We start from the raw sequence: 57671 nt of genomic DNA on the forward strand, positions 1-57671 counted from the left end.
CAGGTGCCCAAAGGTCTTCCTGTCAGCCATCGCACTCGCAGCGCTCGTCATTTACTGGCTATGAGTCCTGACCCTAAGACCTTTGAACAACTGCTTTACGGGACAGCGTCGGCCCTCAAGCGGTCAACAATGGTTTCGCAGTGGCGTATTGACGCCAAATAATAAACAATGGGTGATCCCGCCCAATGCATGAGCAGGATCAGGATGCGTTCTTATACGTCCAGCAGAATGTCGCCGTAGGATTCGCGCAGCTTGTTCTTCAGAACCTTTCCGGTGCCGCCCAGAGGCAGGTCATTGGTGAAGACCACCTTGTCCGGAATCTGCCAGCTGGCCACCTTGCCCTCATAATGGGCCAGCAGCTCTTCCTCGCTGAGACTGTCGTCATCGCGCACCGCGATCACCACCGGGCGTTCATCCCATTTGGGATGCCGCGCCGCGATGGCCGCGGCCTGTGCGACCTTGGGGTGCGACATGGCGATGTCTTCCAGCTCCACCGTCGAGATCCATTCGCCACCGGACTTGATGATGTCCTTGGAGCGGTCGCGGATGATCATGTAGCCATCGGCATCGATGGTGGCGACATCGCCGGTATCGAACCAGCCATCCATGGTCAGCGCGCTGCTGTCATGGCCAAAGTAGGTATCGATGATCCAGTGACCGCGAATCTGCAATTCGCCCTGGGTCTCGCCATCCTCGGGCAGGCGCTTGCCTGTTTCGTCGACGATGCGCAGCTCAACACCGTAAGGAGGGCGCCCCTGTCCTTCGCGGATCTTGCCCTTCTCCTCGATGGTCAGGTCATCATGCTTCTGCAGAAGGTTGTTGAGCGTACCCAGCGGGCTGGTCTCGGTCATGCCCCAGGCATGGATCAGCTCGACGCCATACTTGTCGCGGAAGGTGGGGATCATCACCGTCGGCAGGGCCGAGCCGCCGACCACCGTGCGTTTCAGGCTTTCCGCCTTGCTGCCGGTCTTGGCCAAAGCCTGCAACAGGCCCATCCAGATGGTCGGCACGCCCAGCGCCAGGCTGACGCGCTCGCCGTCGATCAGCTTGACCAGGCTCTCGCCATCCAGGTTCGGCCCCGGCAGCACCAGCTTGGCCCCAACAGCCGCCGCGATATAGGGCACGCCCCAGGCATTGACGTGGAACATCGGCACCACTGCCATCACCGTATCACGGGCCGAGATCGCCAGCCCGTCCGGCTGGTTGCCACCCAATGAGTGCAGCACCGTGGTGCGGTGGGTGTATTGCACGCCCTTGGGGTTGCCGGTGGTACCGGAGGTGTAGCACAGGCTGGAAGGCGTGTTCTCGTCCAGCTCGGGCCAGCTGTTGTCATCGCCTTCGGCGGCCAACAATTCGTCGTAGAACAGGATACCCGGCACCGCCTCGGCGGCGGCCTCATCCCGCGGTCCCATCAGCACGATGTGCTTCAGCGTGGTCAGATGCTCTTTCAGCTTGCCCACCGCAGGCACGAAGGTGGCGTCGATGAACAGCACCTGATCGTCGGCGTGATTGATGATGTAGATCAGCTGTTCCGGCTTCAGGCGCGGGTTGATCGTGTGGCAGATCATGCCCCCCCCAGAGACGCCAAAGTAGATCTCAAGGTGGCGGCGGTTGTTCCAGGCGATGGTGCCGCAACGCTCCCCTTCCTTGATGCCAAGGCGTTTCAGGGCAGCCGACAGTTTGCGGGCGTTTGCCTCGATCTCTCCCCAGTTGGAATGCACCACCTCGCCGGAGGTTTCCACCGAGGTCACGGTGGTGTTGCCGTGGTAGCGGCCCGCATGTTCGATCAGTGAGCTGATCGTCAGCGGTTTGTGCATCATCTTGCCAAGCATTTCGCTTTGCTCCTCCAAATATCACTCAGCGGCCAGGGCCGCGCGGTTGCGGATCATGTCCGCGGCTTTCTCTGCGATCATGATGGTCGGCGCGTTGGTATTGCCGCCGATCAGCCGGGGCATGATCGAAGCATCCACAACACGCAGCCCCTCCATGCCACGCACTTTCAATTCCGGATCGACGACCGCCATTTCGTCCTGCCCCATCCTGCAGGTTCCCACCGGATGATAGATCGTATCCGACCGGGCGCGGATGTGCTGCTCCAACGCTGCGTCATCCGGCTCTTCTTTGATGAATAGCTCCTTGTGGATGTAGCCCTGCAGGGGCGGTGTTTGCATGATCTGCCGGGTCTTGCGGATGCCCTTGATCATCACCGCCAGATCCTCGGGGTCGGACAGGAACTGCGGATCGATCCGGGGCGGCGCCAGGGGATCCCCCGAGGTCAGCCCCACAGAGCCGCGCGATTTCGGACGCAGCACACAGATGTGACAGCTGAAGCCATGGCCCATGTGCAGCCTGCGCGCGTGATCGTCGACGATGGAAATGACGAAATGCAGCTGCACATCGGCGCGCTCCTGCGAAGGGTCGGTTTTTAGAAACGCCGCCCCTTCGGCAAAGGGGGTCGCCAGCATGCCCTTGCCGGTCTTGCGCCAGTCATTGATGTGTTTCAAGAGGTTGACACTGCCGGGCAGCGAGATCCCGAAATTGTCCCGGTCCTTGCTTTTGTAGGCGAGGGTGAAATCGAGGTGGTCCTGCAGGTTCTGCCCGACACCCGGCAATTCATGCACCATGCCAATGCCATGCGGGGTGATGTCCTCGGGGCGCCCCACGCCCGACAGTTGCAGCAGTTGCGGCGAGTTGAAGGCGCCACCGCACAAGATCACCTCGCGCCGGGCATTCACTGTCTCGTCCTGCCCCCCCTTGCGGTAGGCCACACCGGTAGCGCGCTTGCCCTGGAACAGAACCTTGGTGGCATGGGCGCCGGTGATCACCGTGAGGTTACTGCGCTCCATCACCGGATGCAGATATGCGGCGGCAGCCGAGCAACGTTCGCCGTTCTTCGTCGCCTCGTGGAACTGGGTCACCTGGTACAGGCCGATCCCCTCGTTGTCGCCGGAATTGAAATCCTCGACCTCGCGGATCTGCAGCGCCTTGCCTGCCTCGACAAAGGCGCGGCTGATGGGACGCGGCGATTTCTGGTCGCTGACCTGCAGGGGGCCGCTGCCCCCATGGGCATCATCCGCGCCACGTTCGTTGTTCTCGGCGCGCTGGAAATAGGGCAGCACGTTCTGCCAGGCCCAGCCGGGACAGCCAAGCGACGCCCATTCGTCGTAATCCCCTGCATGACCCCGAATATAGAGCATGGCATTGATCGCGCTGGAGCCACCCAGGGCCTTGCCGCGCGGCTGGTAGCCCTTGCGCCCGTTCAATCCCGGCTGCGGTACGGTCTCATACGCCCAGTTGTTGATCTTGGGCCGCCCCGGCAGCATGGCAACCACCGCTGCAGGCGCGCGCACCAGGATGCTGTCGCCGCGCCCGCCCGCCTCCAGCAGGCAGACACTGATATTCGGATCTTCGCTCAGCCGTGAGGCCAGCGTCGATCCCGCCGATCCCCCTCCAACAATGACGTAATCAAATTGCATCGCTTCCCCTCCCAAGGCTGCGTCTGTTCCAAGCTGAGCGCAGGAGGGGGGCCCTGTCCATCATTTCTTCGCGTAAGACAGTCCGGACAGGGCGTTGAGGGCTGGCTTCCCTATCCTTCTTCGCGCGCGCCGGTCACCGGGCGAGCCGATGTGGCATAGCGCTCTGAGGCCTCATAGTAGTCGTCAAATCCGATCCGGCGGCGCAGCTCCATGAAATCCATCAGGTTGCTGCGCGGCTGGCCCGCCTTCATCTCTGCCAGCGTCTGCACCATCGCCTGCATGGCCGAGGCCATCAGCGACAGCGGATAGGCGGCAATGCGATAGCCGATCTCCTGCAAGGCTTCGGGCGGCAGGTCAGGGGTTTCGCCGCCCTCGACAGTATTGGCCATGTTGGGCGCATCCGTGGCGGCGCAGACCTCGCGCATCTCCGCTTCCGATCGGGGGGCCTCGACAAAGATGATGTCGGCACCCAGCTCGCGGAACTTCTGTGCGCGGGTCAGCGCCTCACCCAGCCCGTGGTCATGGCGGGCATCGGTGCGCGCCAGGATCAGGATGTCCTGGCCTTCATTGCGCGCATCCACCGCGGCGCGGATGCGGTCAAAGGCTTCCTCCCGGCCCACCACGGCCTTGCCCGGCGTATGGCCGCAGCGTTTGGGCGCCAGCTGGTCCTCGATCATCACCGCAGCGCAGCCCGCATTCGCCATGCCCTGCACGGTGCGGCGCACGTTCATCGCATTGCCATAGCCGGTGTCACCATCGGCAATCAGCGGCATGGTGATGGCTCCGGCGATATTGCGGGCCTGATCCAGCACCTCACCATAGCTCATCAGACCCAGATCGGGCGCGCCGATACGCGCGGCGGAGGCTCCAAAGCCGGTCATGAAGGTCAGGTCGAACCCGGCCTGCTCGATCAGCTTGGCCGAAAGCGCATCATAGGCGCAGGGCATGGTGTGCAGGCGGGGTTGCGCCAGAAGGGCGCGCAGTTTGTCGGCAGGGGTCGTCATGTCGCTCACAGTTTGAAGGGAATATAGAGGGCAAGATCCGGCATCAGATAGAGCAGGATCACGCATAGGAACATCAGCAGAAGGAAGGGAATGGCGCCGCGCGCCACATCTCCAAGCGTGGCCCGCGCCACCGCCTGGATCACGTAGAGGTTCAGACCCACGGGCGGAGTGATCAGGGCCGCTTCGACCATGACCACCATGAAGACGCCGAACCAGATCGGATCAAAGCCCAGCGCCATGGCCGCGGGCAGTAGCACCGGCGTCATGATCAGCACCATCGACAGTGCCTCCAGCACCAGCCCCATGACCACCAGGATCGCAGCGACAAGCAGCACGAACATCACCGGGCTGGAGACCGCATCCGAGATGAAACCACTGATCTCCTGCGGGATGCGATAAAGGGTGATCGCCTTGCCGAAGACCTTGGCCCCCGCGATGATCAGCAGGATGGCAACGGTGGTGGCCATGCTGTCCATCGCCGCCTCCCAGAAGGCCTTCCAGGTCAGGGTGCGCAGGATGACGGCGGTGATCACAACGGCAAAGGCAAATCCAATGGCGGCGGCTTCGGTCGGAGTGAAGGCGCCGGAATAGATCCCCGCCACAACAACGGCCGCAAGCGCCATCGAGGGCAGCGCACGCAGGCTGGCGGCGCGGCGCTCGGCTCCGCTGGCTTTTTCACTGCGACCCATGCCCTTCATCGAGGCGTAAATCATCGAATAGCCGGAAAAGAGCACCAGGAGCGCAAGACCGGGGCCAACACCCGCAAGGAACAGCGCGATCACCGATTCCTCGGTGACAAAGCCGTAGACGATCATCGGGATCGAGGGCGGGATCAGGATGCCCAGCGTGCCCCCCGCAGCCAGCAGCCCGTAGACAAAGCGCTTCTCGTAGCCGCGGTTGATCATCTCGGGGATGGCCACGGTACCGATGGTGGCGGCCGTCGCCACAGAGGAGCCGGAAATCGCCGCGAACAGTCCGCAGGAAATTACCGTCGCCACCGCAAGCCCGCCGGGCCAATGCCCGACCCAGGCCTGCACCGCCGCGTATAGGTCACGGCCAACGCCGCCTTTCAGCAGCACGTTGGACATCAACAGGAACAGGGGCACCGCGAGCAGAATGAACCCGTCCAGCGTAGACAAAACCGCCTGCGGTGCCATCAGCGGAGAAAAACCGCCAAAGATCAGCAACGACAGGCCAAGCCCGCCCAGGGCAAAGGCCACCGGCACACCGATCAGCAGCAGACCGAACAGGGCGATAAGAATCAGGAAAACGGTCATCAGTCGTGCTCTCCCTCAGCCACGATCTGCCCCTGCAGGGCGCGAAGGGTCTCGATCACGGCCTGGATCAACAGGATGGCAAATCCGAAGGGCAGCGACAGTTCCACAAACCACATAGGCATATCCAGCATGGTGCCGGTGGTGCGGCCACGGACAAAGCTGTCATGGAAGATCTCGTAGCCGTAAAACAGCAAGATGGCCGAGAAGACAGCGACCGCGGCCATGGCAAAGACATCCGCCGCCAGCCGAGGCCCGCGCGGCAGGTTGGCGATCACGGCGGTGATGCGGATATGGCGCCGCTCCCGCAGGCACCAGGGCGCTGCGATCAGTGATCCCCAGATCAGGCAGAACTGGCTCAGCTCCGCTGCCCAGATGGTGGGCCGCACAAAGAAATAGCGGGCCAGCACCTCATAGGTGAGCATGATCCCGGAAAGAACGAAAAGCGCCGCCGCCACAAGGGCCAGCGCGGTCACGAACCTGGCAAAAACGTCCATGGAATGTCCCGAAGAATAGAAGCGGACCAGCCCCCGCATTCAAGGGCTGGTCCGGGATGGTCAGGTTCAGAAGTTTTCGGCAGCAGACAGGATCTGCGCGCCCAGCTCTCCGGCCTTGGCGCGGAAACCGTCATAGACGGGGGCTGCAGCGGCCTTCCAGGCGGCGATTTCTTCATCCGTGGGCGTGTAGATGGTCATGCCCGCCTTTTCCGCTTCGGCATAGGCGGCAGCTTCGATCGCGGACATCTCGTCCCGCACGGAAATCTCGGCCTTGCGCGCGGCATCCGCCATGATCTTCTGATGCTCTGCCGACAGGCCATTCCACCAGTCGGTATTGGCCACGACGAGGAATTCGATATCGGCGTGGTTGGTGACGGTGATGGTGTCCATGACCTCCCACAGTTTGCGCGATTTCACACCCGATACGCCGGTCATGCCGATGTCGACGGTGCCACGCTGGTAGGCGAGATACTGCTCGGACCCCGAGATCAGGGTCGGCGCACCACCGGTTGCAGTCACGAAGTCACCCAGCGTCTTACCAAAGACACGGGCCTTCTTGCCTTCCATGTCGGTCGGTGTCTTCACCGGGCCACCCTGCGACAGCATGATCGCACCGCCATAGGCCTGCCACCACAGAACCGTCGCACCTGTGTCGGCGATGGCGGCATCGATCGGCGCGCGCACCGGGCTGCCGGGCTCAACCGCCTTGCGGACCTTGTCCTCGGAGTTGAACAGGAACGGCATGTAGAAGACATCCACCGCCGGGATATCGCCCACATAACGCGTCAGCGAGGCGACGCCCATCTCGATGGCGCCCGATCCCACGGCGGCGGGCACTTCCTTGTCCTTGTACAGCTGCGCCGAGTCGTAGATCTCAACCGCGATATCCCCGCCCGAGGCTTTCTCCACCTCTTCCTTGAACATCAGAAGGTTCTGGCCAAGGTGGCTTTTGAGCGGCAGCTGCAAAGAGATACGGGCCGTCACATCAGCCGCAAAGGCGGGCAGTGCAGTGCACAGCGCCAGCGCGGCGCCTGTCAGCGTCGAAGTCAGTTTCATAAGTTTTCCTCCCTTAATAAAATCATGTTCCATCAAGGGCTTACCCCTGGTCAAGGGAAATGGCAGCAACAATATGAGTGCGCTATTCGAACCCGGTAATCTGTATGTAATTCAAATGTTTATGGATTTATGAGCCGCGAAAAAAGATCGCTGTCGGCCCTTGGGTCTTCCCGGCTTTGGCAAAGATCCAGCAGCAGAATCGACTGAATGCGCCCCTGCGCCGCGCCTGAGGCGCGGCGCAGGGCCCAACGGGAGAGGATCATCCAACGGATGGTCTGATCCGGGCGGGAGAGCCCCGGCCCGGGCTCTATCCCAACACGGCCTTCACGGCCCGGGCGGTGGCAGCGACCACTGTGTCGGCCTCCGCGCGGCTCAGGCAGAAGGGTGGCGCGAAGCCCAGGATATCACCCTGCGGCATGGCGCGGGCAATGACCTTGTCCTGCTCCAACAGCTTGGCCGCGATCTGCGGACCGATCTTGTCGGCGGCGTCAAAGAAGCTGCGGCTGCCGCGATCCTTCACGAACTCCACCGCGCACAGCATGCCCTCACCGCGAATGTCGCCCACCTGGGCATGATCGCCCAGCGCATCCTTCATCGACTGATTGAGATAAGCGCCCACGCTGCCTGCATTCTCCACCAGGTTCAGCTCATCGATCAGCTTGAGGTTGGCCACCCCCGCCGCAGCGCCGATGGGGTGGGCGGAATAGGTCCAGCCATGGCCGATGGGGCCGTTTTCATCGGTGCCCTGCTCCAGCACCTTCCAGACCTTGTCAGACACGATCGAGCCTGACAGCGGCGCATAGGCCGAGGTCAGCCCCTTGGCGATGGTGATGATATCCGCCTCGATCCCGTAGTGATCACTGCCGAACATGGTGCCGAGACGGCCAAATCCGGTGACCACCTCGTCGGCGACCAAGAGGATGTCGTGCTTCTTCAGCACGCCCTGGATCGCCTGCCAGTATCCGGCCGGGGGCGGCACGATGCCCCCCGTTCCCAGCACCGGCTCGCCGATGAAGGCCGCGATGGTGTCGGCGCCTTCGCGCTCGATCAGCGCCTCCAGCTCGGCGACGCAATGGGCGACGAACTGTTCCTCGGACTGGCTCTGATCCGCGCGGCGGAAATAGTAGGGCGCCTCGGTGTGCACCACCTGCGCCAGCGGCAGATCGAATTTCTTGTGAAACAGCTCCAGCCCCGTCAGCGATCCCGTCACCAGCCCCGAACCATGATAGCCCCGCCAGCGCGAGATGATCTTCTTCTTCTCGGGCCGACCCAGGATGTTGTTGTAATACCAGATCAGCTTGACGTTGGTTTCATTGGCGTCCGAACCACCAAGGCCGAAATAGACCTTGGACATATTGGCGGGCGCACGGTCCAGGATCATCTTCGACAGGGTGATCGACGCCTCGGTGCCATGGCCGACGTAGGAATGGTAATAGGCCAGCTCCCGCGCCTGTTCACCGATGGCCTCGGCGATCTCCTGGCGGCCATAGCCGACGTTCACACAGTAGAGCCCGGCAAAGGCATCCAGCAGCTTGGTGCCATCGCGATCCTCGATATGGACGCCGCTGGCGGTCTTGATCACGCGGGTCGGGCTTTCGCCACGCGCGTGCTGCGCCAGATGGGTGGAGGGGTGAAAGAAATTGTCGCGGTCCCACTGGTCCAGTTGGTCGTTCTTCAGCATGTCATGTCCTTGATCGGCAGCCCAATACGTCAGGCTGCACTTTCTAGGCTCTTGCCAGAAACGGGAACTGATCTTCAGCAGGATGGCAGAAAAATCTCTGCCGGATCACCCCCCCAGCAGAAGATCCAGCGGTGGCGCGGTGGGGCCCTTGACGGGCTTGGTCACCACATAGGTGAAATAGCGCGACAGGCCGATACGCGCCTCCAGCATGGCATCGATCAGCGCCTGATAGGCCTCGATATCGCGGGTCACCACCTGCAACAGATAGTCAAAGCCCCCGCCCAGCGCCCAGCAGCCGGTGATCTCGTCATATCGCTGTATCGCCGTTTCGAATGTCTGAAAACTGGCCGCCGTGTGATCGGCGATTTCCGCCGCCACGAAAACGGTGACATGCGGAGCCAGTTTGCGCAGGTTGATGCGGGCGCCATAGCCTTCAATCAGACCCGCCTGTTCCAGCTTGCGCAGCCGGTCCCAGCAGGGGGTTGCGGACAGGCCGATGCGTTCGGCCAGGGCCGCTTTGGTAATGCGCCCTTCCTGCGACAGCACCCGCAGGATGGCGATATCCCGGTCATCAAGACGTATCATGCAACAGGGCGTATCACGGGCAGAGGGACTGGAAAAGCACTAGAGCCGCACCCGCTCCGCGGCCTTCCCGCCGCTGCCGACAAGGTGCAGGTTTTCAGCCACAACCCAAGATGTGCACAACATTACGGCACCCACCCGCCAAATACCCCTGAACTGCCAAAAATTGGGGGTCGTTTTGGGAAAACCCCGTGTCGCGAATAGATCCGAAGCGGAAGATGTATTCATCTACGCTTCACTTACCGCTTTTCGCCATTGATTGATCAGAGATCGCCATGCCACTGGAACACGCTCCCTTCTCGCAGGCCGAATACGCCCGCCGCATCGACAAGACCCGCAAGGCCATGGAGGCGGCCGGGATCGAGGTTCTCTTTGTCACCGACCCCTCGAACCAGGCCTGGCTGACCGGCTATGACGGCTGGTCCTTCTATGTACACCAGGGGGTGATCCTGGGCCTGGATGGCGATCCGATCTGGTGGGGGCGCACCATGGATGCCTTTGGCGCCCTGCGCACCGTCTGGATGGAAGAGAAAAGCGTCATCGGCTATGATGATCGCTATATCCAGTCCACCACCTGCCACCCGATGGAGGATCTGGCCGCCCATCTGACCCGCCTCGGCCATGGCATGGCCCGCATCGGGGTCGAGATGGAGAACTACTACTACTCGGCCAAGGCCCATGCGGTGCTAGAGCAGAGCCTGCCCGATGCGCAACTGCAGGACGCCACTGCTCTGGTGAACTGGCAGCGCGGGGTGAAATCGGATGAGGAGCTCACCTTCATCCGCCGCGCCGCCCGCATTACCGAAAGCATCGTCAACCTCGCTATCACCCGCGCCCGCCCGGGCCTGCGCAAGAACGAGCTGGTGGGCGATATCCTGCAGGCCGGCACCTACGGTGTGGGTGACGACTGGGGCGATTATCCCGCCATCGTGCCGCTGACGCCCTCCGGCCTGGATGCCACTGCGGCGCATCTCACCTGGGATGGGCGCCCGATGCAAAGCGGCGAAGCGACCTTCTTTGAGCTCTCAGGCTGCTACCGCCGCTATCACGCGCCGCTCTGCCGCACGGTCCATCTGGGCCAGCCGCCACAGGCGATGCTGGATGCCTCTGCAGCGCTGAACGAAGGGATCGAGGCAGGTCTTGCCGCAGCCAAGGCCGGAAACCGTGCCTGCGACATTGCAAATGCCCTCAATGGCGCGCTGAAGAAAGCCGGGATCGATCGCAACGGCCGCTGTGGCTACCCCATCGGCCTCAGCTACCCGCCGGACTGGGGCGAGCGGACGATCTCGATCCGCGACACCGATGAAACCATGCTGGAACCCGGCATGACCTTCCACTTCATGCCCGGCCTGTGGATGGACGACTGGGGGCTGGAGACCACCGAAACCATCCTGATCCGCGACAGCGGCCCGGCCGAGGCGCTCTGTAATGTGGAGCGCAAGCTCTTCATCAAGGACGAGGGCTGAATGACCTTCCTGCCCCGAACGACAGACCTCCTGGGAGAGCTCATCGCACTGCCGACGGTCTCGGCTGACAGCAACCTGGCGATGATCTCCCTGCTGGCGGACCGCCTCGATAGCGCAGGCGCAACGGTACACATCTGGACGGATGAGAGCGGCACCAAGGCCAACCTCTTTGCCACCATCGGGCCGGAGCGGGACGGCGGCATCGTGCTGTCGGGCCATTCGGATGTGGTGCCGGTGACCGATCAGGACTGGACCAGCGATCCCTTCCAGATGGTGGAACGGGACGGTCGGCTATACGGACGCGGCACCTGCGACATGAAGGGGTTCATTGCCGCCGCCACGGCGATGGCGCCGCACTATGCCGACCTGAACCCTTCCCGCCCGATCCATTTCGCCTTCACCTATGACGAGGAGGTCGGCTGTTTCGGGGCGCAGGCCCTGGCCCAGTCGCTGAAGGAACGCGGCCTGCGCCCCGGCGTCTGTATCGTCGGGGAGCCGACGATGATGCGCATCATCGAAGGGCACAAAGGCTGCTATGAATACTCCACCCATTTCACCGGGCTGGAGGGGCACGGGTCCGGCCCGGACCTTGGCGTCAACGCGGTGGAATACGCAGCCCGCTATGTTGCGCGCCTGTTGGAGCTGAAGGACGCCCTGCGCGCCCGCGCGCCCGAAGGCAGCCGATTCGAGCCGCCCTGGACCACCATCAACACCGGTGCGCTGGTGGGCGGGCACGCCCATAACGTGATCCCCGGCAAGGCGCGGGTGGATTGGGAAATGCGCCCGGTACAGAAATCCGATGCCGATTTCGTCAAGGAGGATCTGGAGCGCCTGTGCACCCACGCCCTGCTGCCGCAGATGCGCGCCATCTGTCCCGGGGCCGATATCGTGACCGAGGTGATCGGCGAAGTGGACGGGCTGGAACCGGCATCTGAGAACGAGGCCCGCGAGATCCTTCAGGAGCTGACCGGCGCCAACGGGGCCGATCTGGTGGCCTTTGGCACCGAGGCGGGGATCTTCCAAGGGTTGGGCATGAATGTCGCTGTCTGCGGACCGGGATCGATCGAACAGGCGCACAAACCGGATGAATATGTCTCGCTCGACCAGCTGTCCCAATGTCTTGGGCTGCTGGAAGGCCTGTCCACCAAACTGATCTGATCCGCACCTCCAAGGGCGCGATGCCCCCATAGGCCCACAGCCGCCAGCCAAAGGAGGGCTGACGCATGACAACAGCCCAGGGAAGCGCCCGCGACCGGTTCGAACTGATGCACCGGGAGATCCGGGATCGCATCTGCCTCTTGGACTATGCGCCCGGCACCCGCCTTTCAGAGATCGAACTGGCCGAGGAATTCGGCGTCAGCCGCACGCCCCTGCGCCGGGTTCTGGCCCGGCTTGAGGACGAAGGGTTGGTGCAATCCGTTCATGGCGTCGGCACCTTCGTGACGGATGTGAACCTGGATGCCCTGGCGCAGACCTACCAGCTGAGAATGGAGCTGGCCGGCATGATGGGCCATGTGATGCCCCTGCCCCCTGATGATACGCTATTGACTGAATTTCGCGCGCTTTCTGCCCGCTCGAAATCCCTGCTCCAGACGCCCGCAGCCCGCGATTTTGCCCAGCTGATCACCGATTTCTTTCGCGCCACGCTGAAACTCACTAGCAACATGCAACTGCGGCTCATCTCGGAACGGCTTTACTATCAGACCGCCCGGATCTGGCTGACCTCGGTGTCGGAATCGGTGATCGATCTGGAGGAGGAGATGCGCATCTTCGATGGGGAACTTGATACATTGATCGGCGCCCTGGAGACCCGAGACCTGCGGGCCGCCGCCCTGTTGCAACAGGCCCATATCTCGATGAGCTATGCGCGCATGTCCGCAGCGGGCTGACAGGCATAAACCGCATATTAGGCTCCATGCGCTCCAGTGCCGGACAACAGGAGCAATCGCCCCTTGGCTTGTCACAGTTGAGTTCGCCGCCTTTAGCGCTTATCTCGGCAGCAGGCGGGCCGCGCGGGCCGACCAGACAAAGGATATCTCCATTGGCCAATCATCTTTACAAGAACGATCTGCCGGACGGGCTGGATCTGGGGCCCGTCGTGGCCATCGATTGTGAAACCATGGGGCTGAACCCTCATCGGGACCGGCTTTGCGTCATTCAGATGTCGGGCGGTGACGGCAATGCCCATATCGTGCAGATCGAAAAGGGCCAGAGCGAGGCCCCGAACCTCTGCCGGATGCTGGAAGATCACGACGTGCTGAAGCTGTTCCATTTCGGACGCTTCGACATCGCTGCCATGTACCATGCCTTTGGCGCCCTGGCCGCACCGGTCTATTGCACCAAGATCGCCAGCCGCCTGGTACGCACCTACACGGATCGCCACGGGTTGCGGAATATCTGCCAGGAGCTGATCGGTGTCGATATCTCCAAGCAGCAGCAGATGAGCGACTGGGGCGCCGAAACCCTGACCGAGGCGCAGCTGGACTACGCCGCATCGGATGTGCTGCACCTGCACCGCCTGCGGGACGAGCTGAACAAGCGCCTGGCCCGCGAAGGGCGCACCAAGATGGCCCAGGCCTGTTTCGATTTCCTGCCGATGCGCGCGCGCCTCGATCTGGAAGGCTGGCCCGAAACCGATATCTTTGCGCACTCATGACCGAGACAGAACAGCTCCTCGCCACCGCACGGCAGGTGGTCACCGACGAGGCCCGCGCACTGGATGCCCTGGCCGAAGGGTTTGATGATCGCTTTGCCGATGCGGTGCGCCTGATCCTTGAGGCCAAGGGGCGGGTGATCGTCAGCGGCATCGGCAAGTCCGGCCATATCGGCCGCAAGATCGCCGCAACGCTTGCCAGTACAGGCACCCCCGCCCATTTCGTGCACCCGGCCGAAGCCAGCCATGGTGATCTGGGCATGCTCTCCAAGGGGGATGTGGTGCTGGCGATCTCCAACTCTGGCGAGGCGCCGGAACTGGCCGATCTTCTGCTGTTCACCCGCCGGTTCGAGATCCCGCTGATCGGCCTGTCCAGCAGGCCCGGCAGCACCTTGATGACACAGGCCGATGTGCACCTGCAGATCCCCGCCCTGGGCGAGGCCTGCGGATACGGTATCGTACCGTCGATCTCCACCACGCTGACCCTGGCCATGGGCGATGCGCTGGCGATCGCCATCATGAAATATCGCGATTTCCGGCCCGAGAATTTCCGCGACTTCCACCCCGGCGGCAAACTGGGCGCGCGCCTCTCGAAGGTGCGTGACCTGATGCATGAAGGCAGTGCCCTGCCGCTGGTTCAGGACGCAACGCCCATGTCCGATGCGCTGATCGAAATCAGCCAGAAGGGCTTTGGTGTCGTGGGCGTCACCAGCGCGGATGGCGCCCTTGCGGGTATCATCACCGATGGCGACCTGCGCCGCCACATGGAGGGGCTGCTGGATCACAAGGCCGCCGACGTCATGACCAAGGCGCCCACCACCATCGGCCCGGACGCCCTGGCCGAAGAGGCGGTTGCGATCATGAACGCGCGCAAGATCACCTGTCTCTTCGTGGTGGATACTAGACAGGGACCACAGGCGCAGGGTCTTTTGCACATTCACGACTGCCTGCGTGCAGGCCTCGGCTAAGGCGGAGGGGGACGACGGAATGGACCGCTATTCGCGCATGGTCGCTTACCTGAAGGTGCTTTTGCCCCTGACGGCGCTGGCGCTGCTGTCCACCCTGTTCCTGATCTCGCGCGGGATCGATACCGATGCGGTCATCCCCTTTGCCCAGAAGGAAATCGAAGAGCGCATGCGCGGCCAGCAGATTACCGGCCCGTTCTTTTCCGGCACCACCGCGGACGGCGATGAGATCATGGTGACGGCAAGCGTCGCGCGGCCCGGCAGCTCTTCTGGGAATGGGGCGATGGCCAGCGATCTGGAGGCGGTGATCCGGATGGCGCAGGGCGGGCGAATGACATTGGTCGCGGAGACCGGCACCATTCACCCCGGTCAGGACATGGCCCGGTTCACCGGCAATGTGCGACTGACCTCGGTAGACGAGCTGGTGGTGGAAACCGAAGAGCTGGAAACCTCGCTCAGCAGCCTGCGGGTGCAAAGCCCCGGTGCGGTGCGGGCGACAGGCCCCATGGGGACCCTGACCGCCGGGCAGATGCTGATCACTGCTCAATCCGAAGGCGCACCTGTTCAAATGCTATTCAAAAATAGAGTCAAGCTGGTATACGATCCTAGTAGCGAAGAAAGATAGCCCGTGTTCAAATTACCCGCCTTGATGATTTTGGTGGTCTGCGCCCTTGCTGCGCAGGCTCCTGTCGCCAGTGCCCAAAGCGGCACCATCGCATTTGGCGCGGTCAAGACCGACCCCAAGGAGCAGGTCGAGGTCACGGCGGACGCTCTGGCGGTCAACCAGGCAGATGGATCGGCTGAATTCAGTGGCAATGTCCTGATCATCCAGGGTGTCATGCGCCTGTCGGCGGACCGGGTTCTGGTCATCTACAAGACCGACGCGGCCGGCAAGCGCGGCATCGACCAGCTGGAAGCAACCGGTAACGTGCTTCTGGTCAGCGGCCCCGACGCCGCCGAGGCAGAACGGGCGAAATACACCATCGACAGCGGCACGATCGTAATGAGCGGCAATGTCCTTCTCAGCCAGGGGGACAGCACGCTGACCTCCAACCGGATGGAAGTGAACCTGACCACGGGTACCGCCAGCATGGCCGGACGCGTCAAGACCATCCTCAACCCGGATGGCAACGACTGATGGCGGCCAAACCCGATCTGAAAGTGACGGAAGGCTCCTCGGGCCTCAGAATCGAACATCTGCGCAAGAGCTATCGCAAGAAGGTGGTGATCCGCGATGTCTCCATGCGGCTGGACCGCGGAGAGGTCGTCGCCCTTCTGGGGCCGAACGGATCCGGCAAGACCACCAGTTTCTACGCCATCGCGGGCCTTGTGTTTCCCGAGGCGGGCACCGTCACCATCGACGGACAGAACGTCACCACCCTGCCCATGTACCGCCGGGCGCGCCTTGGCATCGGCTACCTGCCGCAGGAAATGTCCATCTTCCGGGGCCTCTCGGTCGAAGACAATATTTCAGCGGTTCTGGATATCTCCGAACAGCATGACCACAAGCGGCGCGAGCGGCTGGAGGAACTGCTGTCGGACTTCTCCATCGAACATCTGCGCCGCGCCCCGGCCCTGGCGCTGTCGGGCGGCGAACGGCGCCGGGTGGAAATCGCCCGCTGCCTGGCCGCCAATCCGAAATATCTGCTTCTGGATGAACCCTTTGCCGGGGTCGATCCCATTTCCGTCGGCGATATCCGGCACCTGGTTGCGGATCTGAAGAAACGTGGCATCGGGGTTCTGATCACCGACCACAACGTGCGCGAAACCCTGGAGATCGTGGACCGTGCCTATATCCTGCATGACGGGCAGGTGCTGATGTCGGGCACCCCGGCCGAGGTGGTGGAAAACGAAAACGTGCGCCGCGTCTACCTGGGCGAAAACTTCCGCATTTCCTGATCACGGCATCGGGGCGGGCATCGGCCTTTTCCCGCCTGTTTGCTTTTCCTTCACCTTGTATTTCGCTTCTTCATTGACTCTCCCGGCCAGTTGGCATGGAATCGAGATATGGCAAATGTGCAGTTCGATGCAGTCCGTAAGTTGGCCTTGGCGACAAGGTCCGGTCGGCTGCTTCTGACTGATTTGCCTAATCCCCTCATTCGCAGCTGACGACCCTCCATCGGGCCTGCGCCCGGTGGCGTTGCGAATGGGCATTATTGTGAAGGAGATCACATGCGTTACAAAATCAGCGGACAACAGATCGATATCGGCGAAGCCCTGCAGTCTCATGTCAAGGATGAGCTGGGAGCAGCCGTCGCGAAATACGCAGAGCGCCCCACGGACGCCAATGTGGTCTTTTCCCGCTCTGCGCATGAATATGTCTGCGAAGCCACAGTCCACCTGTCCACCGGTCTCACGGCACAGGCCAAGGCCCATGCTACTGAAATCTATGCGGCTTTTGATGGCTGCTGCGCCAAGATGGAAAAACAGCTGCGGCGCTACAAGCGGCGGCTGAAGGACCACCACCGCGAACGCAGCGAACCGGTTGAACTCCTGGGCGCCAGCTCTTATATCCTCGCCTCTGACGAAGCGGAGACCGGGACCGAACCCGACTCACTGCAGCCAATCATCGTGGCCGAGATGGAAACCAAGATCCCATCGCTGTCGGTCGGGGAGGCGGTGATGCAGATGGAACTGGCCGGGGCGCCTGTTCTGGTGTTCCGCAATGAAGGCAAAGACGGGTTGAACGTGGTCTACCGCAGGGACGATGGCAACATCGGTTGGATCGATCCCTAAATCGTAGGCCCAGCGGCACGCCAAATCCGGCGGCCGAGCGGAGCAGATGACAGAGATGCAGATTTCCAACATCCTCAAACCGGAGGCGGTCCGCGTGATCGGCGCCGCCTCCAGCAAGAAGCGTCTGTTCCAGGAAATCGCAGAAGTCGGGCAGCTTGCCTATCGTCTGAATGCGCAGCCGACGGTTGACGCGCTGCTGGATCGCGAAAGCCTTGGCCCAACGGGGGTAGGACACGGCGTTGCCCTGCCCCACGCACGGCTGGATGGCCTGACCGAGGTCTGCGGCGTCTTCGTCACCTTGGAGAAGCCGCTCGATTTCGGCTCTGTTGACCGGCAACCGGTCGATATTGCATTCGCCCTTTTCGCGCCCGAGGATGCGGGCGTTGAACATCTGAAGGCGCTGGCGCTGGTCTCGCGCACCCTGCGTGAACAGTCCTTCTGCACAAAGCTGCGCGCCAATAGCGATCCCGCGACGCTTTACACCATTCTAACCGAGAACCAGCCGGTACAGGCGGCCTGATCAGAGCGGCTATTTGCCCTTCTGTATCCAGGGACCAAAGCCGAAGGTCAGGTAATCCCGCTGATAGAGCCTGGAAATACGGTCTTCCAGGTCGACATCATAGATGGCCTCCACCCCGTAGGGCTCTGGCCCTGGTCCAGAGGGCACCGCCGGTACCGTCTCACAGCCCAATCGCCGCGCCAAAGCAGGAAGCTCTGACGTCAGTTCCTCTTCCCGCAGGATCAGATCCGGTGCGCCCAGCTCGGCAAATCCTGAAATCGCCTGCGACTGGCTGGCCCATTCGGCATCGACCCGGATCGAGGTCTGCCCGGCCAGATTGGTTTTCACAAAGCTGACGAAAGCCTCAAACGCGGCCCGATGATCGTCGCGCGTATAGCTCTCATCGGGGCCATCCTGCGGCAGCGGCACCTTGAAGCGGCGGCGCAGGGTCTCGCGGATCGCGCCGTAGCTCTCGGCATGCCTGTTCAGGATCCGATGGCAGAAGACCCGATGCAGACGCTCCACCGGATGACGCAGCACGGTGAAGCTGCGGAAGCCCTTGTTGCGGTTCTTCCACTGGCGCAGCTGTTTCTGGTTCATGCCCGAAATCAGCTCGTCCTGCGCGACACTGTCCAGCGCCGCCATCCACTCCGTCACCTCTGCCTCTGGCCCGCCCCGCACCGGCAGGTACAGTAGCGGCGACTTGGCAGCCGCGATGTAGCCCGGCACCACTGGCCCCCGGCGTGGTTCGAAATTCGGGGTGCGGGACAGGTTGAACAGGTCCATCTCTGCCGTGGCAAGTGTCACATCCTCGGGGTTTGAAACCTTGGACAGGGTCGGCGCCGGGTTCTGGCGTTTGAGACTGTCATCCAGGGCCTCTAGGCGCGCCGGAACCCCCAGCCATTTGGCCAGGCCGTTCATCACCTCCAGGCTTTGCAGATCCTCGTAGTCCACATAAAAGGCGGTCTGGCCGCTGTGTTGCAACCGGTTGAGCAACATTACCTGAAAGGCCTGCAACGTCCCCACATGGCGTGCAAACTCAATGGCATCGAATTCCGCCAGCGCCTCGCGGCGGCGGGTGATATTGGTGAGCTTCCATTGCCCGGTTTCACGGGCGATCTTGTGCGATACGTAGCTGTCCAGCGGGTTGCGGGTCAGGATGATCTTGGCGCAGCGCGGATCCTCCAGCGCGAGATCCAGAATGCGCGGATCGTGATTGTGGAAATAGCGAAAGCCCGCCAGCATATCGGGCTGCGCGCGAATCCGCTCGATCAGCCCGGCAGGATCCGCCTCGCGCATCTCCTGGGTCATGCCCAGCACCTCGGTCCGGTTCGGGTAGCCGATGAAATGCGGATTGAAGGCCTCTCCGTGGCAGACCACGCCCTCAAGCGCATTGAGGTTCGCCTCCAGAAAGTTGGAGCCGGTCCGCATTTCGGCAAAGACGATGAAGTAATCAAAGGGATCTTGCATGGTCAGCTATCGCACCAAATAGGGTCTGCGGGGCGGTTTTGGCATGGTCACCGGTTCCTGTTCCACCGGGAAATCTCCCATCAGGTAGGGATGCATGCCCTGGTTCTTCAGATTTTGCAGGAACTGTCCAAACCCTTCCAGGTCCACCATGCTTGGCACCTCGTTCAAGTGACCCGGCGTCTTGGCCCCCATTTCTTCGAGAATGGTCTGCAGGGGCTCCATCGGCGCCTCGACGAATTCCGCCATGGTCCAGATCCGCACGCGGGCCTTGGTGCTGCGCTCCCTCAGCATCTTGAGCTGCCCGGCCTCGATCCGCTGCAATCGCGCCGCGATGCGTCGCAGTTCGGAAAAACTGCGCTTTGAGCGCGACAGCGGTACCGCCCAGGCGCCGCTGATCACCGAGACCTGCGCATTGGGATCGGTAGCGATGAGCCGCGCGATCTTCTGATGATCTGCGGGACCGAACTGAAACCCCTGGCGCTCCCCACGGGTGTTCCAGATCAGGTTGGTCAGAAAACTCTGCGGATTGTAGTTTCGCAGCCGCGCGGAATCGCTGAGCGCGCCATTGAGCATGGTCTCACCGCCCGCAAATTCGGCCCGCTCGGGCGCAAACAGGTGCCCATGCACCCGCGCCCCCGTCATACGGGCCAGCCAGCCGTCAAAATCCTCAAACAGTTCGGCAAAGCCCTGGAACACCGAATAGGGGCTGGCGGTTACCGCATTTATCGCGGTTTGGCCCGGATAGCGGCTTTGCATATAGAGCCCTTCGCGCCCCCGCGTGCGCCGTTCCACCGCCTTTGCAAAAACCCGGTCGATCTTGACCGGGTTCGGCTCTACTCCGGTCATCGCATCGCCTCTTTCGCTCAGAAAGGTCTGATAGAGCCGCTCTGCGCTTGGCCAGATCTTGCGGGCAACAAAGCAATCCGAACGGCGCAGAAGTTGCAGATGGTCATCGTAGAAGATGTGCGGCTTGCCCTCGAAATCGAACTTGGACAGCGTCAGGGAGCGGCTTTCGATCTTCGCCGAATGCTGTCGCGCCAGGGTTTGGTAGTAGCTTTCGTCAGGAATCCAGACCTTCTGGAAATAGCGATCATGGGTGATCCGCTCCGGGTCTTCGAGGATGGCCGACAGCGTCTTGCGGGTCAGACACCACCACTGGCTGCCCATATGGGGCACCAGGCCCGGCGGGATACGCCGCTTGATCCCAAGCTTGCGCTGCAGGGTCACATAGCGATCAAACAAATACCGGTGACGCTTCCAGGAAAAGGGAAACCGAAGGGTGAACCGCTCCACGTCCAACCCGCCCACGATCCAGGGCACATCGGCGGTGGTGGCGCTTTCGATGAAATCGGTCTCGGGCCGGGCCGCCAGATAGTCGACCAGATCCTGCACCGGGCGCAGCGGCAGGCACGATCCGGACGCAAGGTAGACATGGCGTACACCGGGGTGCTGGTGCAACATCTGTTCAGAGGCCGATTGCGAAGCCGCAACGATGCCCCAGGTCCCCCATTCGCACCGGTGACGCGTGGAAAAGCTGATCAGTTGGTCCTGTGCCAGCCCATCGCGAAATCCCCTGTAGGCCGCCTGTGGCACCTTGCGGTCCACATGGATCACCACCGGGCATCCCCCCGCAGCCCAATGCCGGGCAACCTGCGCGGCCCGATCCAGCGCGGTATGCACCAGCATGACAATGCCGACGGTGCCGCTGTTCAGATCCTGCTGACCCGGAGCCGGTGACGCGCTCATGCCCAATTCCCCTTGGACATGAGGCCCAGAATCTCAAGCTGGCGCCAGTTGATGTATCGCTCGCTCCACTTGCACCACAATTCCGGGTGGTTGTCCAAAGCCTCGGCATAGGCCTTGTATTCGGCCGATTGCGCATAGTGCTGGTTGCGGGACATCTCCTCTCGGGCCTTGGTGCCGAAGGTATCGAGAAACTTGGTATGCAAGAGGGCACCGCAGGCCTTCTCTCCGCCGCCCGTTTCATAGACCCGGTTCAGCCCGCGCGGCAGCAGGGCATGGGTGGAGCTGACATAGGCATAGCGGCGATCCCATTTGACCAGCGGGATCTTGTTGAGAGCCGGTGCCTTCTTCGGCGTGTCGGCAAAGAACAGCCGCGCCCGAGGCCCGCCCTGGATCCACAGGTTTCCGTAGGTCGGGTTCTTGCTGATGGTATAGTTGCCGCTGTCGAACCAGTTCGCGATCTCCAGGGGGTCCTGACCCACCTGATAGACCGCATCGGACACCCGCCCCTTGGGATAGACATCCACCAGCATCGCCGAAAAGCTGCGGATGGCGGAATTGTCCAGCCAGTCGGTCAGCGCCCGAATGGGGCGCGTGTCGCAGAACGGGTAGATGAACAGCTCATCCGGATCGACCACCAATACCCAGTGACCATGGGCATAGCGGCGCTTGAGATAGTTCATCCAGTCGATCCCGAAACCGGCGTGCCTGTAGCTTGCCTCGGTCCGCCAGAGCGACACATCCGACATGCCGCGCAGATACTCTGCCGTGCCATCCTGCGAACCGTTGTCCACGAACAGGAAGTGATCGACACCCAGGTTGCGATAGTACTCCAGGAAGTAAGGCAGGCGGATCTGTTCGTTGCGCATGGTCGAGACCAGGAGGATATCCTGCGGGCGGATCGCCTTGGTATTGTCCTGAACCGCAGTCAGCTCACGGGATTTCCTGAGCGCCCGGATCAATCTGCGTTTTCGCCGCAGACGCATTCGGTAAGACTGCCAAAGACCCACGTTTACTCCTTGCACGCCTTCAAACCTGATCCGGCTGCCGCCGATCTCATTAGCTGCACGCAATATGTCACGCGGCCAAGCTATTAACAACGCATTTAGAAACAGTTACGCGCCAATGCCAATAGCAGCACAGCGGCCGGCAGCGCCGCTCACCAATCTGGCGCCTGCATCAGCCCAAGGTCGCTCAGCTGCTCTGGGCCTTTGTATTTCAAGGACTTCTCAACCCAAAGATCTGGCGCAGCGGTCAGGTGATCATAGTAATGATCAAAATCGGCGGGGGTATGGAAATGCTGCTGCCTCTGCTTTTCCGTTGCCGATTTGGGAACAATCTCCGGCAGGAATTTCGTATGCAAGAGAACGCCCGAAGGCTGCGCCCCGCCGGGGCCGTCATAAAGACCATTCAACGCGGGCGGCAATGCCCCATGGGTAGAGTTCACATAGGCATAGCGGCGGCTCCAGCGGATCAGCGGGATCTTGTTCAAGGTGGGCGAGCGGCGCGGATCGGACGCAAAGAACACCCGCTCCCGCGCGCCGCCCTGCAGCCAGAGATTGCCCATGGGAAGCTGGCGCACCGCGCGATAGGGGGCAGGATCGAACCACTGCAACACCTCCAAAGGATCCTGCCCGGCTGTGTAGCTTGCCTCATCCAGCGGCCCGTGCGGGTAAAGATCCAGCATCATCGCGCCAAAGCCTCTGCGCCCCTGCCGATCCAAGAGATCTGTCAGTGCCTTCAGATCATGCGAGGCAATGCCGCTATAGGTCAGCAGCTCATCCGCATCCACGGTCAGGCACCAGTGATCGTGACCATGGGTCATCAAGAGATATGTCAGCCAATCAAGTCCGAACCGCGACGCCTTGTATCCTGCCTCCGTCTGCCACAGAGAGACATCCTCCTGCCGCAGCAGCATCTCTGTGCTGCCGTCATCGCTGCCGTTGTCGATGATCAGGAAGTGGTTGATGCCAAGGCGACGGTAGTAGTCCAGAAAATAGGGCAGCCGAGTCGCTTCGTTGCGCAGCACAACAAAAGCCAGGATGTCACCGGAGGCTATCCGGCCACTCCTGTCCGCAAGAGGCTTCAACTGGTGACGCGACCGCCAGGACCGCCACAGCAACCGCCGCCTCTTCCAGCGCAGACGATAGCCCGCGCGCCAGCCGATCCTTGGCATCTCGGCAACGGCGCGGGAGGCCTCCATATCAGGCCTCGTAATGGCCGGTCTGGTGCCACTTCCAGGCATCGGCGATCATCACCTCCAGGCTGGAGCGCTCCGGCGTCCAGCCCAGATCGGTGATCGCGCGGGTGGAGCCCGAGACCAGCTTGGTGCAATCCCCTGCCCGGCGCGGCCCCTCGGTGCAGGGCACCTTGCGACCCGTCACCTCTTCGGCCTTGTCCATCACTTCGCGCACGGAAAATCCGCTGCCGGTGCCCAGGTTGAAGATCTGGCTGCCCTTGCCGTCCTTGAGCCACTTCAGACCCAGAACATGGGCATCCACCAGATCGCAGACATGCACGTAGTCGCGGATGCAGGTGCCATCGGGGGTGTCGTAATCGGTGCCGAAGATGGTCAGCGCATCGCGTTTGCCGTCGATCGCATCCAGCACCAGCGGCACCAGGTGGGTTTCGGGTCGATGGAACTCGCCCACCTCAGCCTCGGGGTCGGCACCCGCCACGTTGAAATAGCGGAAGATCACCGAGCGCAGCCCGTGGGCGGCGCCGAAGTCCTTCAGGATATCCTCCACCGCACGCTTGCTGGCGCCATAGGCATTGAGCGGCAGCTGCGGCGTGTTCTCGTCCAGCACCACATTGTCATGCTCGCCATAGGTGGCGCAGGTCGAGGAGAAGACAAAATCAAGGCATCCGGCGGCCACAGCCGCCTCGATCAGATTGAGCGATCCACCGGTGTTGTTGGCCCAGTAGCGGCCCGGCTGGCTCATCGCCTCCCCCACCTGGCTGAGGGCCGCAAAATGCATCACCGCAACCGGCTGGTATTTGGCAAAGACCTCGTCCAGACGGGCACGATCCGCCAGATCGCCCTTCTCGAAGGGGCCGAATTTGACGGCATCCTGCCAACCCGTGATCAGATTGTCGTAGGTGACAGGGGTGAACCCTGCCGCCTTCAGTGCCTTGCAGGCATGCGAGCCGATATAGCCGGCACCGCCGGTCACCAATACATTTGCCACGTTCACTGCACCCTCGTGTTGATGTTTCACGCTTTCGCCAGCACTGCCGCTGGGCGCAGAGATGTTACTCGGCAGCCCGCCCGACCTGAGCGATCTCGCTGATATACTGCATCAGCTCGTCGCGCAAATCATCGCGTGCGAGCGCGAAAGAGACCGTGGCCTGCAGGAAACCGGCCTTGGAACCGCAGTCAAAGCGCTGGCCCTGGAAGCGGTAGCCGTAGACCGGCACGTCCTGCTCGATGTCCTGGGCAATCGCATCCGTCAGCTGGATCTCGCCGCCCGCGCCCTGCTTCATCTTGTTGAGATTGCGCAGCACCGACGGCTCCAGGATATAGCGGCCGATCACCGCCAGGTTCGAGGGCGCCTCGCCCAGGGCCGGTTTCTCCACCATGCCGCGGGCCTCGACCACGGCGCCCATGTCCTCTTTCACGTCCAGAACACCATAGGCGCTTGCCTTTTCCGGCGCGACTTCCATCGCCGCCACCATATTGCCGCCGGTCTCCTCATAGGCTTCGACCATCTGCTTGAGACAGGGCCGCTCGGCCGCGATCACATCGTCCGGCAGGATCACCGCAAAGGGTTCATTGGCAATCAGGCGCCGCGCGCACCAGACCGCATGACCGAGGCCAAGCGCCTGATGCTGGCGGATATAGGCGATGGCGCCGCTGTCCATATTGGTGTGCTTCAGCGCCTCGAGCAGCTCGGTCTTGCCCTTCTTGCGCAGCTCCTGCTCCAGCACCGGAGAGTGGTCGAAATAGTCTTCCAGGGCGCCCTTGCCGCGCGAGGTGACGAAGATGAATTCCTTGATCCCCGCCGCCCGGGCCTCGTCGATGGCGTATTGCACCAGAGGCCGGTCCACCAGGGTCATGATCTCCTTGGGCACCGACTTGGTCGCCGGCAGAAACCGCGTCCCAAGCCCCGCTACAGGGAAAATCGCCTTCGTAACTTTCTTGCGCATGGTCGTCTCTCAATATCCTATTCTTTGGGCCACAAGTCCAAACTCGTCAAAATCTCGGCTCAGTTCCGCTCGACCTCGGCTCAGAAACCTATTTCACTTTCGCGACAGAAAACCATCAATAAAAGGGTTTTTCATGGCATTCCGACTCATTTCTCAGGCGACACCCATTCTGGCCATCATCTCTTCTATCCGCGGCACATCCTCAGGATTGTTCAGTTCCCAGAATTCACGCCCCCGTGCCGCCACTTCAACGCACAGCACCTTGCGACCGTTTTCCAGGAACCGCAGCTGTTCCAGCCCTTCGAGTGTTTCCAGCGGCCCCGTCTGCCAATCAGGATAGGCAGCCAGAGCATCGGGACGATAGGCATAGACCCCGACATGGTGGAAAACGGGCGTGTTTTCGCCGTCAGAATAGGCATTTGCACAAAAAGGCAGCACTTCCTTCGAGAAATACAGCGCACTCCGATCCGCCGCAAAGACCGCAGTGGTTCCGCCAACCCGCCCCGCCCGTCGGTCCGCCAGCAGGCTGTTCAGCGTCGCACCGTCGCAGCGCAGCACCGGTGTGGCCAATCCCATCTGCGGGGCGGCGCGCAAGCCCTCGACCAGATCCTCGACGAACCAATGGGGCGTCAGGGGCGCGTCGCCCTGCAGGTTGACGACGACGTCATAGCCGCCGCCAAGCGCCGCATGGGCCTCGGCGCAGCGCTCGGTGCCGTTGGCACAGCTTTCCGAGGTCATCACCACCTCGGCACCAAAGCCTTCTGCTGCGATGCGGATCCTGTCGTCATCGGTTGCCACCACCACACGGTCAACTCCGGACACCGCACAAGCGGCGCGCCAGGATCGTTCGATCAGGGTGCGGCGCTCACCGGTGGCGCCGGTCAGTTCCACAAGCGGCTTGCCCGGATATCGGGTCGATGCATATCGGGCAGGGATGACGATCAGGACGGACATCAGGCCTCTTTCAGTTCAACGCCAGGTGCATAGGCAATAAAGAACGGGTTTGCGTAGCCGTCTTTGCCATAGATCAACGGAGTATGATCGTCGAACCGCACCACCTTGCCGCCTGCACCGCTCAGAACCGCATGGCCCGCAGCCGTATCCCACTCCATGGTGCGACCCACGCGCGGGTAAAGGTCCGCTTCTCCGGTGGCCACCAGGCAGAACTTGAGCGAGGAGCCTGCGCTCTTCATGTCCTTGACGCTGTACTTGTTGATATAGTCGTCGGTTGCCTGATCGCGATGCGATTTCGAAGCCACGACCATCAGCGCGGCATTGTCGCTGTCGGCCACCCGGATCGGAGCGGTCTCACCGATGGTTTCGGGAGCGAATGCGCCGGTCTCTTCGACGCTGGAGCCATCGGCCAGGGTGAAGAACATGCGGGCCTTGGCAGGCGCATAGACGACGCCGCGTGTCGGCACGCCCTTTTCCACCAGGGCGATGTTCACCGTGAAATCACCACGCCGGTGAATGAACTCCTTGGTGCCATCCAGAGGGTCCACGATCAGGAAGGTGTCGCCCTGCTCCTTGTGAGAGGCGCTTTGCTCTTCGGTGACCAGCATCACATCGGGAAAGGCCGCGCGCAAACCAGCCGAGATCAGGGCATCCGCAGCCTCATCCGCTTCGGTTACAGGGCTGTCATCAGATTTCACCTTCACGTCGAAATCATCGGAATTGTAGATTTCCATGATCTTGTTGCCGGCCTCGATGGCCAGGCGGCGGATCACGGGAACAAGCTCTTCATAGGTCAAATGGCGTCTCCCGAGCCAAGGGTTAATTGAAAATTTGCCTGTGGCCCCTTATGATGTTTTCCGCATGGAACGGCAAGAAGTCCATACCAATATCCCAGAGCTACATCCCGATACCCCCAGGCGCAGCACACCATCAGTAACATGTTCCAGCTTCGAACGCAGAGATCGCCCTTTTCCGGCATCATCGCCTTGAGCGAAGTGGTGTTTCACAGCACCGTGCGCAGCGTGCGGTCGAAACACAACAACGCCTTTATCGCGCTGGGTCTCAACATCCTGCAGGCGGTCCTGTTCGTTGCCGCCTTCTATTTCATGTTTGCGGTGATGGGATTGCGCGGCTCCGCGATCCGCGGCGACTTTCTGCTTTATGTGATGTCGGGGATCTTCCTCTTCATGACCCATGCCAAGACGGTTGGTGCCGTTGCCGGCGCCGAAGGGCCAAGCAGCCCGATGATGCAACATGCGCCGATGAATACGATGGTGGCCATCCTATCGGCGGCGCTTGGCTCGCTCTATGTCCAGACGCTGTCGCTGCTGATCATCCTCTTCGTCTATCACGTCGCCTTTACCCCCGTGCATATCGAGGATCCGATTGGCGCCTATGGCATGGTCTTGCTCGCCTGGTTTACCGGCGCGTCCGTGGGGCTGTTGTTTCTCGTGATGAAGCCCTGGGCGCCCAGCGTGGTTGGGATCATCAGCACGGTCTATCAGCGGGCCAATATGATTGCCTCGGGCAAGATGTTCCTGGCCAACACCCTGCCCAGCTTCATGCTGGCGATGTTCGACTGGAACCCGCTGTTTCACTGCATCGATCAATCGCGCGGCTTTGTCTTCATCAACTACAACCCCCATTACAGCAATTGGGAGTATGCCGCCTGGGTGGGGCTGGTCTTGGTGATGCTGGGCCTGATGGGCGATTTCTACACCCGGCGCCGCGCATCGATCAGCTGGAACGCACGCCGCTAGGCGCATCAGTATCAGGACCTGAGCCCAGGCTCAGGTCACCACCCGCAGGGTCAGGTTGAGCCGCCCACCTTTTGGCAAAAGCCGGGAGGACTTGAAGCGGATCCGGTCCACGCCGTGATAGGCGAGGCGCGCTTCACCCCCCATCACCACCACATCGCCGGAGCTGAGCCAGACCGAATCCGTCTTGCCGCCGCGCCCGGTGCCGCCCAGGCGCAACAGCCCGTCATCGCCCAAGGAGATCGAGACCACCGGATAGGAGAAATCCGCCTCGTCCTTGTCCTGATGCAGGCCCATCCTGGCGCCTTCCCCGTAGTAGTTGACCAGGCAGCAATCGGGCAGGCGCTCCAGCCCGGTCAGATCGCCCCAGATCGACAGGATCGGATCCGGGATCGCGGGCCAGTCCTGGCCGCGCGGATGCTGCTTCTCGTAGCGATAGCCCTCGGCATCGGAGTACCAGCCATAGGCGCCGGCCGAGGTCATCCGCACGGACATCTGCCCACCAGACGGCACCTTCGGAGAGAACAGCGGCGCCGCCTTCAGAATCGGGCGCAGCGCCTCGATCAACTCGCGCTGCCGGGCGGGGTCCAGATAGGATTTGTAAATCTCGAATCCGCGCAGGCGCAACTTGCTCATCGCCGTTATCTCATCCTTAACCACACCCCTTGCAAAAAAGCGCATTGAATCGTCTTTCTCGACGCGTTCTGGCGGTTGCAGGGGCAAAATCTGCTCCCTATATACGCCCTGACGCCGAGAGATGCAGACCTCTCGGCACCGAAATCGGGGGCTGGATGCCAAAACGGGTCCGGTCTTCGGGAAATCGCCTTGAAAAGAAAAGGGATCGAAAATGAGCAAAGTTATCGGGATCGACCTCGGGACCACCAACTCCTGCGTCGCCATCATGGACGGCTCGCAGCCCCGCGTCATCGAAAACGCCGAAGGTGCGCGCACCACGCCCTCCATCGTGGCCTTCACCGATGAAGAGCGCCTGGTCGGCCAACCCGCCAAGCGTCAGGCCGTCACCAACCCGGACAACACCATCTTTGGCGTCAAGCGCCTGATCGGTCGCCGGTTCGACGATGCCGACCTGGCAAAAGACAAGAAAAACCTGCCGTTCAACGTGATCAACGGCGGCAATGGCGATGCATGGGTCGAAGCCAAGGGTGAGAAATACTCCCCGAGCCAGATTTCGGCCTTCATCCTCGGCAAGATGAAAGAGACCGCGGAGTCCTACCTCGGTGAGGAAGTGACCCAGGCCGTCATCACCGTGCCTGCCTATTTCAACGACGCCCAGCGTCAGGCCACCAAGGACGCGGGCAAGATCGCGGGCCTGGAAGTGCTGCGCATCATCAACGAGCCGACCGCCGCCGCGCTGGCCTATGGTCTCGACAAGGAAGACACCCAGACCATCGCGGTTTATGACCTTGGTGGTGGTACCTTCGACGTGACCATCCTGGAAATCGACGACGGCCTGTTTGAAGTGAAATCCACCAACGGTGACACCTTCCTCGGTGGTGAAGACTTCGACATGCGCATCGTCAACTACCTGGCGGACGAGTTCAAGAAAGAGCACGGCGTCGACCTGACCAAGGACAAGATGGCCCTGCAGCGCCTGAAAGAGGCGGCTGAAAAGGCGAAGATCGAACTGTCCTCCAGCTCGCAGACCGAAATCAACCAGCCGTTCATCTCGATGGATCCTTCCTCGGGCCAGCCGCTGCACATGGTCATGAAACTGACCCGCGCCAAGCTGGAATCGCTGGTGGGTGACCTGATCAAGGCCTCGATGAAGCCCTGCCAGGCAGCTCTGAAAGACGCCGGCCTGTCCGCGTCCGACATCGATGAGGTGGTTCTGGTCGGCGGTATGACCCGCATGCCCAAAGTCATCGAAGAGGTGACCAAGTTCTTCGGCAAGGAACCCCACAAGGGTGTGAACCCGGACGAAGTGGTTGCCATGGGCGCCGCCATCCAGGCCGGTGTTCTGCAGGGTGACGTGAAAGACGTGGTTCTGCTGGACGTGACCCCGCTGTCCTTGGGTATCGAAACCCTGGGCGGTGTCTTCACCCGTCTGATCGACCGCAACACCACCATCCCGACGAAAAAGTCCCAGGTCTTCTCGACCGCCGAGGACAACCAGAACGCCGTGACCATTCGCGTGTTCCAGGGTGAGCGTGAGATGGCGGCCGACAACAAGATGCTGGGTCAGTTCAACCTCGAGGAAATCCCGCCCGCACCGCGCGGCATGCCTCAGATCGAGGTGACCTTCGACATCGACGCCAACGGCATCGTTTCGGTCGGCGCCAAGGACAAGGCGACCGGCAAGGAGCAGACCATCACCATCCAGGCATCCGGCGGTCTGTCGGACGAGGATATCGAACAGATGGTCAAGGACGCCGAGGAGAACGCCGAGGCGGACAAGGAACGCCGCGAGCTGATCGAAGCCAAGAACCAGGCCGAAAGCCTCATCCACTCGACCGAGAAATCGCTCGAGGAGCACGGCGACAAGGTCGACCCCTCCACCGTCGAAGTGATCGAACTGGCGGTTGCGGCGCTGAAGGATGACCTGGAAAGCGACAAGGCCAACGCCGAAAAGATCAAGGTCGGCATCCAGAACGTCACCGAAGCGGCGATGAAACTGGGCGAGGCGATCTACAAGGCACAAGCCGAAGAGGCTGACGACGAACCCGCCGCCGCCGATGAGGCTGCTGCCTCTGGGGACGACGACATCGTTGATGCCGAATTCGAAGACCTGGACGACGACAAGCGTTAAGGCCTGATACTCAGGCTTGACCACGGGCCGGTCCGCATCCCGGGCTGGCCCGTTTTTCGTTGAGGCAGAAGGAATACACCGATGTCAAAACGTGACTACTACGACATTCTTGACGTTCCGAAAGGCGCCAGCGCCGACGAGATCAAGAAGGGCTATCGCAAGAAGGCGAAGGAGTTGCACCCGGACCGCAATGCCGACAACCCGGATGCAGAAGCCCAGTTCAAAGAGGCCAACGAGGCCTATGAAGTCCTGAAGGACCCCGAGAAGAAAGCCGCCTATGACCGCTTTGGCCATGCCGCCTTTGAAAACGGCATGGGTGGTGGTGGCGGCGGGCCGCGCGGCGGTCATCCCGGCGGCGGCGATTTCTCCTCTGCCTTCTCGGATGTCTTCGACGATCTCTTTGGCGACTTCATGGGTGGGCGCGGCCAGGCTGGCGGACGTCAGCGCGCATCGCGCGGCGCGGATCTGCGCTACAACCTGCGTGTCAACCTGGAAGAAGCCTTCACCGGCCTGCACAAGACCATCAAGGTGCCGACCTCGGTCGCCTGTACCTCCTGTGACGGTTCCGGCGCCGAAGGCGGGGTTGAACCCACCACCTGCCCGACCTGTTCCGGCATGGGCAAGGTGCGTGCGCAGCAGGGCTTTTTCACCGTCGAACGCACCTGTCCGACCTGTTCGGGCCTGGGCCAGATCATCAAGAACCCCTGCAAGACCTGCCACGGTCATGGCCGCGTCGAAAAGGACCGCTCGCTGTCGGTGAACATCCCGGCAGGGGTCGAGACCGGCACCCGCATCCGCCTGGCCGGTGAAGGCGAGGCGGGCCTGCGCGGTGGGCCTCCGGGCGATCTCTACATCTTTGTGGAGGTGGCACCGCACGATCTGTTCGAACGCGACGGCAACAACCTCTATTGCCGGGTTCCGGTCTCCATGGCCAAGGCCGCCTTGGGCGGTGCCATCGAGGTGCCGACCATCGACGGCGGTCGCGGCCGCGTGCAGATCCCCGAAGGCAGCCAGTCCGGCCGACAGATGCGCCTGCGCGGCAAGGGCATGCCCGCCCTGCGCGGCGGCGCGCCCGGGGACATGTTCATCGAACTGGCGGTGGAAACACCCGTGAACCTCACCGCACGCCAGAAGGAACTGCTGCGCGAGTTCGAAGACCTGTCGGAAGAGAACACCAACCCGGAATCCCGGAGTTTCTTCTCCTCGGTCAAAAGCTTCTGGGACGGGATGAAGGGCTAGGCGCCTTGCATGGCTTTTTCGGAATACTATCGCAAAAACGCCCCTCATCGGGGCGTTTTTTCTTTCTTAACCAAATCCAGCCGCCATTTGATAGGGATGAGTTAGCCTTGATATCGCCAACCTGGTGATCATGGGGGACGATCATGGGGAAAGCAGGCGCATCCCGGAACGAGACCTTGCCGCTGTTTGATTGCAGTGACGAGGCACGCGCCGCCCTGCTGCCCGCAGGCCGCCTGCCCTCCTACATCAAGGATCATCGCGCCCGGCTGCGCAAACGCTTCATTGACGGCGGCGCGGCGGCGATGCCGGATTATGAGCTGCTGGAACTGGTGCTGTTCCGCTCCATCCCCCGCAAGGATGTGAAACCGCTGGCGCGCAGGCTGATGGATACCTTCGGCGACTTCAACCGTGTCGTGACCGCACCGACCGAGCGCTTGTTGCAGGTCAAGGGGATCGGCGAAGCGGTGATCACCGATCTCAAGGTGATAGAGGCCGCGGCGCATCGCATGGCGCGGGCGCGGATCATGCAGCGTCATGTGCTCTCGGGTTGGGATGCGCTGCTGGACTATTGCCATACCACCATGTCCCATTCCGAGGTGGAACAGTTCCGCGTCTTGTTCCTTGATCGCAAGAACGTGCTGATCGCGGATGAAGAACAGGCGCGGGGTACGGTGGACCATGTGCCGGTCTATCCCCGCGAAGTGGCCAAACGCGCGCTGGAGATGAACGCCAGCGCGGTGATCCTGGTGCACAATCACCCCTCAGGCGATCCCACTCCTTCGGAAAGTGATATCTCCATGACCGCAAGCGTGGCGGCTGCGCTCACTGTCTTGGGGATCGCGCTGCATGACCATCTGATCATCGGCAAATCCAGCGAGCTCAGCTTTCGCAGCCACGGCTATCTTTGATCCAAATTTGGCAAACGTGGCTCTCCCAGCCGCCGCAGGTGGCCTGTCTACGCCATGCCCCCTTGACGGAGTTGGGCGTAGCGCCGCGCGATGCGCGGCGCTACGCCCAAGGGTTTTCGATGCATCTGTGATGCGGCGACAAACGCGCGGGAGCGCTCCACTCCATCGGCAGCAAAGCGCCCTGTACTGCCCAGTCAGCGCACCCAGACCTCGACCCGGCGGTTGGCTTCGCGCCCCCAGGCACTATCGTCGCAGGCCATTGGCAAGGCTTCGCCAAAGGCTGCCACTTCAATTTCCACCCGATCCAGGTTCGCGGTCTCTGCCGCGGCAATCACCGCATCGCGAACGGATTTGGCCCGCTTCAAGGCGATCTGGCGGTTCATAGCCGCCGGGCCGTCGCCATCCGAGAAGCCGACGAATAGCAGGCGGCTGGCATCATGGACCCCGGCCTCCAGCGCCCGGCTCAATTGCTCGATATTGCTGCGCGACTGGGCATCGGGCCGGGTCGAACCGGGCTCGAACCGAAAGGAGGTGGTCAATCGCGTGAAGCCGCGCAAGGTCTTGACCAGGCGCTGCAGCTCTTCAAGATCGACCTCCGGCCCCGCCGCCTGGATGGCATTGGCGATCCGGTCCCCCTGCACGGCCAGAGCAATGCGCTCCGGTGCCTGATCCACGAACCCCGCCCGACGGATCACGATCTGCGCCCCCGGGCCACGCACATAGTTGAGGAAATCCCGCGCCACTTTCGGCAGGCGGCGTTCCGGAAGGTACAGGAACATCGGAGAGGTCAGCGGGTAATCCTCGGTCTTGATCGATCGCCGCGTTGCCCGCAGGGAAAACCCGCAAGTCCCGGTGAGCGTCAGCGCCCGCGCCGTGCCGGTATTGGCAAAGCTGCCGATTCCAATGGCGAAGGGATCGGTGGCAACCACCCGCACAAGGGTACTGTGGCGATCATGTCGACGCAGACCCGGCGCAAGCGCGGCCTCTACCGGCGCCATCAGCTTGTCCTCAAATGCCTGCACCAGCCCCGATCCCGCGACCGGCAGATGCAGGGAGATCGGCGCATCCGCACCGCCAAGCGCCGACCAATTGCTGATCTCTCCTGAAAAGACCGACACCAGCTGCGGCAGAGAGATGCTTTGCACCGGGTTCTCTGGCGAGACCAGCGGCACCATGGCATCCAGCGCCAGAACCCGGCTGCGGGCCGGGCCGGTCATATCCCCCATGCCCGCTTCGCGCGCCCGCTCGCGCTCTGAGGCACGGATCTCACGCAGGGCCATGACGATATCCGCCTCATCGGCAAGAAGATCCGCAAAGCCTTCATCGGTATTGCTGACGAAGAAGCTGAACCGCGCCACCGGGCGCCCGGCACCGCGCATCAGAACATATTCGAAGTTGCCCTCTGGCAAGGCATCGCGCCGGGTCTGGTAACCATTGCGCAGGGCAAAGCCCTCAATCAGCGCAGGCAGCAGAACCTCTGCCATGCTGGATGAACCGGACAAGGAGATCTCGGCCACGAAATCCGACAGGCTGGGACAGCCCGGACCATCGCAGGTGACCCCGGATCCATCGACGGTCAGCTCTCCGAACTTCGTGTCCACGCGGTAGTATTCGCCGTCAAATCCCAGCAGGTTGCCAGTGATTTCCACCGCACCATCGGGAGAGGACAGGGTCACATCCTGCGCAAAAAGTGGCAGGGCGGTGCCGGACAGAAGAAGTGCGGCGCAGATCGCCGCACGCAAGAAAGCCATGAGAAATCCTGAAACAGTCGCAGATCAGTTGGCGGCGATTTTCAGGTTTTCCAGCAGATTATTCAACACCAGAAAGTCACCCTCGGCGGTGCAATCGGGCATTGCAAGGGTCAGATCCCGTGTGCGCAGCCGTTGATCGTCGCTCGCCGTGCCCAGTGTCAGTACCTGCGCCTCGATATCGCGTCCGCAATTGATCGCGGTGATCTCGGTTTCCACGCTCAGATCGACCGTGCTGCCCTGCTCCGATCCGCGGGCTAGGCTGTAGACCTCGGCCAGGCGCGGCGCGAGTTGATCCGCGTCGCCAAGGCGCAGCATCCGGCCCTGACCGGCCTCCGGATCGGAACCATGCCAGACGTGACCGGCTGCACCATATTCGGCACCGTTTTCGCGGGCGTGGATCTCAAAGCCGCTGTTGCCGCTCCACTGCAGCACGACACGGTCCACCTCGGCCAGATCGGGCACAGGCACCGCGGCGACCTCTGCCTTGCCACCTTCGGGTTCAAGGATGAAAACAGCGGTGGATGCCAGCGCCGGAACCATCTGACGCCAAGCGCCTGCCTCATCCAGGGCCGTGGTGAACATCATGCCATGGTGATGCACCGTCAACCGCGCACCGGCCTGACAGGGGGCCGAGACGGCGATATCGACCATGGCGCCGGGGCGCGCAAGGGCGGTCACCGCAAGCGCACAATCCTCTGCGGCGGCCAGCGTGGCCGGGCCCGGGGTTTCGCCCTGCAGATCCTGAGCCTCGGCACGCGGCACCGAGGTCAGCGTGATATTCTCGATCTTGAAAGCGCCGCTTTCAGGTTCCGCCGGGATCTGCAGAGCCTGTGCCCCCGATGCAGCCACATCGACAGAAGCGGATTGTCCGGGCGCATCCAACGACCGGGGCGGGGCTGACTGCTGCATGAAGAAGCCAATCCCCAAGGCGCAGACCATGGTCGCGCCACTCAATATCAATACTCGCTTGTCCATCGTCACAGGCTCCACCCCCAGAATAGGTTAAGGAACTGTAACAAGCAAAAGGCGGCCAGTTTGTGGCCGCCCGCAGGTGAGATTCAGGCAAAATAAAGAGAATTTTAACGTCTGCGTCCGACCGAAAAGACCCGGTCGGACGCCTGTGATTTCATCTCGCCAAGCTGCCGGATTTCCCGGTCAGGACAGGCGCCCGTGGCAATGTTTGAACTTCTTGCCGGAGCCGCAGGGGCATTTGTCGTTGCGCGACGGGTTGCCCCAGGTCGCGGGGTCATTCTCGACAAAACCGGGCAGGGGATCCTCAACCGGTTCTCCACCTCCACCGGCAGCAGGAGCGTCACCCGCCGCAGCGGCGGCCATCTGCTGCATCGCGGCCTGACGTGCGGCCATCTCCATCATCATCTGGCGCTGCTCTTCCTCGTTCATCGGGCGCACGCGGCTCAGCTGTTTGGTGACATCTTCGCGCAACGAATCCAGCATGGTCTCAAACAGCTGGAAGCTTTCGTTCTTGTATTCATTGAGCGGATCGCGCTGCGCATAGCCGCGGAAGCCCACGACCGAGCGCAGGTGCTCCAGCGTCAGAAGGTGTTCGCGCCACTTGGCGTCGATGGTCTGCAGCAGTACCTGCTTTTCGATCTGGCGCATGTTCTCGGGGCCGAAGGCCTCGGTCTTTTCTGCCATCATCGCATCGCTGGCATCTTCCAGCCGTTCGCGGATCTGTTCGTCGTCCACACCTTCTTCGGCGGCCCAATCGGCAACCGGCGCATCGATGGAGAGCCCTTCGGCGACAGCGGCCTGCAGGCCTTCGGTGTCCCACTGATCGGCATAGGTCTTGGGCGGCATATAGGTGTCGATCAGATCGGAGATCACCTCGTGGCGCATGTCCTGCACGATTTCCGACAGGTCTTCGGCCGCCATGATCTCGCGGCGCTGGCCAAAGATCACCTTGCGCTGATCGTTCATCACATCGTCGAACTTCAGCACGTTCTTGCGCATGTCGAAGTTGCGGCCCTCGACCTTGGCCTGGGCGCGTTCCAGCGATTTGTTCACCCAAGGGTGAATGATTGCCTCGCCTTCCTTCATGCCGAGCGAGGACAGAACCTTGTCGAGCCGCTCGGAGCCGAAGATGCGCATCAGGTCGTCTTCGAGGCTGAGGTAGAATCGGGTGCGACCCGGATCGCCCTGACGGCCGGAACGGCCACGCAGCTGGTTGTCGATCCGGCGGCTTTCGTGCCGTTCTGAGGCCATCACGAACAGCCCCCCCGCATCAAGCACCTTCTGTTTCTCTTCCGCGTGCTTGGCTTCTTCCTCGGCGCGCAGGGCGACGGGATCGGCCTCGGGATTGGCTTCCAGCGCCTCCATCACTTTCATCTCGACGTTGCCGCCCAGCTGAATGTCGGTGCCGCGACCGGCCATGTTGGTGGCGATGGTCACCGCACCCAGGCGGCCCGCATCAGCCACGATCTGCGCTTCCTGCTCGTGATGGCGGGCGTTGAGAACGTTATGTTCGATGCCTTCCTGTTTCAGAAGCTGGCTCAGGAGTTCGGATTTCTCGATCGAGGTGGTGCCCAGAAGAACCGGCTGGCCCTTGGCGTGGGCTTTCTTGGTTTCCTCGATCATGGCGCGGTATTTCTCGGCGGCGGTCCGGTAGACCTGATCGTCCTCATCCACCCGGGCGATGGGCCTGTTGGTGGGAACCTCGACCACGCCCAGACCGTAGATCTCGGCAAATTCCTCGGCCTCTGTCATGGCGGTGCCGGTCATGCCGGACAGGCGGTCATAAAGGCGGAAGTAGTTCTGGAAGGTAACCGAGGCCAGAGTGGTGTTCTCGGGCTGGATCTGCACCTCTTCCTTGGCTTCGATTGCCTGGTGCAGACCTTCGGACAGGCGGCGGCCCGCCATCATCCGGCCGGTGAATTCGTCGATCAGCACCACCTCGCCATCGCGCACGATGTAATCCTTGTCGCGCTGGAACAGCTTGTGCGCGCGCAGGGCCTGGTTGACGTGGTGCACCACGGTGGTGCTTTCGGGATCGTAGAGCGAAGCACCCTCGTCCAGCAGACCGTGTTCGATCAGCTTCTGCTCAAGATACTCGTTGCCCTCTTCGGTGAAGGTCACACCGCGGGTCTTCTCGTCCAGCTCAAAATGCTCGTCGCTCAGGAGCGGAATCACCTTGTCGATGGTCGAGTAGAGCTCCGAGCGATCCTCGGCCGGGCCGGAGATGATCAGCGGCGTGCGGGCCTCGTCGATCAGGATCGAGTCGACCTCGTCGACGATGGCAAAGTTGTGCTGCTTCTGGAACACCTGGTCCAGGCTCGGCTTCATGTTGTCGCGCAGGTAGTCAAAGCCAAGTTCGTTGTTGGTGGCATAGGTCACGTCGGACTGGTAGGCCGCCATCTTCTGATCGTCGGGCTGGCCGGACCAGATCACGCCGGTGGTCATGCCCAGCTGTTCGAAGACCTTGCCCATCCATTCGCTGTCGCGCTTGGCCAGGTATTCGTTCACGGTGACCACATGCACGCCCTTGCCGGTCAGCGCATTGAGGTAGGCGGGGAAGGTCGCAACCAATGTCTTGCCTTCACCCGTCTTCATCTCGGCGATATTGCCCTGATGCAGGAAGACACCGCCCATCAGCTGGGTGTCAAAGGCCCGCAGGCCCAGAGCACGACGCGCCCCTTCGCGCACGTTGGCAAAGGCTTCGGGCAACAGTGCATCCAGGGGTTCACCGTCCAGCGCGCGCTTGCGCAGCTCTGCGGTCTTCTCGATGAGGCCCTCATCGCTGAGCTTCTCGAACTCGGGTTCCAGCGCGTTGATCTGTGCGATCAGCGGCCGCGTCGCCTTGACTTTTCGGTCGTTCGGTGTGCCGAAAATCTTTTTGGCGAGTGTTCCGATACCCAGCATGTGCTCTCCAACAGTCCTGTCATGGCTTCCGTTCTCAGGCAGGCTTGCCCGCCCTGCCCGCAACCCATAAACAAAGGTGGAAACGACGGTGCTGCCCAATAGCCCCTAGGCGATGTAAGCGGCAGCCATTTAAGTGTCAACGCCGCGCCATGCTGCGGCCCGGGAATAGGAAGAATTCAATGCTGAAAGGTCTCACTTTTCTGCGAGGCGCCGCGACGGTGGCCCTGATGGCCCTGGCCGCACCCGCGCTCGCGGCACCCCATGCCAATACGGTGGTGGCTTCGGTCAATGGCGAAGAGATCACCCTGGGCCATATGATCATGGCGCGCGAGAACCTGCCGCAGCAGTACAAGCAACTGCCCGACGAGGTGCTCTACAACGCGATTCTCGATCAGCTGATCCAGCAGACCGCGCTGAAACAGCAGCTCAATGGCGAGGTGCCCCATTATGTGCAGCTCTCGGTCGAGAACGAATCCCGCGCCCTTCTGGCCGCCGATGTGATCGAAACCGTGATGGCGAACGCCGCGGGTGAAGAAGCGCTGCGCGCCGCCTATGACCGCAAGTATTCCACCGGCAACGGCGGCGATGAATTCCACGCCGCGCATATCCTGCTGGAAACCGAGGAAGAAGCGCGCGAAATCAAGGAAGAGCTAGACGACGGCGCCGATTTCGCCACCATGGCCAAGGCGCATTCCACCGGCCCCTCCGGCCCCAGTGGCGGCGATCTGGGCTGGTTTGGCCTTGGCAGCATGGTCCCCGAATTCGAAGAGGCGCTGCTGGCCATGCGCTCGGGGCAGATCTCCAACCCGGTACAGACTCAATTCGGCTGGCACGTGATTCTGCTACGCGAACGGCGCAAATCCGCCGCCCCCAGCTTTGACGAGGTGCGCGGCGAGTTGGAACAGGAACTGCGCACCCGCGCGGTCGAGGATCGCGTCAACGATTTGACCGCAGCCGCCAACATCCAACGCCCGGAAATCGAAGACCTGGACGTGTCGATCATCAAAGATCTCAGCCTGGTAAGGAACTGATCCAATGGCAAAATCCATGCCCGTCTCACCGCTTGCTCCGGCGGCATTTCCCGATCTGCCCCTGGTCAAGGGCGTGCGTTTTGCCACCGCCGCGGCAGGCGTCAAATACAAGGACCGCACCGATGTGATGCTGGCCGTTTTGGATCCGGGTGCGGCGGTTGCGGGCGTCTTCACCCGCTCCAAAACGCGGTCCGCACCGGTGCGGGACTGTCAGGCAAAGCTGGGCGGAGATACCGCAGGCGCTGCCGCCATTCTGGTCAACTCCGGCAACTCAAACGCCTTTACCGGCCACTATGGGCAGACTTCGGTGGCCGAAATCGTCGCCTCGGTCAGCCAGATCACCGGCGCGCCCCAATCGCGTGTCTTTACCGCATCGACCGGTGTCATCGGCGAACCGCTGCCGCATGAGCGGATCGTGGCAAAGATCGCAGAGCTGAACGACGGGCTGGACGAAAGCGCGGTGGAACGCGCTGCCGCCGCCATCATGACCACCGACACCTTTGCCAAGGGCGCCGGTGCCACGGTCACCATCAACGGAAAGACCGTGAACATCGCCGGAATCGCCAAAGGCTCCGGCATGATTGCCCCCGATATGGCCACCATGCTGGTCTATATCTTCACCGATGCCCAGGTCGAACAAGCCGCCCTGCAGGCGCAGCTGGCAGAGATCTGCAACAGCAGCTTCAACTGCATCACCGTGGACAGCGACACATCGACCTCGGACAGCCTGATGCTCTGCGCCACGGGGGCCTCTGGCGTGGACGCCACCGGCAACGCGGAATTCGCGCAGGCGCTGGAAGCCGTGATGATGGATCTGGCCCACCAGGTGGTGCGCGATGGCGAAGGCGCCACCAAGTTTGTCGAAATCCAGATCACCGGGGCCGTTTCCGATGCCGAGGCCAAGGTGCACGGCATGGCGATTGCCAACTCTCCGCTGGTCAAGACCGCCATCGCGGGTGAAGATCCGAACTGGGGACGCGTGGTGATGGCAATCGGCAAATCCGGTGCCGAGGCCGACCGGGACCGCCTGTCGATCTCCTTCGGCGATGTGCTGGTGGCCGAAAAGGGCTGGGTGGCCTCCTCCTACAAGGAAGAAGACGGTGCGGCCCAGATGAAGCAGGACGAGATCACCATCAAGGTCGATCTTGGCCTGGGGGACGGCTCCGCGACCGTCTGGACCTGCGATCTGACCCATCAGTACATCACCATCAACGCGGATTACCGGTCATGAAAACCATCCTCGTCTCAGCGGTCGCGCTGATCGACGTTGAAGGGCGGATCCTGCTGGCGCAGCGCCCTGAAGGCAAATCCATGGCCGGCCTGTGGGAATTTCCCGGTGGCAAGGTCGAAGCCGGGGAAACGCCGGAGGTAGCCCTGATCCGCGAGCTGGAAGAGGAACTGGGGATCAACACCTGGGCCTCTTGCCTGGCGCCCCTGACCTTTGCCAGCCACAGCTATGATGACTTCCATCTGCTGATGCCGCTGTTTGCCTGCCGCAAATGGGAGGGCATTCCCCAGGCCCGCGAAGGCCAGGTGCTGAAATGGGCGCGGCCGCAGGAGTTGCGCGACTATCCGATGCCGCCAGCAGACATTCCCCTGATCCCGATCCTGCGGGACTGGTTGTAAGGGGAACCACCGCAACACTTGCGACATGTCACGTTTTGATACCTGATCTTGGGTGATTTTACGATAGAAACACTAGCATTGGTGGGTTTCGCAGATGTTTGGCAATAGTTTGTTAACCAATTTGTCAAAAAATGGTCACACTATCGCGCAGTGAACCTCTCTCAACGTCTCCCTGAAGAAGGACCAGGGCTGCAACGGACCTGAATTTGGCAGAACCATCCTGGTCCGGGGCAGTTTCATACAGGCACATCACTTCCTACCGTGGCGGGGCAATATTATTCAGCCCCCCGGTTTCCTCCACGTCCACGGCACTACGAAGACCAACCACTCACGAGAAAGAGGGCAGCCTATCGGCTGCCCTCGACTCGTTTGAAAGGGGCGCTTTCACGGCAGGGACGCCGCCGCCCTTCGCCATCGCTGCAAAACCCGGGAAGCCCCCCTCCTGCCACATGAAAAAGCCCCGGACCATAGGTCCGGGGCTTTCTCTATCAGGTTGAACGCGTCGGGCGCGATCAGTCGAGCTGGCGGGCGACTTCCTGACGCTCGAAAATCTCGATGACATCGCCTGCGCGGATATCTTCGTAGTTCTCGAAGGCCATGCCGCATTCCTGACCGGACTGAACCTCGGACACTTCGTCCTTGAAACGCTTCAGCGTCTTCAGCGTGCCTTCGTGGATCACCACGTTGTCACGCAGCAGGCGCACACCGGCCGAGCGGCGGGCAACACCTTCGGTGACCAGACAGCCGGCGACCTTGCCGACGTTGGAAACCTTGAAGACGTCCTTGATCGTGGCGTAACCGATGAAGTTTTCCTTGATCTCGGCCGACAGCAGGCCAGAGGCCGCCGCCTTCACATCGTCCACCAGGTCATAGATCACCGAGTAATAGCGGATCTCCACGCCCTTCTGGTTGGCGGTATTGCGGGCCGAGGCATTGGCACGCACGTTGAAGCCAAAGACCGGCGCACCGGAGGCTTCGGCGAGGCCGATATCGGTTTCGGTGATGGCGCCGACGCCCGAGTGCAGCACGCGCACACGCACCTCGTCGTTGCCGATCTTCTCCATCGCCTGCACGATCGCCTCGGCAGACCCCTGCACGTCAGCCTTCACCAGGATCGGCAGCTCGGATACGTTCTCGTCTTCCTTGGCCTTGGCCATCAGCTGTTCCAGCGTGGTCGCGGCACCGGCGGCAGCGCGCTTGTCCTTGGCGGCCTGCTCACGGTAGGCGGCGATCTCGCGCGCCTGGGCTTCGGTCTCGGTCACGTTCAGCACATCGCCCGCTTCGGGGGTACCATTGAGACCGAGAACCTCGACCGGAACCGAGGGGCCGGCTTCCTTGACGCGATCACCCTTGTCGTTGATCAGCGCACGGACCTTACCGTATTGCTCTCCCACGACGAAGATATCGCCCTGGCGCAGGGTGCCGTTCTGAACCAGAACGGTGGCAACCGGGCCACGGCCCACATCCAGCTGCGCCTCGATCACGGCACCTTGGGCGGCGCGGTCGGGGTTGGCCTTCAGTTCCAGGATTTCCGCCTGCAGCGCGATGGCTTCGAGCAGCTCGTCCAGACCCTGGCCGGTATGGGCAGAGACTTCCACGTCCTGCACTTCACCGGACATGGCTTCCACGATCACCTCGTGCTGCAGCAGTTCGGCGCGCACCTTGTTGGCGTCGGCTGCCGGTTTGTCGATCTTGTTGATCGCCACGATCATCGGCACTTCGGCGGCCTTGGCGTGGTTGATCGCCTCGATGGTCTGCGGCATGACCGAGTCATCGGCTGCCACAACCAGAACAACGATATCCGTCACCTGGGCACCGCGCGAGCGCATCGAGGTAAAGGCCGCGTGGCCCGGTGTGTCGAGGAAGGTCAGCGTGGTGCCGCCCTCGGTCTTCACCTGATAGGCACCGATGTGCTGGGTGATGCCGCCGGCCTCGCCTGCCACGACGCGCGCATCGCGGATCGCATCCAGCAGCGAGGTCTTGCCGTGGTCGACGTGGCCCATGATGGTGATCACCGGCGGACGCGGCTGCAGGTCCTCTTCCTTGTCTTCGACCTCCTTGATGACGTCCTCGACGTCGGAGTCGGACACACGGACAACCTTGTGGCCAAATTCTTCGATGATCAGTTCAGCTGTGTCAGCGTCGATGGACTGGTTCTGCGTGACCATCATGCCCATCTGCATGAGCGATTTCACAACATCGCCAACACGTTCCGCCATGCGGTTCGCCAGTTCGGAGACCACGATGGTTTCCGGCAGCTGAACGTCGCGGATCACCTTTTCACGCTCGACCGAGCCACCCATCGCCTTCTGACGCGCACGCTCCTGCTTGCGCTTCATCGCGGCCATGGAGCGTTGACGCCCGCCTTCGCCAGTGGCCTGGCCCAGGGTCAGCTTGCCCGAACGGCGGCCTTCGTCGCGGCCCTTGCCGCCACGGCCGCGCTCTTCGCGCTCGCGGTCCGCTTTGCGCGGCGCGGGCTGAACGCCACCCTTGGGCGCACCACGACCGGCACCGGCGCCTGCGGGTTTCGCCTTGGCCGGTTCCTCGGCAGGTGCGGCAGCAGCACGCTTGGCCGCTTCTTCGGCTTCGCGGCGCTTGCGCTCTTCCTCTTCGGCCTTTTGACGGGCTTTTTCCTCGGCTTCGCGCTGTTCGCGTTCCTTGGCTTCCTGTTCGGCGCGGCGGCGCTCACGCTCTTCGGCGCGGGCCTTTTCCTCGGCCTCGCGCTGCGCGGCCTCTTCGGCCTCGCGGGCCTTGGCGGCCTGCAGCGCCTTCAGGCGGCGGGCCATTTCCGCATCAGTGATGCCAGCAGGGCGACGCGAACCATCGGTCGCAGGAGAGGAACCGCTGCCCCCCTTACCCGCACCCGGCTTGGGAACCACAACGCGCTTGCGCTTGGTTTCCACCACGACATTCTTGGTCCGCCCATGGCTGAAGCTCTGTTTCACGTTCCCAGGCCGGGAACCGCCACGCAAACCCAACGTCTTTTTGCCGTCACTATCGCTCATAAAGCTCTTTATCCTTCCGTGCGGCCCTTGCCGCCCACCATTTCGCGCAAACCCTGCAATCGTTGCGCTTCCTCTACAACACGTTTGCTGAGTCCACCAGAGGCAAGCGCCGCATGTATCACAGTTTGACGCCCAAATGCCATCCCCAGCTCATCCGCAGAGAGGCAACCGATGTATTTTCCCCGGTGGGGCGTACTCAGTTTCGATTTACCGCGCCCGGATCCATCGGACGCCTGAATCAGAACGGATGCCTCTTCCTTTAGCAGCCAATCCTTGACTTTTTCATAGCCGCCGACTGCATCGCCCGACTTGCGCGCCAGGCTGATCAGATCGACGAGACGACGCAGAACCTGACGCTCCACCTCGTCCACCAGCCCTTCGGGAACCTGCACCTGGGCCTTGAACCCACGGGCGAAGAGCTTCTTCTTGACCGCCGTTCCTAGGGCGGCGCGGCTCGCCGTCACGTAAACGCCACGACCGGGCAGTTTACCCAGCACATCGGCAACCACCTGACCATCCGGACCCAGCACAAAGCGGATGAGACCCTGTTTCGGTTGGATCTCACCTGTTGCAATGCACTTGCGCTCCGGACCGTCCGAGCGGTCTTTTGCGGCGCCTCCACGAGCCATTCAGTCTCTCCTTTTCAGAAAGCCGCCGGGATCAGGCCCCGGCGCCCTCCTCTTCGGATTCCTCGCCTTCGACGTCTTCTTCAGAGACTTCCGGCTCCAGCTCGGCGGGGTCCACCCAGCCCAAGAGAACGCGGGCGGTCATCACCATATCCTGGGCTTCTTCCAGCGACATGCCGAAGGGTTCCAGGATACCGTCGTCCTTGATGCGCTCGCCGCCATCGGTGGTCCAGCCACCGGCCAGTTCCCAGTCGGCGCAGGTGGCAAAGTCCTCAAGCGACAGGATGCCATCCTTGGCCAGCGCCTCCACCATCTGGGGTGTGAGACCATCAAAGTCAATGAGGCTGTCCTCGGCGCCCAATGCACGGGCGGCATCGATGGCGGCCTTGGCCTGTGCTTCAAGGTAGTCGCGGGCGCGGGCCTGCAGCTCCTCGGCGGTGCCTTCGTCGACACCATCGATGACCAAGAGTTCGTCCAGCTCGACGTAGCCGACCTCTTCGAGGTTGGTGAAGCCTTCGGAGACGAGCAACTGGGCAAAGAACTCGTCCAGATCCAGGGTTTCCATGAACAGCGCAGTGCGGGCCTCGAATTCCTTCTGGCGGCGCGCCGATTCCTCTTCCTCGGTCATGATGTCGATGTCGAGACCGGTCAGCTGCGACGCCAGGCGCACGTTCTGACCGCGGCGGCCGATGGCAAGGCTCAGCTGTTCCTCGGGGACGACGACCTCGATCTTGCCGGCCTCTTCGTCCAGAACCACCTTGGTGACTTCTGCGGGCTGCAGCGCGTTCACCAGGAAAGTCGGCTGGTCTTCGTTCCACGGGATGATGTCGATCTTTTCACCCTGCAGCTCGTTCACCACGGCCTGCACACGGCTGCCGCGCATACCGACACAGGCGCCGACGGGGTCGATGGAACCATCATAGGAAATCACGGCGATCTTGGCGCGCGAACCGGGATCCCGGGCCACGGCCTTGATCTCGATGATGCCGTCATAGATTTCCGGCACTTCCATCTTGAACAGCTCGGCCATGAATTCCGGCGCGGTGCGGCTGAGGAAGATCTGCGGGCCGCGCGGCTCGCGGCGCACGTCCTTGATGTAGCAGCGGATGCGGTCGTTCGGGCGGTAGCTTTCGCGGCCGATCTTTTCGTTGCGGCGCAGAATCGCTTCGCCCGCACCCACATCGACGATGACGTTGCCGAATTCCTCGCGCTTGACGAGACCGTTGATGATGGAGCCCGCGCGGTCCTTGAATTCCTCGTACTGGCGGTCACGCTCTGCTTCGCGCACCTTCTGCAGGATCACCTGCTTGGCCGACTGTGCCGCGATACGGCCCATTTCCACCGGCGGAACCTCTTCCACATAGGTGTCGCCCACCGCTGGGTTTTCCATGTACTGCTTGGCCTGCTCGACGGTCATCTCGGCCTGGTAGTTCTCCAGGTCCTCATCCGCAACGACCGAACGCACGCGGGTGAAGGTCGCCTTGCCGGTCTTGCGGTCGATGGACACGCGGATGTCCATCTCGCTGCCGTAGCGGCTCTTGGCCGCCCTGGCGAGGCTTTCTTCCATGGCTTCGACCACCAGGCCGGGGTCGATCATTTTTTCGCGCGCCACGGCTTCGGCGGTTTGCAACAGCTCAAGCTGGTTTGCAGAGGTGATGGCCATTACTTGTTCTCCTCTTCGGACCCTTCGGTCACCTCGCCCTCAAGGGGCGTATCTTCGATAACGTCGTCAAAAGCATCTTCGTTCAGCGTGCCGGCGGCCTTGCGCTGGCGCAGCATTTCCTTGATCAGATCGTCGGTCAGCACCAGCTTGGCATCGCTCAGCCAGTCGAATTTCAGACCGATGGTCACGGTTTCGCCGTGTTCCTCGATATTGATCAGAACCTCGTCATCCTCGATCCCGGCCAACTCCCCCTTGAAGCGGCGGCGTCCGTCGATCAGCTCGGCGGTTTCCAGCTTGGCTTCGTAGCCTTCGAACATGTCGAAGTCCTTGAGGCGCGTCAGGGGGCGGTCGATGCCAGGGCTGGAAACCTCCAGCGCATAGGCATCCAGGATCGGGTCTTCGACATCCAGCACGGCGCTGACCGCATTCGAGATCTCGGCGCAATCATCCACCTCGATGCCACCATCGGGCTTGTCGGCCATGATCTGCAGGGTCGTCGTCTTGCCGGACATCAGCCGGATGCGGACCAGCTCATAGCCCATATCCTCGATCACCGGGGTGATGATCTCGGCAAGGCGGCGGTCAATCGCGGCTTTGGCAATCAGGTCGTTGGTCATTCGGCTTCCAGCTGTCTTTCAGACACAAAAAAACGGGCGCGCGGCCCGTTGAAATTTCCGGTGGAGCTTTGGACCAGAGCCCAACGCGCCGCTGTTGTGCAAGGCATATACGCGTGATGGGGCGAATCTGCAAGGAGAAGTTCAGAAACCGCCCAGCGCCCGGCTCAGATCCGCCACCAGCGTTCGGCAATCCGGCCGTCATCCAGGGCTGTGCGGCTGCCAACGGTGCGGGGAATGCCCACGTCAGAGCGCGCCGCCAGCGCCATGTCGCTGGCCGAGGGATGATACAGGAAGCCGCCCTTTTCGATCAGCCCTTCGGGTGCGGGCAGGGCCGCCACATCCACATAGCCATCGCGCAGGGCCTCGGCGCGCACCGCGGCGTCGGGGATCACGATCACCTCGATGCTTTCTACCCAGCCCGCCTGGCCGGTCTTGTAATGGTCCGCAACCTTGGCGGCACGGAAGTGCCGTCCGTCCTGCGCGCGTTCCACCCGGTAGCAGCCAGTGCCCACCGCCTGCGCCAGCGGCAGATCGCGCTGCCCCGCCGGGGCAATCACCAGTTCGGGATTGGCCAGCAGGTAAGGCAGATGCGGGTTTGCGGCCTGCAGCTGGATCTCGATCCGGTGGTCAGCGATCTGCTGCACCAGCGCAACCTCGGCGCCGTCGATGCCGCGTCCACTCAGCGAGGCGACCACATCAGCAGCCGTCATGGCCGCGTCATCATGAAACCGCACGTCGCTGCGCAGATCGAAGGACCAGCTGCGGGCATCCTCGCTGCTGTGCCAGCTCTCGGCCAACTCGGCCCGCAAGACACCATCCGGCGCGATCTCGGTCAGCGTATCGAACACCGCCCCGCGCGCCACCTGCTCCATCAGCCCATCCTGACGCGGCACCGCCAGACGCAGCACGCCACCCGACCGGGGCGCCGCCGCCAGCGAGGTTCCCGTGGCCGCCAGCAAAGCGGCAGCCGCACCAGAGGTGAACAGCGCGCGGCGGTCGATACGGGTCATGGCAACAGCTCCTCGGCAATCCGGTCCATCGTGCGCACCAGTTCGGCGCTGATTCCCGGCTCTGACAAGGCATGCCCTGCATTGCGGATCATTTTCAACTCTGCATTTGGCCACAGTTCGTTCAGGCGCCAGGCCGAGGTCGGCGGGCAGATCATGTCATAACGTCCCTGAACGATGACCCCGGGGATATGCGAAATCCGCCCCATATTGGCGAGGATCTGACCGTCGAAATCCAGGAAGCCGCCATTGATGAAATAGTGATTCTCCAGCCGGGCAAAGGCGCGGGCGTAATCGCCGGGGCTTTCGCCGCCATGGCCGTTGGAATGGACCGAGGCCAGCGCGTTCTCCCAAGCCGACCAGGCCCGGCCAAAGCGGATCTCCTCGCTCACGTCGCCAGAGAACAGCCGTCTGTTATAGGCCGCGATCATGTCGCCGCGTTCCGCATCCGGGATCAGCGAGACGAAGCGCTGCCAAGTTTCCGGCCAGAACCGACCCGCGCCACCGCCATAGAACCAGTCCAGCTCACCTTTGGTCATCAGGAAGACGCCGCGCAGAATCATCCGCTGTACCCGGTCCGGGTGGGTCTGCGCATAGATCAGCGCCAGCGTCGCGCCCCAGCTGCCGCCGAACAACAGCCATGTGTCGATCTCCAGCGCGCGCCGGATCTCTTCCATATCGGCCACCAGATGCCAGGTCGTGTTGTTCTCGCAAGAGGCATGCGGGCGCGAGCGGCCACAGCCGCGCTGATCAAAGAGAATCACCCGGTAGACCTTGGGATCGAAATAGCGCCGCATCGCCGGGCTGCTGCCGCCACCCGGCCCGCCGTGGCAAACCACCACGGGGATGCCATCGGGGTTGCCGGATTGCTCTACATAGATGCTGTGACCCTGCCCAACATCCAGCATACGCTGGTCGAAGGCATCGACCGGAGGAAAAAGATACTGCACTGCGCGCTTTTGGTCCGAGTATTTGTCCATTACTGACCTAACTAGTCTTATCGGTACAAAAGAACACACGGAGACAGGAATGCAAGCGCCTCAGTCCACGGTAGATCCGTCCGAAATCGCCAAATTCGAAGCAATGGCCGCGGAATGGTGGGATCCGAATGGCAAGTTCAAGCCGCTCCATATGCTCAATCCCTGCCGCCTGGACTATATCACCAGCCAGATCGCGGGCGAATTTGGCCGGGACTTGACGCAGCCGGACCCCTTCAAGGGGCTACGGTTGCTGGACATCGGCTGTGGCGGCGGGCTGTTGTCGGAACCCATGGCGCGATTGGGGGCCGAGGTGGTGGGCGCCGATGCCGCCGCCGGGAACCTGCCGGTGGCCCGCATTCACGCCGAACAATCCGGTCTTGAGATCGATTATCGCCACACCACAGCCGAGGCGCTTGCCGAGGCGGGCGAACAGTTCGACGTGGTCCTGAACATGGAAGTGGTGGAACATGTGGCCGACCCCTTGAGCTATCTGACGGCCACGCAAGAGCTGCTGAAACCGGGCGGCCTGCAGATCTGTTCGACCATCAACCGCAATCCCAAAAGCTACATGATGGCGATCTTCGGCGCCGAGGTGGTGATGCGCTGGTTGCCACGCGGCACCCATGAATGGCACAAGTTCATCACCCCGGACGAATTGTTCGACCTCCTGCGCAAGGCAGGGCTGGATCCGGTGGACCGCAAGGGGTTCGTCTTCAACCCGGTCACCTGGGGCTGGTCGATTTCCCCGCGGGATCTGTCGGTCAACTACGTCACCGCCAGCGTGAAACCCGGCTAAAGCTCAGAAAAGAATGGCCCCAGAACCCCAATCCTATACGAAAGGATAGGTCTCTATCCTTTTACGTGCCTTGGCCCGCATGGCTGAATGACGTATTCACTGACCGTTCGGTTGGATTTATCAACCGGCGCCGGGCACAGGCCCAGAACCGAGTGAATGCTGTCCCGTAGGTTTTTCGACGTTTCCTGCAAAGACGCGTCACCACTCACGGACCCGGACGGGATGAATAGAGAAAGGGACGCCTTAGCTGAGGCGTCCCTTTTTTCTGGCGCAGCAGTGCTCACTAACGTCTTGTCATCCTAGACCGTTGCCTACGCGATCTAAGACAATGCCATAGGACAGCGCAGGGCCAGGATATCACCAATCGCCAATCCTGAGTTTGATGCTGCGGAAATATCGACCGCGGCGAAACGCGACGCAAAACTATCACTCCTAAATGATTGCAAAGTTGTCCCACCAGCCGGCCACCTCGTTTCACGATCCACGCCTTCGTCATCCCGTGTCTTGAACAAAAACTGGACTTGAACGCCATTTCGCACGCCACGGGTATTGACTGCTACCTTCACTCCAATCACGCAGATGTCTTCATCAAAGCCAATCGAAATTGTGGACATCTCTTCCCCGTCACCGGTCACTGAATTCTTAGCCGTTCTCGGCCGCAACACCTTCGCAGATATGGTCACTCCATCGAAGAACGCGCTCTCTCGTTCAAGATTTGCAGCGGAATAGAAACCCCTTGCAACCAGCGCCTCCTCAAAAGGAATGTGAAGGTAGTTTGTCTCGGAAACACCTTCGGCGGATACAATTGACGCTGCAACAAATGGAGCGCCGACAATAGCCGACAACAATAGCAGAAGCGTTTTGACAAGCTGCAAGACGAATGATCTCCAATGACTTCACATGAACGGTTCATTGTTTTCGGTATCGAACCTACCCTTTCGACCCCCAGCCGAAAATCATCAAGAACACTGAGACGCAGAGTATTCACGGTTATAGCGCCCGCGCTGTGGTGATCGCTTTCCAACACGATCCCACATCGCACTCTTTTCTGGAACACATGGCCCTAGGCTCAGGACCCATTGATCCTACGCCAATGCGCCGATCAATCGTCTTCCAGCTTGGCGCGCAGCTCTCTCAGGATCGGAAGGGCGGCACGGACGCGGTCGCCACCCAGTTCTTCCACCACTTCGGAGATCACCGGCACGATGCTGGCTAAAGCCGCATCGCGGGCTTGACGACCGGCGGGGCTGATCGCCACCATCTTGCGGCGGGCATCGTCCCAGTCGGGGCGGATGTGCACATATCCCGCCACTTCAAGCTTGTTCAGCGTATTTGTCATGGCGCCGCGGGTGACGTGGAAGGCCTTGGCCAATTGTGCAGGCGACCGCTCCAGCCCGGCACGCGCCAGATGGTTCAGCACCGAGAAATGCGACAGTTCCATTCCCTTGGGCAAGGCCTTGCCCAGCCGTGACTTGGCCAGTTGTTCGGCCATCAGGATTTCGCTGAACAGCGAAACGGCCAGGGCATGTGATTCTTCCATCAGGGTCCGTCGAACTCTCGGTCATGGGTGAGCGCAGGAACACGTTTGCGTGCTTGTGCCACTTTTCCCATGTCGAGATCAACGCAGACAATCCCCGGATCGGTACCCGCATCGGCCAGGATCTCTCCCCAGGGCGCCACGATCAAAGAATGCCCATATGTGCGGCGTGCGGCCCCCCGGCTGGCCTTGTGAGTGCCGGTCTGGGCAGGCGCCAGAACATAACAGCCCGTCTCGATCGCGCGGGCTTGCAGAAGCGCGTGCCAATGGGCCGCGCCGGTCACATGCGAAAACGCCGCCGGAGCGGTCAGGATCTGAGCCCCGCCCTTTGCCAGCGCCCGGTGAAGATGGGGAAAGCGCACATCGTAGCAGATGGTCATCCCGATCCTGGCAAAAGGCGTATCCGCCACAACCGCGCGGGTGCCGGGACGGTAGCCATCGGATTCGCGGTAGGTTTCCTCGGGCGTCATCTCCACATCAAACATGTGGATCTTGTCATAACGCGCGGTGATCTCTCCCTCCGGCGAGATCAGGAACTGGCGATTGGCAAATCGCCCGTCCGCATCATGAGTCTTCACGCCAAGCGAGCCGATCAGCAGCCAGACCCCAAGCTTTGCGGCTTCATCCCGCAGGGCGGCAAGGGTCGGATCGTCTTCCTCGTGGCACAGAATAGCCTTCTGATGGCTGCGGCTGGTCGACAGGCAATTGGTGACCTCGGGGGTCAATATGAACCCCGCCCCTTTTGCCACGGCGTCCCCCATCATCCGCCGCACCGTGTCGAGGTTTTCGGCGGGATCGTCGCTTGATGTCATCTGCAGCAGCGCGGCGCGCATGGGGCGGGTCTCCTGGGTCAGTCGGCCAGAAGCGCGTCCAGTTTACCGGCCTGCTCCAGCGCATAAAGATCGTCACAGCCGCCCACATGGGTCTCTCCGATGAAGATCTGCGGCACGGTGCGGCCCCCGTTTGCACGCTGGATCATCTCGGGTTTGCGGCCGGGGTTCATCATAACGTCGACCTCGGAAAAGGTCACACCCTTCTGTTTCAAAAGCCGTTTTGCAGCGTGGCAAAAGCCGCACAGGGGCGAGGTGTAGATTTCCACCGGTTTCATAGAGGTCTCCAAAACATTCCGATTTTCGCGTTTGTCGGCGATATGGGGACGCAATGCAATCATTGCCACCCGGCAAACCGCTGCGATCACGCACGCGTGACGCGGGCCAGAACCACGACGCGCACCTCGGAAGCCCCGGCGCGCAGACAGGCATCCGTGCAGGCCGACAGGGTCGCCCCGGATGTCATCACATCATCCACCAGAAGAACGCAGCGCCCCCTGACCTGTGCATTGTGGCGCGCGGGCAGCTGGATCGCCTCGGCCAGCAGTTCAAAGCGTTCGGTGCGAGACCTGCCGTCCAAGGAGGGAGTCTTGCGCCCCCGGCGCAGAAGATCCGGCCAGTACTCCAGGCCTGTCCGGTTTGCCAGCGCCTCTGCCAGAAGGGCGGATTGATTGTAACGGCGTTTCAACAGACGGCGCCAATGCAACGGCACCGGGCAGACCAGCGGGTTGTCCCGCAACAGCGGCAAGGCCGCCCGCGCCATCCAACCCGCAGCATGCGCGGCGATATCCATCCGATCCCCGTGTTTCAGCGCCAGCACCAGCTCGCGGGCCTTGCCGCCGTAGATCAGCGCAGATCGTCCCTGGCTCCAGGGCCGCGGATGGACCATGCAGTCGTCGCATTCGACCCGAAACCCATCGCATTCCCCTGGCAGCGGCACCCCGCAGCCCTCGCAGACGGTGCCAGAGGTGAACTCCGTATCGCTCCAGCAGGATCCACACAGGCCCGGTTCCTGATCGACCAGCGTTCCGCAGCCCAGACACTGCGGCGGATAGACCAGTGAAACAGCGGTTTGAAACCGCGCATGCAACATATAAGTATCCCCCCATGACGCACACTCCCACCGCACAGCCGAAGCTGTTTGACAGGAAGGCATTGGCAGCAAATCGAGCCCGGCGGCAGCTAGGGGCCCTGTTCCTGCACGAAATGGCCAGGAACGAGATCGAGGATCGGCTCGACATGGTTAACAGAGTCTTTACGGCTCCCGCCATAGTGACTCCTTTTGCGGAGCTTTGGGAGGACGATCGGCCCGGCCCCCTGTCCGGCGCGAAGCTGGTCCCCGACGACGATGTGCTGGATCTTGAACCCGGCGCGCATGATGTTGTCATCCATTCCATGGGCTTACACTGGGCCAACGATCCGGTGGGTCAGTTGATCCAATGCCGCCGCGCCCTGAAGGAAGACGGGCTTTTGCTGACCGTTCTTTTGGGCGGGCAGACCCTGCAAGAGCTACGCGTGGCCCTCGCCGGAGCCGAATCAGAGGTTCTGGGCGGCCTGTCACCGCGAATCGCCCCGATGGGCGAGGTGCGCGATCTGGGCGCCCTGTTGCAACGCGCAGGCTTTGCCCTGCCGGTGGCCGATGTGGTGCCGCTGACGGCAGAATACCGGGACCTCAGGCACCTGATGCACGAGCTGCGCGCCATGGGAGAAGGCAACGCGCTGGAAGCCCGCCTGCGCCGCCCCGTCCCGCGTCGCCTGTTCAGCCGCGCCGAAGAGATCTACCGCGACCACTTTGAAACTGACGAAGGCCGCCTGCCCGCCAGTTTCGAGCTGATCTGCCTCACCGGCTGGTCCCCCTCCGAGAGCCAGCAGAAACCCCTGCGCCCCGGATCGGCCCAGATGCGGCTTGCCGATGCCTTGCGGGTGCCGGAAACGAAACTGCCCGACTAGCCCGGACCGGGCGCCTGATAGAAAAACACTCTGGCTACGTAAATGTGATCCGATTGGTCTTTGCCTGCGTATGCCCTTATTGTTCCACCGCACCAAAAGATGCCAACCGCACAGGACACCGAAATGCTGGATTCGACCTCGACCGCCAAATGCCCCGTCCACGCCTCTGCCGACCACCCCAAGGTGATGCCGCAGAAGGTGGGGATCCTGCTGGCGAACCTCGGCACGCCGGACGATTACAGCTACTGGCCCATGCGCCGCTACCTAAGCGAGTTCCTGTCGGACAAGCGGGTGATCGACTACCCCGCCTGGAAGTGGCAGCCGCTGCTGCAGCTCATCATCCTGACAAAACGCCCGTTCAGCTCGGGCGAGGCGTATAAATCCATCTGGAACCATGACAAGGGCGAAAGCCCGCTGATGACCATCACCAAGGAGCAGACCGCCAAGATGGCATCGGTGATGGCGGACCGTTACGGCGATCAGGTCATGGTCGATTTCTGCATGCGCTATGGCAACCCCTCCACCAAGTCCAAGGTGCAGGAAATGGTGAAGGCCGGCTGCCAGAAGATCCTGTTCGTGCCGCTTTATCCGCAATATGCAGGCGCAACCTCGGGCACCGCGAATGACCAGTTCTTCCGTGCCCTGATGGAAGAGACCTGGCAACCCGCCGCCCGCACCATCCCCGCCTATTTCGACGAGCCCGCCTATATCGATGCGCTGGCGCGTTCCGTCGAAGAGGCCTATGCCAAGGCCGAAAAACGCCCGGATATCCTGGTGGTTTCCTACCACGGGATGCCGAAACGCTATCTGATGCAGGGCGATCCCTACCACTGCCAGTGCCAGAAAACGACGCGCCTCCTGAAGGAGCGCCTGGGCTGGGCGGACACCGAGATCACGACGACCTTCCAGTCGGTCTTTGGACCCGAGGAGTGGCTGAAACCCTATACCGTCGACCACGTCGCGACGCTCGCCAAGGAAGGCAAGAAGAACATCGCCGTAATCGCCCCAGCCTTTTCTGCCGACTGCATCGAAACGCTGGAAGAGATCAACGAGGAGATCAAGGAAAGCTTCGAAGAGGCTGGCGGCGAAGACTTCCTCTATATCCCCTGCCTGAACGATGATGATGACCACATCGCGGCACTTGCCGGTGTGATCGAACAGAACTTGAAAGGCTGGCTGGACTAACCTCCCCTCCCCGGTCCAAATAGGATCCAAAATCAGGGTTGCCGCCAAAGCGGCGGATCGGGGAGAGTTCATGACCAAAGGACATTGGGCAGCCGCCTTGGCGGCGCATTGGGGGATCGAGGCGGAGCTGACGCGCCTTGATGGGGAATACGATCTGAACTTCCTGGCCCGCACAGCGGATGGGACCGGCTATATCGTCAAGGCGATGCGTCCGGGCTGCGCGGAACAGCTCGTCGATCTGCAGGTGCAGGCGCTTGATCATATCGCAAGCGTTGCACCGGATCTGCCCTGCCCCCGTGTGATCCGCAGCGGCAATGGCGCCGCGATGCTGCCCATTGCCGATGAAAGCGGCGCCGAGCGACTGCTCTGGGTGATCAACGAACTGCCCGGTCGCTGCTATGCCAAGGCCGCGCCCAAAAGCGCTGCCCTGATCCACGAGGTGGGAGAGGTTCTGGGCCGCACGGACAAGGCCCTGGCGGATTTCCAACACAGCGGTCTTGAACGCGATTTCAAATGGAACCTGATGCAGGCGGGCTGGATTGCCGACGATCTGGACTGCATCACCGAACCTGTTCGCCGCGCCCTGCTGGATGAGATCAACGCCAGCTTTTCCGATCTGCACCCAGCCCTATCCGTGCTTCCGATGCAGGCGATCCACAATGATGCCAATGACTACAACATCATCGTCGCCGGAAGCCTGAGTGAACCGCGCCGGGTCTCGGGCCTGATTGACCTTGGCGATATGTGCCGTGCGCCGCGCATCTGCGATCTGGCGATTGCGGCGGCCTATATCGTGCTGGATCACCCCGAACCCGAGGCCGCTTTGGCTGCGCTGGTTTCCGGCTATCACGCCGCCTATCCACTGACCCCGGCAGAGGTCGATATGATCTGGCCGCTCTTGCGGATGCGGCTGGCGGTTTCGGTGGTGAACTCCACCCTTATGGCGGCCGAGAACCCTGACGATCCTTATGTAACCATCTCGCAGGCGCCTGCCTGGCGGTTCCTCGAAGGCCATGACCTGAACGCCAAGCTGGTCAACGCCCGCCTGCGCGCCGCCTGTGGTCTTCCGGTGGTCGACGGCGCCGACCGGGTTCTTGAATGGCTTGATGCCGAACGTGGCAATTTCGCCCCTCTGATGGGCACGGATCTGGCGGATGCCCCCATGGGGTCGCTCTCTGTCGAGAATTCCACCTGGCCGCAAAACCCATTCGACATGCCGCTGGAGGAAGCCGCCCGCGTGGGCGAGGAATACGGCAGCGGCATCTGGTTGGGCTATTACAACGAACCGCGGCTGATCTACACTGCACCTGCCTTCCGCAAGGGGCGCTGGAAGGCCAGCAACCGGCGCACGGTGCATCTGGGGGTCGATGGCTTTGCGCCTGCGGGGGAACCGCTTTATGCGCCATTGGCGGGTGAGGTCTTCATCGTCGAGAACCGCGCGCATCATCTGGATTACGGCGGCACCATCATCCTGCGCCATGAAACCCCGGCGGGGGATGCCTTCTATACCCTTTACGGCCACCTGGATCCGGAGTGCTGCGACCGGCTGAAACCCGGTGACCACGTGGCCAAGGGTGAAGCCTTCTGCCGCCTTGGCGATGCCACCCAGAACGGCGGCTGGGCGCCGCATGTGCATTTCCAGCTGGCGATGACCACCGATGGGATCGAGGCCGACTGGCCCGGTGTGGGGGATCCAGATGAAATGTACCTCTGGCACGCGATCTGCCCCAACCCGGCAGCGCTGATGAACCTGCCCGACGGCAAGACCTGCTATCAGCCAACAGATAAAGCGGAAGTCCTGAAAGGGCGCCGCGCGCATTTTGGCGGCAACCTCAGCCTCACCTATTCCGATCCGGTGATGCTGCTGCGCGGCTGGAAGCATCATCTATTCGACGAATGGGGCAGGCCGTACCTTGATGCCTATAACAACGTGCCCCACGTCGGCCACGCCCATCCGCGCATTCAGGCGGTGGCGGCGGATCAGCTGAAGCGGATGAACTCCAACACCCGCTACCTGCACCCCGCGCAGGTCGCCTTTGCCGAAAAGATCCTGTCGAAACTGCCCGCGCCCTTCGAGGTCTGCTTCTTCGTCAACTCCGGCACCGAGGCGAACGAGCTGGCCCTGCGGCTGGCGCGCGCCCATAGCGGCGCCAAGGGGATGGTGACGCCGGATCATGGCTATCACGGCAATACCACCGGCGCGGTTGATATCTCGGCCTATAAGTTCAACGCGCCGGGCGGCGTCGGCCCGTCAGACTGGGTGGAGCTGGTCGAGGTCGCCGACGACTATCGCGGCAGCTTCAAACGCGACGACCCGG

At 62.0% G+C, this 57671-nt stretch carries 52 protein-coding genes (1 of these 52 running past the window's edge); 21 read left to right on the forward strand and 31 right to left on the reverse strand.

What is annotated here, in order from left to right; all coding sequences use genetic code 11:
• Positions 1-212 precede the first annotated feature (212 nt).
• From PXK07_RS12895 to PXK07_RS12930, 8 genes are all read right to left on the reverse strand, one after another.
• Positions 213-1832, reverse strand: a complete 1620-nt coding sequence (locus PXK07_RS12895; RefSeq protein ID WP_274848731.1) for a long-chain-fatty-acid--CoA ligase — start codon at positions 1830-1832, stop codon at positions 213-215.
• A 21-nt stretch (positions 1833-1853) separates the two neighbouring features.
• Positions 1854-3476 carry a GMC family oxidoreductase gene (locus PXK07_RS12900; RefSeq protein ID WP_274848732.1) on the reverse strand — a complete coding sequence of 541 codons (1623 nt, stop codon included), beginning with the start codon at positions 3474-3476 and terminating at the stop codon, positions 1854-1856.
• A gap of 110 nt (positions 3477-3586) precedes the next feature.
• A complete protein-coding gene (locus tag PXK07_RS12905) occupies positions 3587-4480 on the reverse strand; it encodes an isocitrate lyase/PEP mutase family protein (protein WP_274848733.1) in 894 nt (297 codons plus the stop codon).
• A gap of 5 nt (positions 4481-4485) precedes the next feature.
• Positions 4486-5757 (reverse strand): TRAP transporter large permease, encoded by a 1272-nt coding sequence (locus PXK07_RS12910; RefSeq protein WP_274848734.1) that lies wholly within the window; start codon positions 5755-5757, stop codon positions 4486-4488.
• The gene (locus PXK07_RS12915; protein WP_274848735.1) at positions 5757-6251 is read right to left on the reverse strand and encodes a TRAP transporter small permease; all 495 of its coding nucleotides are present in this window, start codon (positions 6249-6251) and stop codon (positions 5757-5759) included. Before PXK07_RS12915 ends, PXK07_RS12910 begins: the two co-directional genes overlap by 1 nt.
• Before the next feature lie 66 nt (positions 6252-6317).
• Positions 6318-7307: a TRAP transporter substrate-binding protein gene (locus tag PXK07_RS12920; RefSeq protein ID WP_274848736.1), complete on the reverse strand. Its 990-nt coding sequence runs from the start codon at positions 7305-7307 to the stop codon at positions 6318-6320.
• A 307-nt stretch (positions 7308-7614) separates the two neighbouring features.
• Entirely contained in the window at positions 7615-8988 is a 1374-nt protein-coding gene (locus tag PXK07_RS12925) for an aspartate aminotransferase family protein (protein WP_274848737.1), read from the reverse strand.
• A 105-nt stretch (positions 8989-9093) separates the two neighbouring features.
• On the reverse strand, positions 9094-9570 hold the full coding sequence (locus PXK07_RS12930; RefSeq protein WP_274848834.1) for an Lrp/AsnC family transcriptional regulator: 477 nt from the start codon (positions 9568-9570) through the stop codon (positions 9094-9096).
• A gap of 275 nt (positions 9571-9845) precedes the next feature.
• Between PXK07_RS12930 and PXK07_RS12935 the strand changes: the two genes are divergently transcribed.
• The 10 genes from PXK07_RS12935 to PXK07_RS12980 all read left to right on the forward strand — a co-directional run bounded on the left by PXK07_RS12935 (position 9846) and on the right by PXK07_RS12980 (position 17910).
• Entirely contained in the window at positions 9846-11036 is a 1191-nt protein-coding gene (locus tag PXK07_RS12935) for a M24 family metallopeptidase (protein WP_274848738.1), read from the forward strand.
• Complete coding sequence (gene argE / locus PXK07_RS12940) at positions 11037-12194, forward strand: acetylornithine deacetylase (RefSeq protein WP_274848739.1); 1158 nt, start codon at positions 11037-11039, stop codon at positions 12192-12194. It begins immediately after the preceding gene.
• A 65-nt stretch (positions 12195-12259) separates the two neighbouring features.
• Entirely contained in the window at positions 12260-12925 is a 666-nt protein-coding gene (locus PXK07_RS12945; protein WP_274848740.1) for a GntR family transcriptional regulator, read from the forward strand.
• Positions 12926-13077: 152 nt separating this feature from the next.
• Entirely contained in the window at positions 13078-13692 is a 615-nt protein-coding gene (locus PXK07_RS12950; protein WP_274848741.1) for a ribonuclease D, read from the forward strand.
• Positions 13689-14657 (forward strand): KpsF/GutQ family sugar-phosphate isomerase, encoded by a 969-nt coding sequence (locus PXK07_RS12955; RefSeq protein ID WP_274848742.1) that lies wholly within the window; start codon positions 13689-13691, stop codon positions 14655-14657. The genes PXK07_RS12950 and PXK07_RS12955 overlap by 4 nt, the downstream gene beginning before the upstream one ends.
• 19 nt (positions 14658-14676) lie before the next feature.
• The gene (lptC, locus tag PXK07_RS12960; protein WP_274848743.1) at positions 14677-15279 is read left to right on the forward strand and encodes an LPS export ABC transporter periplasmic protein LptC; all 603 of its coding nucleotides are present in this window, start codon (positions 14677-14679) and stop codon (positions 15277-15279) included.
• A gap of 24 nt (positions 15280-15303) precedes the next feature.
• A complete protein-coding gene (locus PXK07_RS12965; RefSeq protein ID WP_274848835.1) occupies positions 15304-15792 on the forward strand; it encodes an LptA/OstA family protein in 489 nt (162 codons plus the stop codon).
• Positions 15792-16553, forward strand: a complete 762-nt coding sequence (gene lptB / locus PXK07_RS12970; protein WP_274848744.1) for an LPS export ABC transporter ATP-binding protein — start codon at positions 15792-15794, stop codon at positions 16551-16553. Before PXK07_RS12965 ends, lptB begins: the two co-directional genes overlap by 1 nt.
• 273 nt (positions 16554-16826) lie before the next feature.
• Complete coding sequence (gene hpf / locus PXK07_RS12975) at positions 16827-17390, forward strand: ribosome hibernation-promoting factor, HPF/YfiA family (protein ID WP_274848745.1); 564 nt, start codon at positions 16827-16829, stop codon at positions 17388-17390.
• Between the two features lie 55 nt (positions 17391-17445).
• Positions 17446-17910, forward strand: coding sequence for a PTS sugar transporter subunit IIA (locus PXK07_RS12980; RefSeq protein WP_274848836.1), 465 nt, complete (start codon positions 17446-17448; stop codon positions 17908-17910).
• 9 nt (positions 17911-17919) lie between these two features.
• On the opposite strand, the gene PXK07_RS12985 is transcribed toward PXK07_RS12980, so the two are convergent.
• The 8 genes from PXK07_RS12985 to cysQ form a co-directional block, all read right to left on the reverse strand.
• A complete protein-coding gene (locus tag PXK07_RS12985) occupies positions 17920-19359 on the reverse strand; it encodes a sulfotransferase family 2 domain-containing protein (RefSeq protein ID WP_274848746.1) in 1440 nt (479 codons plus the stop codon).
• Positions 19360-19365: 6 nt separating this feature from the next.
• Positions 19366-21105: a DUF5927 domain-containing protein gene (locus PXK07_RS12990; RefSeq protein ID WP_274848747.1), complete on the reverse strand. Its 1740-nt coding sequence runs from the start codon at positions 21103-21105 to the stop codon at positions 19366-19368.
• A complete protein-coding gene (locus PXK07_RS12995; protein ID WP_274848748.1) occupies positions 21102-22088 on the reverse strand; it encodes a glycosyltransferase family 2 protein in 987 nt (328 codons plus the stop codon). Before PXK07_RS12995 ends, PXK07_RS12990 begins: the two co-directional genes overlap by 4 nt.
• Before the next feature lie 173 nt (positions 22089-22261).
• Positions 22262-23305 (reverse strand): glycosyltransferase family 2 protein, encoded by a 1044-nt coding sequence (locus tag PXK07_RS13000; RefSeq protein ID WP_274848749.1) that lies wholly within the window; start codon positions 23303-23305, stop codon positions 22262-22264.
• A gap of 1 nt (position 23306) precedes the next feature.
• Entirely contained in the window at positions 23307-24290 is a 984-nt protein-coding gene (galE, locus tag PXK07_RS13005; protein WP_274848837.1) for a UDP-glucose 4-epimerase GalE, read from the reverse strand.
• A 64-nt stretch (positions 24291-24354) separates the two neighbouring features.
• Positions 24355-25248: a UTP--glucose-1-phosphate uridylyltransferase GalU gene (gene galU, locus PXK07_RS13010; protein WP_274848750.1), complete on the reverse strand. Its 894-nt coding sequence runs from the start codon at positions 25246-25248 to the stop codon at positions 24355-24357.
• 153 nt (positions 25249-25401) lie between these two features.
• Positions 25402-26202, reverse strand: coding sequence for a 3-deoxy-manno-octulosonate cytidylyltransferase (locus PXK07_RS13015; RefSeq protein ID WP_274848751.1), 801 nt, complete (start codon positions 26200-26202; stop codon positions 25402-25404).
• Positions 26202-26999 (reverse strand): 3'(2'),5'-bisphosphate nucleotidase CysQ, encoded by a 798-nt coding sequence (gene cysQ, locus PXK07_RS13020; RefSeq protein ID WP_274848752.1) that lies wholly within the window; start codon positions 26997-26999, stop codon positions 26202-26204. Before cysQ ends, PXK07_RS13015 begins: the two co-directional genes overlap by 1 nt.
• Before the next feature lie 141 nt (positions 27000-27140).
• On the opposite strand from cysQ, the gene PXK07_RS13025 reads away from it, so the two are divergent.
• A complete protein-coding gene (locus PXK07_RS13025; RefSeq protein ID WP_274848753.1) occupies positions 27141-27962 on the forward strand; it encodes an ABC transporter permease in 822 nt (273 codons plus the stop codon).
• A gap of 30 nt (positions 27963-27992) precedes the next feature.
• Here PXK07_RS13025 and PXK07_RS13030 read toward each other — a convergent pair whose 3' ends face one another.
• Entirely contained in the window at positions 27993-28595 is a 603-nt protein-coding gene (locus tag PXK07_RS13030) for an alpha-ketoglutarate-dependent dioxygenase AlkB (RefSeq protein ID WP_274848754.1), read from the reverse strand.
• Between the two features lie 211 nt (positions 28596-28806).
• Between PXK07_RS13030 and dnaK the strand changes: the two genes are divergently transcribed.
• The 3 genes from dnaK to radC all read left to right on the forward strand — a co-directional run bounded on the left by dnaK (position 28807) and on the right by radC (position 32873).
• A complete protein-coding gene (dnaK, locus tag PXK07_RS13035) occupies positions 28807-30726 on the forward strand; it encodes a molecular chaperone DnaK (protein ID WP_274848755.1) in 1920 nt (639 codons plus the stop codon).
• An 81-nt stretch (positions 30727-30807) separates the two neighbouring features.
• Positions 30808-31965, forward strand: coding sequence for a molecular chaperone DnaJ (gene dnaJ, locus PXK07_RS13040; protein WP_274848756.1), 1158 nt, complete (start codon positions 30808-30810; stop codon positions 31963-31965).
• A 143-nt stretch (positions 31966-32108) separates the two neighbouring features.
• On the forward strand, positions 32109-32873 hold the full coding sequence (radC, locus tag PXK07_RS13045) for a RadC family protein (RefSeq protein WP_274848757.1): 765 nt from the start codon (positions 32109-32111) through the stop codon (positions 32871-32873).
• Between the two features lie 194 nt (positions 32874-33067).
• Here radC and PXK07_RS13050 read toward each other — a convergent pair whose 3' ends face one another.
• The 3 genes from PXK07_RS13050 to secA all read right to left on the reverse strand — a co-directional run bounded on the left by PXK07_RS13050 (position 33068) and on the right by secA (position 38500).
• Positions 33068-34624 carry a phosphate ABC transporter substrate-binding/OmpA family protein gene (locus PXK07_RS13050; RefSeq protein ID WP_274848758.1) on the reverse strand — a complete coding sequence of 519 codons (1557 nt, stop codon included), beginning with the start codon at positions 34622-34624 and terminating at the stop codon, positions 33068-33070.
• Positions 34625-34648: 24 nt separating this feature from the next.
• Entirely contained in the window at positions 34649-35599 is a 951-nt protein-coding gene (locus PXK07_RS13055; RefSeq protein ID WP_274848759.1) for a hypothetical protein, read from the reverse strand.
• Positions 35600-35779: 180 nt separating this feature from the next.
• The gene (gene secA, locus PXK07_RS13060; protein ID WP_274848760.1) at positions 35780-38500 is read right to left on the reverse strand and encodes a preprotein translocase subunit SecA; all 2721 of its coding nucleotides are present in this window, start codon (positions 38498-38500) and stop codon (positions 35780-35782) included.
• A gap of 179 nt (positions 38501-38679) precedes the next feature.
• Between secA and PXK07_RS13065 the strand changes: the two genes are divergently transcribed.
• The 3 genes from PXK07_RS13065 to mutT are packed head-to-tail and all read left to right on the forward strand — an operon-like array spanning position 38680 to position 41157.
• On the forward strand, positions 38680-39531 hold the full coding sequence (locus PXK07_RS13065; RefSeq protein WP_274848761.1) for a peptidylprolyl isomerase: 852 nt from the start codon (positions 38680-38682) through the stop codon (positions 39529-39531).
• 4 nt (positions 39532-39535) lie between these two features.
• Positions 39536-40762 carry a bifunctional glutamate N-acetyltransferase/amino-acid acetyltransferase ArgJ gene (gene argJ, locus PXK07_RS13070; RefSeq protein WP_274848762.1) on the forward strand — a complete coding sequence of 409 codons (1227 nt, stop codon included), beginning with the start codon at positions 39536-39538 and terminating at the stop codon, positions 40760-40762.
• Positions 40759-41157, forward strand: coding sequence for an 8-oxo-dGTP diphosphatase MutT (mutT, locus tag PXK07_RS13075; RefSeq protein ID WP_274848763.1), 399 nt, complete (start codon positions 40759-40761; stop codon positions 41155-41157). The genes argJ and mutT overlap by 4 nt, the downstream gene beginning before the upstream one ends.
• Before the next feature lie 512 nt (positions 41158-41669).
• Here the strand turns inward: mutT and infB are convergent.
• The 6 genes from infB to pip form a co-directional block, all read right to left on the reverse strand.
• Positions 41670-44162 (reverse strand): translation initiation factor IF-2, encoded by a 2493-nt coding sequence (gene infB / locus PXK07_RS13080; RefSeq protein ID WP_274848764.1) that lies wholly within the window; start codon positions 44160-44162, stop codon positions 41670-41672.
• 8 nt (positions 44163-44170) lie between these two features.
• Entirely contained in the window at positions 44171-44791 is a 621-nt protein-coding gene (locus PXK07_RS13085) for an RNA-binding protein (protein WP_274848765.1), read from the reverse strand.
• Positions 44792-44822: 31 nt separating this feature from the next.
• Positions 44823-46451 carry a transcription termination factor NusA gene (nusA, locus tag PXK07_RS13090; RefSeq protein ID WP_274848766.1) on the reverse strand — a complete coding sequence of 543 codons (1629 nt, stop codon included), beginning with the start codon at positions 46449-46451 and terminating at the stop codon, positions 44823-44825.
• Entirely contained in the window at positions 46451-47068 is a 618-nt protein-coding gene (rimP, locus tag PXK07_RS13095) for a ribosome maturation factor RimP (RefSeq protein ID WP_274848768.1), read from the reverse strand. Before rimP ends, nusA begins: the two co-directional genes overlap by 1 nt.
• A gap of 164 nt (positions 47069-47232) precedes the next feature.
• Positions 47233-48078: an ABC transporter substrate-binding protein gene (locus tag PXK07_RS13100; protein ID WP_274848769.1), complete on the reverse strand. Its 846-nt coding sequence runs from the start codon at positions 48076-48078 to the stop codon at positions 47233-47235.
• Positions 48075-49055 carry a prolyl aminopeptidase gene (gene pip / locus PXK07_RS13105; protein WP_274848770.1) on the reverse strand — a complete coding sequence of 327 codons (981 nt, stop codon included), beginning with the start codon at positions 49053-49055 and terminating at the stop codon, positions 48075-48077. The genes PXK07_RS13100 and pip overlap by 4 nt, the downstream gene beginning before the upstream one ends.
• Positions 49056-49104: 49 nt before the next feature.
• Between pip and ubiG the strand changes: the two genes are divergently transcribed.
• Positions 49105-49851 carry a bifunctional 2-polyprenyl-6-hydroxyphenol methylase/3-demethylubiquinol 3-O-methyltransferase UbiG gene (gene ubiG, locus PXK07_RS13110; protein ID WP_274848771.1) on the forward strand — a complete coding sequence of 249 codons (747 nt, stop codon included), beginning with the start codon at positions 49105-49107 and terminating at the stop codon, positions 49849-49851.
• A gap of 320 nt (positions 49852-50171) precedes the next feature.
• Here ubiG and PXK07_RS13115 read toward each other — a convergent pair whose 3' ends face one another.
• The 5 genes from PXK07_RS13115 to PXK07_RS13135 form a co-directional block, all read right to left on the reverse strand.
• The gene (locus tag PXK07_RS13115; protein ID WP_274848772.1) at positions 50172-50726 is read right to left on the reverse strand and encodes a hypothetical protein; all 555 of its coding nucleotides are present in this window, start codon (positions 50724-50726) and stop codon (positions 50172-50174) included.
• Positions 50727-50953: 227 nt separating this feature from the next.
• Entirely contained in the window at positions 50954-51391 is a 438-nt protein-coding gene (locus PXK07_RS13120; RefSeq protein WP_274848773.1) for a MarR family winged helix-turn-helix transcriptional regulator, read from the reverse strand.
• Positions 51391-52221, reverse strand: coding sequence for a carbon-nitrogen hydrolase family protein (locus tag PXK07_RS13125; protein WP_274848774.1), 831 nt, complete (start codon positions 52219-52221; stop codon positions 51391-51393). Before PXK07_RS13125 ends, PXK07_RS13120 begins: the two co-directional genes overlap by 1 nt.
• A 17-nt stretch (positions 52222-52238) precedes the next feature.
• Positions 52239-52496 (reverse strand): glutaredoxin 3, encoded by a 258-nt coding sequence (gene grxC, locus PXK07_RS13130; protein ID WP_274848775.1) that lies wholly within the window; start codon positions 52494-52496, stop codon positions 52239-52241.
• A gap of 86 nt (positions 52497-52582) precedes the next feature.
• A complete protein-coding gene (locus PXK07_RS13135; protein ID WP_274848776.1) occupies positions 52583-53311 on the reverse strand; it encodes a ComF family protein in 729 nt (242 codons plus the stop codon).
• A 14-nt stretch (positions 53312-53325) separates the two neighbouring features.
• Here PXK07_RS13135 and PXK07_RS13140 point away from each other — a divergent pair, with 14 nt between their 5' ends.
• The 3 genes from PXK07_RS13140 to PXK07_RS13150 form a co-directional block, all read left to right on the forward strand.
• On the forward strand, positions 53326-54168 hold the full coding sequence (locus PXK07_RS13140) for an SAM-dependent methyltransferase (protein WP_274848777.1): 843 nt from the start codon (positions 53326-53328) through the stop codon (positions 54166-54168).
• Between the two features lie 123 nt (positions 54169-54291).
• On the forward strand, positions 54292-55353 hold the full coding sequence (gene hemH, locus PXK07_RS13145; protein ID WP_274848778.1) for a ferrochelatase: 1062 nt from the start codon (positions 54292-54294) through the stop codon (positions 55351-55353).
• Between the two features lie 70 nt (positions 55354-55423).
• Positions 55424-57671, forward strand: the 5' portion of a protein-coding gene (locus tag PXK07_RS13150; RefSeq protein WP_274848779.1) for an aminotransferase class III-fold pyridoxal phosphate-dependent enzyme. Its footprint extends 755 nt past the window's final position; only the first 2248 of its 3003 coding nucleotides appear in the window; its start codon is at positions 55424-55426; its stop codon lies beyond the right edge, outside the window.

The sequence above is a fragment of the Phaeobacter sp. QD34_24 genome (assembly GCF_028890115.1).
GTDB lineage: Bacteria > Pseudomonadota > Alphaproteobacteria > Rhodobacterales > Rhodobacteraceae > Phycobacter.

What these genes read in the sequence shown, in the direction of transcription:
- PXK07_RS13000 (WP_274848749.1), bottom strand. Translation starts at nt 23,305, where the DNA reads ATGGAGGCCTCCCGCGCCGTTGCCGAGATGCCAAGGATCGGCTGGCGC.
- PXK07_RS13055 (WP_274848759.1), bottom strand. Translation starts at nt 35,599, where the DNA reads ATGGACAAGCGAGTATTGATATTGAGTGGCGCGACCATGGTCTGCGCC.
- ubiG (WP_274848771.1), top strand. Translation starts at nt 49,105, where the DNA reads ATGCAAGCGCCTCAGTCCACGGTAGATCCGTCCGAAATCGCCAAATTC.
- PXK07_RS13125 (WP_274848774.1), bottom strand. Translation starts at nt 52,221, where the DNA reads ATGCGCGCCGCGCTGCTGCAGATGACATCAAGCGACGATCCCGCCGAA.
- PXK07_RS13100 (WP_274848769.1), bottom strand. Translation starts at nt 48,078, where the DNA reads ATGACCCGTATCGACCGCCGCGCGCTGTTCACCTCTGGTGCGGCTGCC.
- argE (WP_274848739.1), top strand. Translation starts at nt 11,037, where the DNA reads ATGACCTTCCTGCCCCGAACGACAGACCTCCTGGGAGAGCTCATCGCA.
- PXK07_RS12985 (WP_274848746.1), bottom strand. Translation starts at nt 19,359, where the DNA reads ATGCAAGATCCCTTTGATTACTTCATCGTCTTTGCCGAAATGCGGACC.
- PXK07_RS12935 (WP_274848738.1), top strand. Translation starts at nt 9,846, where the DNA reads ATGCCACTGGAACACGCTCCCTTCTCGCAGGCCGAATACGCCCGCCGC.
- PXK07_RS12895 (WP_274848731.1), bottom strand. Translation starts at nt 1,832, where the DNA reads ATGCTTGGCAAGATGATGCACAAACCGCTGACGATCAGCTCACTGATC.
- PXK07_RS12955 (WP_274848742.1), top strand. Translation starts at nt 13,689, where the DNA reads ATGACCGAGACAGAACAGCTCCTCGCCACCGCACGGCAGGTGGTCACC.
- radC (WP_274848757.1), top strand. Translation starts at nt 32,109, where the DNA reads ATGGGGAAAGCAGGCGCATCCCGGAACGAGACCTTGCCGCTGTTTGAT.
- PXK07_RS13015 (WP_274848751.1), bottom strand. Translation starts at nt 26,202, where the DNA reads ATGTCCGTCCTGATCGTCATCCCTGCCCGATATGCATCGACCCGATAT.
- PXK07_RS13030 (WP_274848754.1), bottom strand. Translation starts at nt 28,595, where the DNA reads ATGAGCAAGTTGCGCCTGCGCGGATTCGAGATTTACAAATCCTATCTG.
- PXK07_RS13085 (WP_274848765.1), bottom strand. Translation starts at nt 44,791, where the DNA reads ATGGCTCGTGGAGGCGCCGCAAAAGACCGCTCGGACGGTCCGGAGCGC.
- PXK07_RS12900 (WP_274848732.1), bottom strand. Translation starts at nt 3,476, where the DNA reads ATGCAATTTGATTACGTCATTGTTGGAGGGGGATCGGCGGGATCGACG.
- secA (WP_274848760.1), bottom strand. Translation starts at nt 38,500, where the DNA reads ATGCTGGGTATCGGAACACTCGCCAAAAAGATTTTCGGCACACCGAAC.
- pip (WP_274848770.1), bottom strand. Translation starts at nt 49,055, where the DNA reads ATGGACAAATACTCGGACCAAAAGCGCGCAGTGCAGTATCTTTTTCCT.
- rimP (WP_274848768.1), bottom strand. Translation starts at nt 47,068, where the DNA reads ATGACCAACGACCTGATTGCCAAAGCCGCGATTGACCGCCGCCTTGCC.
- PXK07_RS12910 (WP_274848734.1), bottom strand. Translation starts at nt 5,757, where the DNA reads ATGACCGTTTTCCTGATTCTTATCGCCCTGTTCGGTCTGCTGCTGATC.
- PXK07_RS12965 (WP_274848835.1), top strand. Translation starts at nt 15,304, where the DNA reads ATGATTTTGGTGGTCTGCGCCCTTGCTGCGCAGGCTCCTGTCGCCAGT.
- grxC (WP_274848775.1), bottom strand. Translation starts at nt 52,496, where the DNA reads ATGAAACCGGTGGAAATCTACACCTCGCCCCTGTGCGGCTTTTGCCAC.
- PXK07_RS13050 (WP_274848758.1), bottom strand. Translation starts at nt 34,624, where the DNA reads ATGGCTTTCTTGCGTGCGGCGATCTGCGCCGCACTTCTTCTGTCCGGC.
- PXK07_RS12945 (WP_274848740.1), top strand. Translation starts at nt 12,260, where the DNA reads ATGACAACAGCCCAGGGAAGCGCCCGCGACCGGTTCGAACTGATGCAC.
- PXK07_RS12905 (WP_274848733.1), bottom strand. Translation starts at nt 4,480, where the DNA reads ATGACGACCCCTGCCGACAAACTGCGCGCCCTTCTGGCGCAACCCCGC.
- hemH (WP_274848778.1), top strand. Translation starts at nt 54,292, where the DNA reads ATGCTGGATTCGACCTCGACCGCCAAATGCCCCGTCCACGCCTCTGCC.
- infB (WP_274848764.1), bottom strand. Translation starts at nt 44,162, where the DNA reads ATGAGCGATAGTGACGGCAAAAAGACGTTGGGTTTGCGTGGCGGTTCC.
- PXK07_RS12915 (WP_274848735.1), bottom strand. Translation starts at nt 6,251, where the DNA reads ATGGACGTTTTTGCCAGGTTCGTGACCGCGCTGGCCCTTGTGGCGGCG.
- PXK07_RS12995 (WP_274848748.1), bottom strand. Translation starts at nt 22,088, where the DNA reads ATGCGTCTGCGGCGAAAACGCAGATTGATCCGGGCGCTCAGGAAATCC.
- nusA (WP_274848766.1), bottom strand. Translation starts at nt 46,451, where the DNA reads ATGGCCATCACCTCTGCAAACCAGCTTGAGCTGTTGCAAACCGCCGAA.
- PXK07_RS13135 (WP_274848776.1), bottom strand. Translation starts at nt 53,311, where the DNA reads ATGTTGCATGCGCGGTTTCAAACCGCTGTTTCACTGGTCTATCCGCCG.
- dnaJ (WP_274848756.1), top strand. Translation starts at nt 30,808, where the DNA reads ATGTCAAAACGTGACTACTACGACATTCTTGACGTTCCGAAAGGCGCC.
- PXK07_RS12980 (WP_274848836.1), top strand. Translation starts at nt 17,446, where the DNA reads ATGCAGATTTCCAACATCCTCAAACCGGAGGCGGTCCGCGTGATCGGC.
- lptC (WP_274848743.1), top strand. Translation starts at nt 14,677, where the DNA reads ATGGACCGCTATTCGCGCATGGTCGCTTACCTGAAGGTGCTTTTGCCC.
- hpf (WP_274848745.1), top strand. Translation starts at nt 16,827, where the DNA reads ATGCGTTACAAAATCAGCGGACAACAGATCGATATCGGCGAAGCCCTG.
- argJ (WP_274848762.1), top strand. Translation starts at nt 39,536, where the DNA reads ATGGCAAAATCCATGCCCGTCTCACCGCTTGCTCCGGCGGCATTTCCC.
- PXK07_RS12925 (WP_274848737.1), bottom strand. Translation starts at nt 8,988, where the DNA reads ATGCTGAAGAACGACCAACTGGACCAGTGGGACCGCGACAATTTCTTT.
- PXK07_RS13140 (WP_274848777.1), top strand. Translation starts at nt 53,326, where the DNA reads ATGACGCACACTCCCACCGCACAGCCGAAGCTGTTTGACAGGAAGGCA.
- PXK07_RS13025 (WP_274848753.1), top strand. Translation starts at nt 27,141, where the DNA reads ATGTTCCAGCTTCGAACGCAGAGATCGCCCTTTTCCGGCATCATCGCC.
- PXK07_RS12990 (WP_274848747.1), bottom strand. Translation starts at nt 21,105, where the DNA reads ATGAGCGCGTCACCGGCTCCGGGTCAGCAGGATCTGAACAGCGGCACC.
- dnaK (WP_274848755.1), top strand. Translation starts at nt 28,807, where the DNA reads ATGAGCAAAGTTATCGGGATCGACCTCGGGACCACCAACTCCTGCGTC.
- PXK07_RS13065 (WP_274848761.1), top strand. Translation starts at nt 38,680, where the DNA reads ATGCTGAAAGGTCTCACTTTTCTGCGAGGCGCCGCGACGGTGGCCCTG.
- galU (WP_274848750.1), bottom strand. Translation starts at nt 25,248, where the DNA reads ATGCGCAAGAAAGTTACGAAGGCGATTTTCCCTGTAGCGGGGCTTGGG.
- lptB (WP_274848744.1), top strand. Translation starts at nt 15,792, where the DNA reads ATGGCGGCCAAACCCGATCTGAAAGTGACGGAAGGCTCCTCGGGCCTC.
- mutT (WP_274848763.1), top strand. Translation starts at nt 40,759, where the DNA reads ATGAAAACCATCCTCGTCTCAGCGGTCGCGCTGATCGACGTTGAAGGG.
- PXK07_RS13120 (WP_274848773.1), bottom strand. Translation starts at nt 51,391, where the DNA reads ATGGAAGAATCACATGCCCTGGCCGTTTCGCTGTTCAGCGAAATCCTG.
- PXK07_RS12920 (WP_274848736.1), bottom strand. Translation starts at nt 7,307, where the DNA reads ATGAAACTGACTTCGACGCTGACAGGCGCCGCGCTGGCGCTGTGCACT.